The organism is Pseudomonas sp. SDT291_1_S447, assembly GCF_054070155.1.
The window spans coordinates 1-41,404 of sequence record NZ_JBSVXS010000043.1; the positions used below are offsets into that span (position 1 = coordinate 1).

Sequence of the window (41,404 nt, forward strand, 5' to 3'; positions counted from 1 at the left end):
GCATTCCCATGTAGGAGCTGCCGAAGGCTGCGATCTTTTGACGTCAGCAGAATCACTTAAACCCGTCGCGTAAATTCCCATCGCGTGCGAGAAACCGCCCTTTCCTGCGACCATTCGCCTGCCCGTCGCGATAGCTCAGAACACCGTTGATCCAAACACCGTCGATGCCCAACGCCGCACGCTGCGGGTCGTGAAAGTCGGCCACATCACGCACAGTCACCGGGTCGAACAACACCAGATCCGCCCAATATCCCTGACGAATCTCACCTCTTTTCTTCAAACCAAACCGCGCCGCCGACAACCCGGTCATTTTGTGCACGGCGGTGTGCAGCGGAAACAGCCCGACGTCACGACTGAAATGTCCGAGAACCCGTGGGAAAGCGCCCCACAGACGCGGATGCGGGAACGGATCTTCCGGCAGTCCGTCAGAGCCGACCATCGATAACGGATGCGCGAGGATTCTTCGTACATCCGCCTCGTCCATGCCGTAGTACACCGCGCCGGCCGGTTGCAGGCGTTTCGCGGCATCAAGCAGCGGCATGCTCCACTCGGCGGCAATGTCGATCAGGTCGCGACCGCTGACCTCGGGGTGCGGCGTCGACCAAGTGATGGTGATGCGATGCGCATCGGTGACTTGCTTCAAATCCAGCGTCGAAGAACTCGCCGCATACGGGTAGCAATCGCAGCCGACCGGGTGAGTTTTCGCTGCCTCTTCCAACGACGCGAGCAACTGCGGACTGCGCCCCCAGTTACCGACGCCGGCACATTTGAGGTGGGAAATGATCACTGGCGATTTCGCATGTCGACCGATTTGAAAAGCCTCATCCATCGCTTCCAGAACCGGGGCAAATTCGCTGCGTAAATGCGTGGTGTACACCGCGCCAAATGCCGTGAGTTCTTCAGTCAATTGCATGACTTCATCGGTGGAAGCATTGTAGGCGCTGGCGTACGCCAGACCTGTGGATAAACCCAACGCACCGGCCTCAAGGCTTTCGCGTAACTGCTCACGCATCGCGGCGATTTCTTCTGGCGTCGCTGTGCGGAACAGGTCATCCAGATGATTGCTGCGCAGCGCCGTATGGCCAACCAACGCGGCAACGTTCAACGCGGTATTGGCCGCTTCAACCGCAGCGCGGTAATCACTGAACCGTGGATAAACGAACGCCGCCGCTGTGCCGAGCAGGTTCATCGGATCCGGTGGATTGCCTTTCAGACTGACTGGCGAGGCGCTGATCCCGCAGTTGCCCACAATCACGGTGGTCACGCCCTGGCTGAGCTTGGGCAGCATCTCTGGCTGACGAATGACCACAGTGTCGTCGTGGGTGTGCACATCGATGAAACCCGGCGCCAGCACGCGGCCAGCGGCGTCGATTTCCTCGCTGGCGGTGGCATCGTGCAAGTCACCGATACGCTCGATGCGGCCATCGCGAATCGCCACGTCGGCCTTGTAGCCGGGCACGTTGCTGCCATCGATGATCAGGGCGTTGAGAATCAGCGTGTCGTACAGCATGTCAGTCTCCCAGCGGCAGGTGATCGTCGCCGCCACGGTATTCGTCGAGGGCCAGTTTGATCCGCCGCAGACGTTCTTGATTGTCTTCAGGATTGGCCAGCGCCAGCTCAGTAGCGAGCACATCGATGGCGAGCAGCATGCCGTAGCGCGCCGCCGTCGGTTTGTAGATGAACGAGGTTTCTGCACCTTGCAGCGGCAGGACGATGTCGGCCAGTTGCGCCAGCGGCGAATCGGCGCGGGTGATGGCGAGAATACGCGCGCCGTAGTTGCGCGCCAGCTCGACAGTCTCGAGCAATTCCGGGGTGATGCCGGTCAGCGAACAGACAATGACCACCTGCTCGGAATTCAGGCTGGCGGCGGTGACGCGCATCATCACCGCGTCATGGCACACGGCAATCGGGTAGCCGAGGCGCACCAGGCGTACCTGCAATTCGTCGCTGCACAGGGTCGAGCAACCGCCCATGCCGAAGGCGTGAATCATCCGCGCCTGACCGAGCATTTTCACCGCATCGGCAAAGCGCGACTCGTCGAATCCAGCCAGATGCTGCCGCAGCGTGGTTTCGATGTCGCCGACGATCTGCCCGTAAAACGCCGACTGCTCAGGCGTGCCCGCCGGATCGAGAAAACGGCTGCCAACGCCGCTGGCCTGAGCCAGTTGCAGACGCAGATCACGCAGGTCGCGGCAGCCGACAGTGCGGGCGAAACGCGACAGCGTGGCGGTGCTGACTTCGGCGCGTTGTGCGAGGTCTTCGAGGCTGGCGCTGGCGGCGAAACCAACGTCATCGAGCATCAACCGGGCGATGCGACCTTCGCCGGCGCTGAAGGAATCCTGACGGGCGCGGATCTGGTAGAGGATGTCCATGGGCGGCGGGCTCCGGTTACAGCAAGTAAGAAAGGCCGACGGTCAGGCCGAACGCGACTACCGAGATCAGCGTCTCGAGCACGGTCCAGGTCTTGAACGTCTGCGCAACCGTCATGTTGAAGTATTCCTTGATCAACCAGAAGCCGCCGTCGTTGACGTGGGAAAAGATAACCGAGCCCGCGCCGGTCGCCAGCACCAACAGTTCAGGGTGTGGATAACCCAGACCAATGGCCACCGGCGCAACCACGCCGGACGCGGTGGTCATCGCCACGGTCGCGGAACCGGTGGCGACGCGCATCAACGCAGCAAACAACCACCCCATGATCAGCGGCGATAGGTGAAATTCGTGGGCGAGGCCGACGATCTGATCGGTCACACCGGCATCCACCAGAATGCGGTTCAAGCCACCACCGGCACCGACCAGCAACGTGATGCTGGCAGTCGGCGCCAGGCATTCGTTGGTGAATTTGAGGATCGATTCGCGGTTGAAACCCTGGGCGATACCCAGCGTCCAGAAACTCAACAAGGTCGCCAGCAGCAGCGCAATCACCGAGTTGCCGATGAACAACAGGAACTGGTTGAAGCCGCTGCCCGGGGTGGAAATCAGGTTGGCCCAGCCACCGATCAGCATCAACACCACGGGCAACAGAATGGTCGCCATGGTGATGCCGAAACCCGGTAGTTTGTCGCGCGGTTCGCGGTCGAGGAATTGTTTTTCCAGCGGGTTATCCGCCGGCAGCTGAATGCGCGGCACGATGAATTTGGCGTACAGCGGCCCGGCAATGATCGCGGTGGGAATGCCGATGGCGATCGCATACAGCAAGGTCTGCCCGACCGACGCCTGATACGCCTGCACCGCGAGCATCGCCGCCGGGTGTGGCGGCACCAGCGCATGCACCACTGAGAGGCCGGCAACCATCGGCAAACCGACCATCAGAATCGACACGCCAACGCGCCGCGCCACAGTGAATGCAATCGGCACCAGCAACACAAAACCGACTTCGAAGAACAACGGCAAACCGACCAGAAAGGCGATGCAGACCATCGCCCAGTGCGCGTTCTTCTCGCCGAATTTATCGATCAGCGTGCGCGCCATCTGCTCGGCGCCGCCGGACTCGGCCATCATCTTGCCGAGCATCGTGCCCAGCGCGACCACCAGCGCAATATGCCCCAGCGTCTTGCCCACCCCGGCCTCATACGCCCCCACCACGCCCGACGGCGGCATCCCCGCTACCAGCGCCAGGCCGATGGAAATCAGGGTGATGACGATGAACGGATTGAGCCGGTAACGGGCGATCAACACGATCAGCGCGATGATGGCGACGGCGGCATAGACCAGCAGCCAATAGCCGAAGGAAGGCGTCATGCGGTACTCCTCGAAAGGGTCACGTTCGAATGGGTTGTGAAACTCATAAATCATTTCGAGATCGAGATTTCAAACCGCATGAAAGTAATTTTCGTGGAGAGGCAAGGTGTGTCGCTAATGGATATGTCTTGTCGTGATTAATGAAAATCACGGGGCGGGATTTACATGCTTTTACAGCCAACACAGCCCCCTGTAGGAGTGAGCCTGCTCGCGATTGCGCCGTAACAGTCAATATTTTCATTGGCTGAATGATCGCTATCGCGAGCAGGCTCACTCCTACAGTTTTGATCGCATTCCTCCAGACAGAATGCGCAAAACCTTTGGGAGCTAGTGGACGACTCACACCATTTCGTTACGAATCCATTCAACCACCGACGTGCGCTTCGGTGCCCAGCCCAGTAATTCGCGGGCGTGTTTGCCGCGCACTCGGCTGTTGGAACCGAGGCCGTAGTTGGCCATTTCGTAGCCCCATTCGGCTTCGGCGTCTTGCAGTGGCCAGTCTTGCGGTTTGCCCAGATTGAGGGCGTCGGCCATGGCGGTGGTCATGTCGATGAACGACGCTTCACCGCTTTCAACAAAGTAGAACGTGCCCGGGACGTTTTTGGTCAGCGCCAGCAGGTACAGGGCAACGACGTCTTCGATGTGCACGTTGGACCAGATGTTCTGGCCCGTACCGACGTGGCGCACGACGCCGCTTTTACGCGCCTGTTTGAGCAGACGCGGCAATTGCACGCTGTCGCGGTTGACGCCCAGGCTGTGGCCATAGATCAGCGTGTTGCAGATCACTGCAGAATTTACGCCGTCCTTCGCCGCGGCGAGGATCAGGTTGTCGATGGCCACGCGCGCGGCTTTGTCGACGGTCGGTTCCGGCAGGTTGTCTTCGAAATAGATGACGTCGCTGGACTTGCCGCCGGATGCATCGCCAACAATGCTCGAACCGCTGGTGTGCAGGAATACTTTGTTGGAGCCGCGCAACGCGTCGAGCAAGGCTTCGACTGCACCGCGATGGTCACTGCTGGCGGCGTTGATCACCGCATCAGCGGCGCGGGCCTGTTCGGCGAGCAGTGCCTTGTCGTCGAGAGTGCCGATGACCGGGGTGATCCCGATGGCTTTCAGCTCTTCAGCCTGTTCGGCGCTGCGCACCAAACCGGTGACTTTATGACCGGCCTGAACCAGACCGGTAGCGATCGAGCCGCCAATAAAACCGGCAGCGCCGGTGACGAATACGTTCATGGAGAAACTCCCTGCGTGAGTAAGTGATGGGACGAGTATCGGCCCGTGAACCGCAGGGAAAAACCCGCCCTCACCCAATTCACTGTTGCGCAGAGGTCACGAATCAGCCTTTGAAATTGGCGCTGGCGTAAGCCGCGAGTTTGCTCTGGATAAAGTCGAGGAAGCACTGAATGCGCAGCGCCAGTTGCGAGTTACGGTAGTACACGGCGTTGATCGGCTGGCGATAACCGCTGTTGAATTCGCCGAGCAGGACCTTCAGACGCCCGGCACGAATGTCATCGATGGTCATGAAATGCGACAGGCAAGCGATGCCCTGACCTTCCAGCGCCAGGTGGCGCACGGTCTCGCCGCTGGAGGCGCTGATCGCTGGGGTGATTGGCCAGCGGTCGCCGTGCACATAGCGCAGCGGCCATTGGTTGAGACCTTCGTTCTGGGTGAAGCCAAGCAAGGTGTGTTCGCTCAGGTCGGCGACTTGCTGTGGCGCGCCATGCTTTTCCAGATACGCGGGGCTGGCGACGATCAGCAGCGGGCTGCAGCCGAGCGAGCGTGCGTGCAGCGTCGAGTCGGCAAGGGTGCCGATACGGATGGCGATGTCGGTGCTTTGTTCCAGCAGGTCAATGATCAGGTCATTGCTGTTGAGTTCGAGCTGGATGTCCGGATAGAGGCGGCGGAATTCGTCGATATACGGGACCACCGCATGGAGCATGAACGGTGATGCGGCGTTGATTCGCAAGCGACCGGACGGGGTTTGCTGGCGCGAAGACAGGCGTTCTTCGAGTTGCTCCATCTGATCGAGAATCAGCTTGGCTTGCTCGAAGAAATACTTGCCCTCCTCGGTCAGGTCCATGCGCCGCGTGGTGCGGTTGATCAGCGTGGTGTCGAGCTTGGCTTCCAGCTTCGACAACGTGCGGCTGACCGCCGAAGGCGTTTGCCCGACCTGCTCGGCGGCGGCGGAGATCGAACCGCACTCGATCACGCAGACGAAAATCTGCAACTCATCGGATCTGGCTTTCACGGGTGTCCTCAAATCGATTGGCCTGCCCCGCAGGCTCAGGCCTTCGATAGTAGCCGAGCATCAGCCCTTGAGGCCAAACACCTCGGTCAAATGCTGCTCATAACGCGCCACATCAGCCTCGATGTTCGGCCGTTTCATCACGTCGACACAGAGGAACGTCGGCAACCCGGTCATACCGAGAAACTCATTGGCCTTGTGAAACGGGAAGTACACCGCATCCACACCTTTGGCCTCAAAGAAATCAGTCGGGTCATCGAAGGCCTGCTGCGGTGCGTTCCAGGTCAGCGACAGCATGTATTGCTTGCCCTGAATCAGGCCACCGCTGCCGTACTTCTGCGAAGCATCGGAACGAGTGCGGCCATCGCTGGCGTAGAGGCTGCCGTGGCCTTCGGTGAAGACTTCGTCGAGGTACTTTTTCACCGTCCACGGCGCGCCCATCCACCAGCCGGGCATCTGATAAATGATCACGTCGGCCCAGAGAAATTTGGCCACTTCTTCAGCGACGTCATAGCCCTCGTCGATGAAGGTGGTCTTGACGTCGACACCGCCGCGATCGAGCACGCTTAACGCCGCTTCGTGCAGGGTGGCGTTGTAGCGACCGTCGGAGTGAGCGAATTTTTTACCGCCATTGAGCAACAGCACTTTTTTCATGAGAAAGCCTCGGCGCAGCCATTGGGCTGGATGGAGAAGGGAAACTGGAATGGCGGCAGATTAACGATCCGCCTCGCGCGGAATAAGGCCTGATTGCGCAAAATACATTTGATCAAAAGGCACGAATCTATCGTCGATTGTTGCAATAACATCCGCGGCATTCTGAATTTGAGGAGTCGTTGTGATGAGTGAACGCTTGGGTTTTATCCTGCACGCCAAGACCCGCCCGGAAAAAGCCGAGGCCTTCGAGGCGCTGTTCCGCGCTTACGTTGAGCCGAGCCGCGCCGAGCCGGGCTGCATCGAGTACCACATGCTGCGCGACAAGGAAGATCCGACGCTGTTTATCTTCTACGAGATCTGGGCGTCGCAAGCGCACCTGGATGTGCATTCGAATCTGCCGCACATGAAGGCATTCTTTGAACAGCGCATGGACTATCTGCAGCGCGATTTCGATATCCGCCAGATCGAAATGCTCAGCGAAGCCTCGGCTAACCGCTGATCAACAAATGGGCGCCAAGCGCGCCCATACCAATAAAGAACACCCGCTTGAACAGCACGGCGCTGATGCGTTCGCGCAGCCATTGACCAAGCAACATGCCGAGAATGGCCGGGATCAGCGCCAGCAGCGAAGCGCTTAGTTCGCCGCCACCGAGGGCGCCACGCCAGAGCAATCCAGCGGCCAGCGCCAACGTCGAAACGGTGAAAGACAGGCCCAGCGCCTGCACCAGTTGATCGCGATTCAAGCCCAGCGCTTGCAGGTACGGCACCGCTGGAATCACGAAGACGCCGGTGGCCGAGGTGATGACCCCGGTGATCAAACCGCACGCCGGCCCCAGCCAGCCTTCATGACGCGAATTGACGCTCAGCGTTGGCAGAAACAAACCGCTCAACGCATAAAGCAACAGCGCCGCGCCCAACCCGCGCACCACCCAATGCCCGCCCGTCATGCCGATCGATAACGTGCCTATTCCGGTGCCGAGGAAAATCATCAGCAGCATCGGCCAGAGGCGTTTGATCAGTCCTTTCAGATGACCGCCGAAAGCCAGTTGCCAGACGTTGGTCAGGGTTGCCGGGATGATCAGCAACGCGGCTGCCTGCGACGGCGCCATAGCCAGACCGAGCAAGCCCATGGCGACGGTGGGCAGGCCGAGACCGATCACGCCTTTGATCAGACCGGCGAGAATGAAGGTCATGATGACCAGCAGGGACAGGGCCAGGCCGAGGTGCTGGTAGAAATCTGTGAGTGTGTTCATGGTGCTACTGTGCGCTGGTCGAGGTTGGATGAAAATCTGCCATATACTGAGGCTGCCTCTGCCCTGACAAGAGGCTGATATATTTTTGAGGCTTCTGGCCTCATCGCGAGCAGGCTCAGTCCTACAGGTTTTGCGTTCGCCACAGATCCCATGTAGGAGTGAGCCTGCTCGCGATGAGGCCAGCCCAGACACCAGAACTTTCAGAGGCTGCCCATGCACTTCGACCTCACCGACCTGCGCCTCTACCTGCACATCCTCGACACCGGCAACATCACGGCCGGCGCCGCCCGCAGCCATTTATCCCTGGCCGCCGCCAGCGCCAGAATCCGCGCCATGGAAGCCTCGCTTGGCGTTGATTTTCTCGAGCGCGGCCGCCGCGGCGTCACCCCGACGGCCGCCGGAAAGGCGCTGGCTCAGCACGCGCGCATCCTCCTGCAACAAGCCGAACGCCTGCAGCAGGATCTGGCCGACTACGCCCAAGGCGTCAAAGGTCAGGTGCGCTTGCTGTGCAACACCACGGCCATCACCGAATACCTGCCGGAAGTACTCGCGGACTTCCTGCGCGATCATCCCAATCTCGACATCGACTTGCAGGAGCTGCCCAGCGCGCGCATCACCCACGCCTTGCGCCAAGGCGCGGCGGACCTCGGGATCGTCTCCGATGCGGTCGACACCCACGGTCTGCAAACCCGACCCTTTCGCGACGATCCATTGGTGCTGATCCTGCCCCCCGAGCATGTTTTGGCGAGTCAGGCGTCGCTGACGTTTGGTGAAACCCTGGCGCACGACTATGTAGCGCTTGGCAGCCACAGCGCGCTGGCGATTCACCTGGAGGAACAAGCGCTCCACATCGGCCAGCGCATGTCGATCCGGATCCGTGCCGATGGCTTCGAGGGCGTCATGCGCATGGTGGCGCGAGGTGCGGGGCTGGCCATCGTGCCCAAGGTGGCCATCGAGCGCTGGGCGGCGGTGCACTCGATAACGTGCCGGCCGCTGAACGAAGTCTGGGCCCATCGCACTCTGCAATTGTGCGCGCGGGACTTCGACCACCTGCCCGGTTACGCCCGAGCCCTGTTTGATGCGCTGGTGCCTTGACTCTACCGCTAGGGGCAGACTCTATCCTGTGAGCTTCATTTCAGGAGTACACACAATGAGCAAACGAATGCTCGTGATACTGGGTCACCCCTCCACCGACAGCTTTTGCGGGGCATTGAGTGAGACTTACGTTCAGGCCGCCAAGGACGCCGGGCATGAGGTGCGGCTGTTGCGTCTGGATGCGCTGGAGTTCGACCCGGTCCTGCACGAAGGCTACAACAAGGTGCAGCCACTGGAGCCGGACCTGCTGCAAGCGCAGGCCGATATCACCTGGGCCGAGCACCTGACATTCGTCTATCCGATCTGGTGGGGCGGGATTCCGGCACTGCTGAAGGGCTTCGTCGACCGGATTTTCCTGCCGGGTTTCGCTTTCAAATACCGCGAAGGCAAAGCCTTCCCCGACAAGCTGCTCAAGGGCCGCACCGCGCATTTGCTGGTGACCATGGACACGCCGTACTGGTACTACAAATGGATCTACGGCATGCCCGGGCTGAATCAGATGCGCAAGACCACGCTGGAATTCTGCGGCATCAAGCCACTGAAGACGCTGACCTTCGGGCCGATCCTTGGCTCCAAGCCAAACCAGCGCGATGCCTGGCTGGAAAAGGCGCGCGTGACCGCCGCCGTCTAAGGCTTTCCAGCCGCCTCAACTGACGGCGCACAAGCCGCCGTCAGTGCCTCTTCGGGTTCCCTCCACGAGCCCGTCCGTCGCCTGTGCACGTCATTTACGCGCAGTTGCAATTTTCAGATGGTATTGGACATATAATCGCCGCCGATCCGGCATGACGCCTGATCGCGCTACGCTATGTTTGACCATCGAGACGGACCTTTATGTATATCGGCAAAGCCGCCCAGCTGTCGGGCACCACTGTCAAAAGCATTCGCCACTACGAAGAAATCGGCCTGTTGCCCGAACCCAAGCGTGAAGGTAAATACCGCATCTACAGCCAGCAAAGTGTCGAGGTGTTGACGTTCATAAAGTGCGCCCAGCAACTGGGCTTCAAGCTCAAAGAGCTGCAGGTGATCCTCAACAACTACCGCGGCGACGAATTCCCGTGGGACATGGCGCAACGAGCCATCGCCGAAAAAAAAGCCGAACTGGTGACCCAGATCGGCGATTTGCAGCAATTGCATGATGGCCTCGAGGCGTTTGAACACAACCTCAACGACGCCCGCCAGGAATGTCAGTTCGAACGCATCGCCCGTTATGGCGAAAAAAACCCGGGCACTACTCTGAACTGAAAACCCTGCTGCGCCGCATGACCAGGCTCGCCTGCCGCCTCAGGGCAGGCGCGCCCGGTCGTTGGCGAATCAGCCCGGCACCGGCTCCCCTTCTGTGCGCAATGCTGGAGCCGGCGCATGCACCGGCGCAATCGCCGCAAAGAACCACGGCGATACCAGCGTCACCAGGACAATGGTCATGACCCCGCTGGAAAACAGCGCCATCGCCACCAGTGCACCGAGATCGACAATCGGCTTGAAGTCGGAAAACAGCAGCGCCATGAAGCCGACGGAGAAGATCACCACGTTGATCACCGTCGAACGACCGACGCTGTGCATCGCCTGCAAAATAGCCGCGTCGATCTCAATGCCCTGCTGCACCAACAACTTGATGCGCGACAACAGGTGCACTGCGTAATCGACCACACCGACCACGAGGAACGTCACCAGCGTCGTGCCGATGTTCAGCTCGATGCCGAACAGGAACATGAAGCCGTAGACCGTCACCGAGGTGGTCAGCAAGGTCAGCATACCGAGCACCCCGAGGCGCACCGACTTGAGCCAGTACATCATCATCAACGTGACGACCAGCAAAGCCAGGGAAAAACTCAGTACCTGGCCCTGAGTGATTTCCTGCAGGACGCCCGTCCAGATCAACGGCGTGCCGGCGTGGGTCACTTCCAGGTTGGCCGGTTTGTTCACCAGCAGCCAGGCGTCGAGGCGGTCGAGCATGCCCTGATAGTCGCTGGCGACCGACGAGGTCATGGTGTACAGGGTCAAGGCCTTGGAGAAATCGGCGTTGAGCACGTTGTTCAGGTCGGAACCGCCACCGTTTTCGAACAGCATCACGTGCTGTTCGATCAGCGAATTGCCCGGCACTTCAAAACGCTCGACCTGCCCGTCGTCATTGACCGACGTGACCTTCTCCACGGCATTCGGCACCCGCAGATACTCCGGGTTCATGTCGTTGAGCACTAGGTTCATGCGCTTGACGTAAGTCGCCAGTGAGTAGCCGTAACTGACGTTCGGTTGCTGTTTGATGAAGTGGTCGAGCTTGTCGATGAACTGCACCACTTCGGTGGTCAGCACGCCGCGCGGCTCCTTGCTGTCGATGGCGATCCAGCCCGGGGCCGTGCCAGCTACTTTGGCGTGGTTGATGAACTGATCGGACACGCGAATGTGGCTTTCCGGCTTGAAGTAAGCGATGCCGGAGTCTTCGATATCGACGCGGAAGGTGAACACGGTGGCCAGCGCCAGCAGCGGCAGCATGACCATCAGGATCGGTTTGCGAAAGCGGATCATCCAGGCACAGAACGCGACCAGATAGCGCGAGATGATCGACTCCTGGTGCACCACAGCCTTGGCTTGCTGCGGCTGATCCTTGCCCCAGATGGAAATCCACGCCGGAATCAGCAACAGCGAAATGATCAGCGCCGCCGTCAGGCCGATCGACATGAACACGCCGAAATTACGGATGCTGACAATGTTGTTGGTGGTGGAAATCATGAACGTGGCGATGGTCGTCACGGTCGTCAACACCACCGGCACCACCATCAAGCGCTGGGTTTCGCGGTTGGCCTCGCGATTGCTCTTGCCAGCGTTTTTCTGCTCGTAATATTCAGCCATCACGTGGATCGCATCCGAGCAGCAAATGGTGAACAGGAACACCGGCAGCACACTGGTCAACAGGTCGAACGGCACGCGCAATAGCGCCATCAGGCCCAACGTCCAGATGGTGCAGAACAGAATATTGAACAGCGGCAGCAACACGCCCAGTGGTTTACGGAAGAAGAAAATCAGCAGCAAGGTAATCAGCAAAAACACGATCGGGAACAACACCGCCAGGTCGTGATCGATGATTTCCTGCTGCGCGGCGATGAAGATCGGCATGCCGGCGATGAAGATTTCGTCCTTGTACTCCGGGTGTTCAGCCTGATATTGCGCGACGATGCCGCGCACAATCTGATAAGCCCGCAGTTGCGCCTGAGCGTCGTCCTGCTTGGTGCCGAGTTCGGCCACCAGCATTGCGACTTTCTTGTCTTTGGACACCACCCCGTCGACCATCAATTCGTTGCCCATGATCTGCGACTCGACCACTACCGGGTCCATGTCATAGGCATTCAGGGTTTTGTGGATCAACAGTTCGCCGTCGTCGGTCAGGACGATGTTTTCCAGGTCGCCCATCGAGGCCATTTCGCGGATCGGGTTGATCCGCTCGGCGAGAAAGGACAGGAACAGCTGATCATGGGAATCCCAGTTCTGGCTCTGGGCATGATCACGCAAGGCCTTGGCGTTGGCGTAATCGTTCTGCGAAAAGCCACCCTCGAGAATGTCCCGGGTCAACAACTGCGCACGGCTGTCGTCTGCATGCCGGACGACGATCTGCGCCAACTGCTCCTTGTCGGCATCGTTGGCCAGAATCATCTTGCGCACCGACTGCGACATCGAAAACAGCGCGTTGAGCGTATTTTTGTTGAACACCGTTTGCGGGTTGTTCAGCGCCACCATGACCGAGTCGAACGTGCCGGTGAATTCACCCTGCAAATCGATGATGGTCTTGCGCGCCGGGTGGCTTTCCTTGAGCAGATAAGGGTTGGTGTCGGACACCAGCGCGCCCAGCGTATAAGTGAAATACGCCGTAATCGCCACCAGCAGGAAAACAATCGCCCGCGCATAGCGCTCGACGAAATTCAGATATCTTTCCATGATCATGCGGTTCCAGGTCGTCGGGGTCGGCGCTTAGCGGGCAGACACGGCAAAGTCCGGCAGGTCACCGGTTTTCAGCCCGCGCTTGATGGCGGTCTGGGTGAAGAGGCGGTCTTCCAGAGAAACGTTGTACTGCAACTGGTTGAAGCGCATTTCCGAACGCGTGCCGTCGATGAAGTGCTCGGTTTCGCTGAGTACGATGCTGTCGATCGAATCGATGGTCGCGACTTTCTGCGTGCGCATCTGCTTGATCAGCACACCTTTGACGTCGAAGAAATCCTGACGCATGACCAGGAAATTCTGCTTGTCGATCCACACCTTCAGCTTGTTGTAACCGGTCTTGGCCAGCACCTCGGGGGACGCCGGTTCACGCTCGATCACGTAGCAGTCGCGGCCCTTGATCTGTTCTTCGCCGACGAGTTTCTGCGAGTAGTCCTTGACGCGGATCTTGTCCAGATCGGCATACGAGTACTCACTGCCCATGAACGAGCCGCGCTTGTCGGTGGTGGAGATGCGGCGGGTCTGACGGCTGACCGGCAGGTACATCCACTGGCTGTCTTCCAGGCCGAGGGTTTCGTGCGGGTTTTCGATGTGGAAGGCCACGTCGCGGACGTCAGTCGGCGCGGAAAAGTACATGCTGAACTTGTCGCTGTCCGGGTAATCCTTTTGCAGGTAGGTGAACTCGCGAACCCGGGTATTGCCTTTCTTGTCATGCAGGATCAGCGAAACCTGGGACATGAAGCTGTTCCCGTCATTGCGATCGCGTACCTGACGGATGATCTCATCGGCATTGCCAGCCTCGGCGGCACTGGCGCAGGCGCTACCGAGGATCAGTGCGGCGGTGGTCAGACTTTTCAAAAACGGCAACATGACAACTTCCTTTTCGTTGGATGAATGCACCTGCGCGCGAGAGCGGCAGGCGTGATGGGTCAGAACAGATAACCGGCCGACAGCCGCACTTGATCGCGCTTGCTGTACTCGCCGAAAGTCTTCTCGGGCTTGCCGAAGAACACGTCCACTTCCAGGCCGAGCTTGATGTAGTCGACCGGTTTGTAGGTGAAGATGCCTTGCAGCAAGGCGTCGTCCTGAAACGGCGGTGAGCCAGCGACCACCAGACGACTCTTGAGGCGATCCTGCCAATGGGTGCCTTCGGCCGACAGGGTGAACAGCGGTTCGCGCTTGTCCTGCAACATGCCGTCCTGCCAGTCGAGCAACACCTGCTCCTGCCATTGCGCGGAGATCAGCCAGTCGCGCAACAGGTAGTCGACACCCAGCAGCGACTTGACCATGGGCGTGCTGTCGGCACCGTAGGCGCGGGTCGGATTGGTCACGCGCCAGTTGTCGAAATACGCGACCTCGCTGCGCACCACGATGCTGTGCCCGGCGTCGATCGCCAGCCCGGCACCGCCCATGGTGTAACGGGGAAACTGCCGTTCCAGTCGCGTACGACCGTCATCGGCGAGGCCTTCGACGGCGTACACCGGGTCTTGCTGACGGGCGCTCAAGGCAACGAAACTGGTGTCCACTGCACCGATCCGGCCGTTGGCGCTCAGGCCATAGGAATAGCCTTTGTCGCCGTCATAGCCGGGCTTGGAGTCGAGCAGGAAATACTGCGGATCCGGCGTGGCAAACAGTGGCGCGGCAAATTCACTGCCCTCCACCGGCGCCCGGTTTTTCACGAAGTCGGTGATCCACAGCGCCTCCAGTTCCCACTCGCCCACCGGTTGCGCAAAACGCACCATGGGCACGGCGATGCGACTGTCTTCGAGCAGCGGCGTCAGACCATCGCGATAGTCCAGCGGGTTGATCTGATCGAGCACGCGCAATTCATCCGCGCGGCCCCAGACCACTTGCTGCCAGCCCACTGTCACTTCACCGTCACCCAGCGAATGGCCGACGTAGAGGTGCCGCCAATCGGCATCGAAACGGTACTTGTCCCGCGCCCGCTCGCTGTACGGATTGTTGCCGTCATAGCGCGCGTCATAACGCACGCGGCCCTTGGCCTTGTAGTAACCGCCCTCCCAGTTGTCTTCCAGGTTGGCCTTGAAATACACGGCTTTTTGCGTGACCTGATCGTCGCCATGCAGACGCATGGCCGTGGCCACGCCGACTTCACCGTCGGCGTAATCGGGCTTGAGATCAGCGACGGTAAATTCGGCCATCGCGGTGGGCGCAGCCATGCACGCCCACACCGCACCCACGATGTGACTGTTGTGAAATCGAGGCATCGCTACATTCCCAACCCGACACCGCCATCGATCACCAGACTCTGCGCGGTCACCCCGCCAGCCTCGGGGCTGGCCAGGTAACGCACCATCGCCGCCACTTCTTCGCTCTGGATGAAACGGCGCATCGGCAGTTTCTTCTTCGCGTTGCGCACGATCTGTTCCTGGGTCAAACCGGCAATCGCCGCTTGCGTCGCCAGTTCACCCTGCAACATCGGCGTATCGATCCACGCTGGCAGAATCGCATTGACGGTGATCTGCCGCGAAGCGAGATCCAGCGCCAGCGCCTTGGTCATGCCGACGATGCCGTGCTTGGACGCGCAGTACGCGGTGTTGCGCACCTTGCCGGCACGGCCGAGGATCGACGACATGTTGATGATTCGCCCACGGTCAGGCATCAGCGCCAGACACAACGAGGTCACGTAGAACGTGCCGTTGAGGTTGACCGAAATCACCTTGTGCCAGTTGTGCAGATCCTCCGGCTCGTTCTCGTTGCAGATGCCGGCACTGTTGACCAGCACGTCGACGTACTCTACTTGCGAGCCGAGTTTCTTGAACAACGCCTCCATGGCCGGCAGGTCGGCAATGTTCGCCGCATGGGTTTCGACTCGCGCCTTGATCTGCTCCTGCTGCTCGTCGACCCAGCACTGCAGTTCGGCCAGATCGAGATCCAGCAGGATCAAGCGATTGTCGGCGTCGGCGGCGAAATTCTCGGCGACCGCACGGCCGATGCCTTTCGCCGCACCGGTGATCAGAATGGTCCGGCTCATGGCATTTTCAACCCGCCGTTGACCGACAGGACCTCCCCGGTCAGGTACAAACCGCGATCGGCGAGGTACAGCACCGCTTCGGCAATTTCCTCCGGTTCGGCGTAGCGTTTGATCAGCAGGCGCGACTGGATTTCTTCTTCCTGACTGCCGATCAGCGCGGTACTCATCTCGGTCTTGACGATGCCCGGGGCGACCGCGTTGACGCGAATGTTGCGCGGCGCCAGCTCCACCGCCAAGGCACGGGTCAACGATTCGACCCCGCCCTTGGCAGCGGCATAGTTGCTTTGGCCTTTGCCGGGCTTCTGCGCCGCCACCGAACTGATGTTGACGATGCAACCGCTGCGCTGACGCAACATGCCCGGCACCACCTGCTGACAGCAGAGCATCGTGCCGATCAGGTTGGTCTGGATCACGTCGATCAGGTCGCGCGCCGACATCGTCGCCAGCAAACCATCGCGAGTGATGCCGGCGTTGTTAACCAACAGATCGATACGCTGAAAATGCTGATCGACCCGCTCGAAAAACGCCTTGATGCTGTCGCCGCTGCTGACATCGCACTGCAACGCCAGGCAATCGATGCCCGACGCCTGAACCTCATCGCGCAAGGTCATTGCCGCGACTTCATCGCGCACGTAACTGAACGCGATCTGATAACCCGCCCCGGCCAGGGTCTGGACAATCGCCCGACCGATGCCACGACTGCCACCGGTCACCACTGCTACTTTATTCGGCATGACCGTTCCTTAGAGCGAGTTGTCGGTTTTGAACTGGGCGAGGCTGAAGCCGTGGGTCGCCGCCAGTGCTCGAATCTGCTGCACTTGCTCGCGGCTGATGTCGCCGTAGGAGTAGTGCTGTTTCATCCCGGACAGGCCCATCAGCACCGACTCAGCCATGCACGCGTACAACTGACCTTGCTTGAGATAGGCCCGAACGTTTTTCACCAAGCCATCGCCCAGCGGCGTCTGCACGATGCCGCCGTGCATGTAGAGCACGTCGGAGCGTTGGCTGGCGAGGTTCTGGTCAACGTTCAGCGGTACGGCGATGTCGCAGATCACGCTGTTTTCGGCGAAGTGCTCCGCGAAAAGAAACGGCTGCGGTGCGTTAGCCGCGCAGAGCACGATGCGCGCCTGTTTCAGCACATCAAGATCGTTGCTGACGGTGATGAAAGCGTTTGCGCCCAAGCGTTCTTCAACCAGTTTCGCCACGCGCTGACCCAGATCGGCACTGCTGCCATGGGCCTGCAAGAGTCCATCGATGCCGTCGATTTGCTGCAAGCGACGGGCGAGGCGATCGTGCTCGGCGACACCCTTGAGAATCGCGCGGGCGGCTTCGGCGTAAATCTGTTGCGCGGTTTTTTCCAGACGACGCAGGGAACCGTCGCGGCCGCTGCCGATGAGGATCAGGTGCTCGACACTGGTCGATAACAACGAGGCATAGGTCGAGGCGATGTTGCCCGCCGCACCGACCACCGCAGCGGTTTGCTCGCTCAGTTCCAGGCCTTGCTGCTTGCAGCCCTGTTCGATGGCTTCCAGACCCATGCCGATGGTCAGCGCGTTGCCGGAAGTCAGTGCCATGTCGGGAATCTGCAAGGCCTGGCAGTTGTTGGTGACGATCGAGGTGTACATGCCCAGCCCAGCGACGCTGTAACCATCGGCGCGGGCATCCTTGATACGGTTGCCGACTTCTTCGCGGATGGTTTGCAGATCGCCGCTGGCGATGTACGCCGCCATGGCATCGGAATCCATGCACAGCGGATACAGGGTGAATTCCACGGCAGTGCCGAGTTTCGAGCGAATCTGCACCGGGCCGATCGGCGCGGCTCGGCGCTCGGGCGCCATGCGCTTGATGAACTCGCGTTTCTGCTCAGCGCTCAGGGTCGACAGTGACGGATCGACGTCGCTGAGCATGTCCGAATCAATCAGATGGTTGATGAACGCCACGCGCGCCACCACGCGCACGTTCTCGTCAGACTTTGGGCGGGTTTCGCTCTCCTTGAAGCTAACCTCGCGCGCCGGCACGTCAGCGATGCTGTCGGCGCACACACCGGCGGCCAGCGGGAAGGCATCACGCCGACGCAGCATGTCGCAGACTTTCTGCAAGGAACCGATCAAGCCGTCGATTTCTTCGAAGGTGATGCACACCGGCGGTTCCAGTCGGATCACATTGGCGTTGCTGCCCGACGGCGCCACGCGCAGGGATTCGAATTGCAGCAGGTAGCCGGCGATGATGTAGCCCAGCGCATCGTTGTACTGCGCCGAAGCCTGAACCAGTGAGCTGGTGCCGGTCAGGTCGTGCAGTTCAAAGCCCAGCAGCAAGCCGCGACCACGCACGTCGGCGATCACGTCCGGGTAGGCCGCTTTGAGTTCCAGCAGCGAAGACTTGAGGTACTCGCCCTTCTTGTTTACGTCCTTGAGCATCGCACTGTCGTTCTCGAACAGACGGCGCAAGGCCGACAGGGCGATATGGCAGGACGCATCATCTTCGGCAAAGGTCGAACTGTGGATGTAGCTGAAATCGTTTTCGTAGTGGCTGGCGCGAATCACCGTCGCGGCAATCTTCATCAGGCCACCGCCGAGCGCTTTCGACAGGCAGTAGTAATCACCCTGCAAGTTGAAATGACTGGCGCCGAGCAAGGTGCCGGTGCGGCCGAAACCGGATTGCACTTCATCGATGATCAGCGGGCACTGCTGCTCGTTGCACAGACGCCGCAGACCGAGATAGAACTCATTGGCGAACTCGTTGATGCCGCCCTCGCCCTGAATCGGTTCGAGCAATACCGCCGTGATCGCGCTGAATGCTTCGCGGCGCACTTGCAGGGTTTCGCCGTTCCATTCCAGGCTCAGCCAGTGACGCACGTGACGGGCTGGCAGCTCCTGCAATTGCTGTGGCTGTTGTGGGTCGATGAACTCGACGTTGAGGCCGAAACGAGCGAACGGTTTGCGGTACTGCTTGCCGTACGTCAGTTGAACGGTGTTCACCAGTTTGCCGTGGAAGCTGCCGCGCACAGCGAGGAACACCGGCTCGACATGCAGTTGCGCCAGGTTGTGCTGACGCACCGCTTCGGCCACTTGGCGCACGGTGACGCAGGACAGATTCTGCGGCAGCAGACCGGCAGGCAAATCGAGATCGTCGATGTCCAGTTCGACGTAAGCCTTGTCGCTGGCAACCAGATTGGCGAGGGCGAAATCGCGCTCGTCGAATTGCTTCTGCAGGTTTTTCTGACGACGGTATTCGGCGTGCTTGACGGCGATCTCCACCGACTCGGCGCCACTGTTGGAGAAGGTCGAAATGTAGCGTTCGCTGTTGTTCAGTTCACGGTTGAACGCTTCACTGAGTTCACGCCCCAACTGTCCCGCCGCACCGCGCACCGACATTTGTGCGTTGAACGGTACATCGGCACGCAGCAGGTCGACGAGTTGATCGACAAATTGCGGATCGTTGTGGCCATACAACGCGGCGCCGTAACCACCGAGGAAGTCGGTGACGGTTACTTCATCGCCCTGGCGGTCGCGGTAAAACAGTTTGCTGCCCAGCGCTCTGTGGAACTGACATTCCAGGCCCAGGGCCTGCATCAATTCAACGAATTTCGGCCGTACGTAATCGCGGTAATCCATGACAGTTCTATCCCTTAAGTAAAAAATCAGCTGCGTTTCGTTGCATGCCGACGGTCAGTCGGCCGCGTGAAATTCGAGTTGGTAACCGGCGCTGAAACCGTTGTCGTCGCGGTTGATCACCAGACAATCGTGGAGCGCGGCATCGCGCGGCCCACCGATCACAAACGGCAGATGCGCATCCAGCGGCTGCTGCAGACCGCTGACCGGCGGGATGCTTTGCGCCTGCAAGGCCTGCCGGGCAAAGATCAGGTCAACCAGGCTCGGCGCACCACTGAGCATGCCGGTCAGCGGCGTGCTGCTGGTGATGTGCGCGGCGCCGGTTCGCGCCAGCGTGCGGGCCAGATCGGCATCCTTGTGCGGATCGCCAGTGGCGCTGCTGATCAGCAGATCCACCTGTTTGTCCGGCAAGCTCAGCGAGTCCAGACGCGGATGTGCGAACAGTGCTGTCAGGCAGGTTTGCGGCCCTGCCGGCAGATCATCGGCGCGGCGCAGTACCAGCGCCGCCGCACCTTCGCCGGCAATGCCGCCACTGCCTTGGCGATCAAAGGCACGCAGGCTTGGCGAACCGTCGGTGCTGATCACCCCCGCCTCGGCCAGTGCGGCAAGCGCCAGCGGATCCAGTTCACTGCCGGCGCCCACCACAATGGCCGCATCGATCCGACCGCTCTGCAACGCCGCGCAGGCTTCGCGCAGCGCCGCCAGGTTGCCGGCCACGCCTTGCATGTAGGCGTTGCATTCGCACTCAAGCTTCAAGGCCAGACTGACGACGCCGAGCAAACCGTTGCTCAGGCTTTTGAGGACCAGAAACGGATCGAGCGCGCGCTCCTGCAACACGCGTTTGGCCAGACGCTGCATGTCGGCACCGGTCTCGGTCTGACACTCATGCAACAGTTCGCCGTAAGACGCGAGCGATGGATGGGTGTAACCGCCCTGGCAGCAATAGAGACCAAAACGCACGCTGTCGCGGCCCGGTTCAAGCCCGGCCTCGGCCAGCGCCTGGCGCACGGCACTGACGCCCCAGATCACTGCCGGCGGACAATAACGCTGGAGGTTTTGTGCAACGTCCTGGCGACTGCGTTGATGATCGTCCTCAGCGACGTGACCGAACGCGACGACACGCTCACTGTGGAAAAGCGGCGACTGCAAGGCCGAGATCGCGCTGCGACCTTCGCGGGCTGCCGACCAGAAACGCTCGACACCCCAGCCGCTGGGCAACACACAGCCGCTGCCGGTGATGGCGATACGTGCAGAGGCATTGCTCATTGTCCGTGCTCCCGATATTTGCCAAGGGCCAGCGAGGTGTTGAGGCCGCCAAAACCGAAAGAATTGCTCAGTGCGTAATCCACGCGACGACTGACGGCCTGACCGGCGCAATAATCCAGATCACACTGTTCGTCGGCGTCGTGCAGGTTCACCGTGGGCGTGACCAGATCGTTCAGGCAGGCCAATGCGGTAACGATGCATTCGGGTGCGCCGGCCGCCGCGATCAGGTGACCGAACTGCGATTTGTTGGCGCTGACAGCCAAGGCTTGATAGTGCTTGTGCTCGGCAAACACACTTTTGATCGCGAGGGTTTCGGCCACGTCGTTGAGCGGCGTCGAGGTGCCGTGGGCGTTGATCAGATCGATCTGCTGCGGGCGCAGCCCGGCGTCGTCGAGTGCGGCCTGCATCGCCAGCGCCGCGCCGCGTCCTTCGGGTTGTGGTGCGGTGACTTTATAAGCGTCCAGGCTGCTGCCGAAACCCAGCACTTCGGCATAGGGTGTCGCGCCCCGCGCCAAGGCGTGTTCCAGGCTTTCGAGGACGACAAAACCGCCGCCTTCGCCGGCGATCAGCCCGCTGCGGTCACGATCGAACGGCCGACACAGGTCGGCGCCCCAGCGTTGCTCTCCCGAAGCGGCGCCGAGCAGGTACAGCGCAGCCATGGTGTCGAGATTGAGCACCGAGTCGGCCCCGCCGGCCAGCGCTACGCTGACTTCGCCACGACGGATCATCTGAAAGGCATTACCGATCGCTTGGGAGGCACCCGCACAGGCACTGCTGATATTGATCACGGGGCCTTCGCAGCCCAGATCGTCGGCGATTACTCGCGCCAGCCGGTCGTTGCTCTGACGCAGCGAGCCATCGGCATTTACTTGCCCGGCACGCGGCATCAAGTGCTGCCAGCCCGGGGCAGCGCCATCCGGCGCGGCGGTCAGGAGCATGTCGGCGAGCATGTGTTGCGGCGCGCCAGAGGCACACAGAACCGCTGCGCCGCGCAATTGCTCCGGTTGCAGGCCACTGTCGTTGACGGCTTGCGTGGCGGCCACCCAGCCAAAGCGGCTGCGTTTCTCCAGTGGCAGGGTCCACGCCGCGTGGCTGTGCAGTTTTTCCGGCAACAGGCTCATGTCGACGGGCGCTGCATAACGCACCGCGAACGAGGCCTCTTGCAGGTCGTCCGGCTGCCATGGCCGCACGCAATGTTCGGCGCCGAGCATTTTTTCCCAGAGGGTCTGCCATTCGAAACCGAAACCGGTGACGGCACCCATGCCGGTGATCACAATCCGTGTCGCACTCATGCGTGCTTCTCCATGGTTTCACTGCTCAACAGCAACGCGCCCCAGTGACCGGCGCGAGTGTGGCTGACAAGCAACGTGTAGCCCGGCGTCGCCGCTACTTCACAGCTCAGGTGCAGTGTCAGTGCGACTTCTGTCAGCAAGCCGCTGGCGCCCAGTTCACCGGTCATGGCACGGGTGCTGCGAATCTCGCGCGGGAAAGCTTCGAGCAACTTCATCACTTGCCCGTCAGCGCAATTGCCGACGATATGCTCGACGTCGCCGACCCGCAGTTTTTCGACGCTCAGAACCTGATCGATGACGCGCCGACCCACCGCCACAGAGCGTTGCGGATCGTTGCTGTAACCACGGGCAAATCCGGCAATGCGCACGGCGTGTGCCGCACCCGGCGCTGGTGTCGACGCCAGCAACAGCGCGGCGGCGCCCTCACCGAAAATCGGTTCGTTCGCCTGATCGGGCTCGCGCAGATACAGGGCCGGGGTCAGGTTCGGGCTGCTGCTGACCACCAACGCGGCGTCGGCATGCCGCTCGCCGATCTGCTGGCAGGCTTCGATCAGCGCATCCAGCCCGGCATTGTCCTGGGAACAGAACCCGCCCATCGGCCCGTGACAATTGAGCGCTTCAGCCACATAGGCCATCACGCTGCTGTTGAGCAGGGTCAACGCATGCAGGGGCGGTGTGTTGGCCAACAATTGGCTGAGTTGTTTGTGTGGCTGTTCGATGATCGCCTGCACCGCATCCCAGCAAGGGCTCGGCGCATCGACTTCGGGAATGGCCGCTGTCAGGGCAATGCGTGACGCGGGCAATTGCAGCGCCGCCAGTGCTGGCGCCAGCCGTGCGGCGCAATGCAACAGGCGCAAGCCCTGCGGTTCGACGCTGCGCTGGATCTTGCGATCAAACAGGTCACTGGCCAGTCGCGGCGTCGGCAAGGCAAACGCCTGACGCTGTGCGTCAAATGCCAGCGGTTGCGCCGCACAGGGTGTGCCGAGCAAGTCAGCGCATTCACTGCCTGCCACATTCAGCACCGCAGCGGCATTGAGATAGATGGCTCGGTTCATGTCATGCCCTCCCCAGAACCAGCGAGCTGTTAATGCCGCCAAAGCCGAACGAGTTGGACATCACCACGTTGATCGACTGGCGCACCGGCTCGCTCAAGAACTTCAGCGAAGGGTATTCGGCACGCTCGGCGTCGTAATTCAGGGTGGGCAACAGCACACCGTCACGCAGGCTCATCAGCGACAGCACTGCTTCGATCGCACCACTGCCCGCCAGCGAATGACCGATGGCAGACTTGTTGGCGGTGAAGGTCATGAAATCCTGGCAGCCGCCAAACAACCGCTGCAGCGCCAACGCTTCACAACTGTCATTGGCCTGTGTGGAGGTGCCGTGGGTGTTGACGTGTTGCACGGCGCTGCGCAGCAGCCCGGCGTCTTCGATTGCTGCTTCCATGCATTCCTCATATTTACTGCCATCGCGGCTGCTGGAGGTCATTTTCTGCGCCTCGCAGACATTCGCGTAACCCAACACCCGGCCCAATGGCGCAGCCTTGCGCCGCTGCGCGTGTTCAGCGGATTCGAGAATGACCATCGCCGAGCCTTCGCTGAGGACAAAACCGCTACGGTCAGGCATGAACGGGCGGCTTTGTTCGCTCGCCGGCAAGTCGGCCTGACAGAGCGCGCCGAGGCTGTTGAACATGTAATAAGGCAGTTCGTTGGCCATCAGTTCGACGGCGCCGCAAATAGCCAGATCGATCTCTCCGCGCTCGATGGCCCGGTAAGCACTGCCGATGGCCATGGTGCCGGCGGCACAGGCATCGGAATGGGTCGAGATGTGATCGCGAATGCCGAGCCGATCGGCCAGGTGTTGCGTCTGTTGATCGACCCGCCGGGTGAAGGTCGCGCTGGAAGGTGCCGGACTGTCCAGCAGACGGTCGAGGTCGACGCGTCCGGCCTTATCCATGCAACGGCTGAGCCGTTGCAGATCGTGGCTGTCGGCACAGTACTTGTTGGCGCCCAGAAACAGACCGCTGCGACTGTGGGCAAAGTCTGCCGGCGTCAGGCCGGCGTGCTCCAGCGCCTGCCGGCCGACGTACTCGGCCAGCACACTTTGTCGCGGGTGCAGCGCCGCATTGCCGCCGAAACCGGCACCGATCTGCTGCCACTGCGCGTCATCAATAAACCCGGCAGCGCTGTTGCTGAATCCCAGCGCCTTGAACCGAGGATGTTCGCGGACACAGGATTGCTTCCGGCAAATCCGCTCGAACAACGTGGCAGCGTCCAGCGCCATGGGCGCCACCAGACCGAACCCGCTCACATAGACTTCTCGTGCCCGCATGAGAACTCCTACACCGCTTCTTTGGCGTGAGTGGCGACAAACTGCTCAACCAATTGACGCGACACTTCATCGCCATCCGCCGGCACCAGACGCGCACTGCACGCGCCACAGACCACTTGTTGGCGCTCGTTCAGAATCGCCTGGTGAGCATTGCAATCCGGGCAGGTGGCCGGCAGGTAGTTGAAAAGATTGCGGCACTGGTTGGCCCAATTACGCACGGTGGTCGCGGCGAACACCTGAGCCGGTTGCATGCCCGCCTTCAACTGATCCGGGGTGTAGGCGCTGAGGCTTTGCTCAAGCAGGCTTTTGCCGCTTTCGGTAATGCGACCGTTGGCGAGAAATTCGCTGGCATCACCGCAAACCGCCACTGCATGGTCGAGCACGCTGGTTTTCGGCAGTGTGCAGCCATATTGGCGGCCCAGCTGGAAGCTCAGGTCGACGATGTCCAGCGAGTCGGCACCGAGGTCTTCGACAATGCTGCTGTTTTCTTCGATGTCATTCGCATCCATCACCAACAGCTGTGCGAGGATTTCGCGAGTGCTGGCAACGACATGTTCCAAGTCCAATGGATTGTTCATTTCTATCTCCCTATATGTCGTGACTACTTCATGAATTCGACTTATGAAAAGTAACTTTTCCCACAGCAACTTCTCACGCGGCGGGAATCTAAACTCTGCCCTTAAGGGGAGAGTCAACGAACTATTCAAGGTTTTTTTACAAGTCGAAAAAAGTCTGCAAAACCCCCACAGACACCGCACCTCCTTGGTGCGGTGAACGACTTATTTACTTAACAAAGACGGGGTAAGGTGGGGCGCCCGCGGTATCAGGCAGGCCGACTATCGAAAGCAACTAAGGACGCAACGGAACAGACGTACTAAAAGTAAAAACCGGACAAGTAAAATAGTTATAACTTCATAACCTTTGTTTTAGGTCAGTACTGACGTTAATTGAATTTGCTGGAAGGTTTACTCCCCCATCCGTAAAACCTGGCAGCGTTTATGGATATCTGAATGTCGAACACAGACATCTGGGCCAAGGCGCGGCGCTATAGGGTGCAGCTTCCGTTTGATCGCCTTGTCTGGAGCCGACACATGACCGCCCCTATCACCGTTCTACGCGACACCCATCCGCTGCCGGTACTCGATGCCTGCAAATGGGAAAAACTCGAAGGCGACCCGCACACCGTCAACCTCAACGCCTACACCAGCGAAGACGGCAGCAAGATCATGGGCACGTGGATCTGCACGCCGGGCAAGTGGCGCGTTGAATACGTGAAGTGGGAATACTGCCATTTCCAGGAAGGCTACTGCGTAATCACCCCGGACGGCATGGCGCCGATTCATCTGCGTGCTGGCGATATCTTCGTGATTGAGCCGGGCATGAAGGGCACGTGGGAAGTGGTCGAAACCGTGCGCAAATATTTCGTGTTCGCCTGATGCAAAAAAGCCGGGAGATCACCCGACGTGATTTCCCGGCAAACAATGTCTGATATACGCAAATCCCCTGTGGGAGCGAGCCTGCTCGCGAAAGCGAACGATCAGTCACTTCCTTGTTGAAGCGACCGCCGTCATCGCGAGCAGGCTCGCTCCCACAGTTTGTTCAGCGCTGTCCTTCTATTGCAGGCTTGCGATAGCTGTTGATGATCGCCGAGAAATCCTTCCCGCCATCCCCACGCTGACTCATCGCCTGATACAACTGCTGCGCCACCGCGCCGAGCACCACCGGTTGATGAGCCTGACGCGCCGCTTCCGTTGCCAGCCCCAGATCCTTGAGCATCAGTTCCGCGCCAAACCCGCCGGTATACCCGCGCGAAGCCGGCGCCGTTTCAACAATCCCCGGCCACGGGTTGTACATCTCCGAACTCCAGCAACGCCCGGTCGAGCTGTTGATGATCCCGGCCAGCACCGAGGTGTCGATGCCCAATGCATCGCCCAGCGCCATCGCCTCGCTGACGCCAACCATCGAGATCGCCAGCAGCAGGTTGTTGCAGATCTTGGCGATCTGCCCGGTGCCGACTTCGCCGCAATGCACGATGTTGCGGCCCATCTGCGCCAGCACCGGTTGCAGCGTGGCGAACAGTTCCGGGGTGGCGCCGACCATAAAGGTCAGCGTGCCGGCAGTGGCACCACCGGTGCCACCGGACACTGGCGCATCGGCCATGGCCACGCCTTGTTTCGCCGCAGCCGCTGCCACATCGCGGGCCGTCTGCGGATCGATGGTGCTGCAATCCACCGCTGGCACACCTTGGCGAATGCCAGCCAGCACTCCGTCCTCACCGAGCCAGACGCTGCGCACATGCACAGCCGCCGGCAGCATGGTGATTACCAGTTCGGCGTCTTCGGCGGCTTCACGGGCCGAAGCGCGAATGCTGCCGCCCAGTTGCTCCAGTTCCGCCAGCACGGTTTTATTCAGATCGACCAGATTCAGCGAGTGGCCAGCCTTGATCAGGTTGCGCGCCATCGGCGCGCCCATGTTGCCCAGACCGATAAATGCGATTTTCATGATCGATTCCTCAGCGCAGGTTGATGGTGGTGTTCACGCCGTCGTTGACGCTGTCGTCATCGAACCAGCGCGCCGTGACCGTTTTGGTCTGCGTGTAGAACTGCACCACTTGCTTGCCGTACGGGCCGAGGTCGCCGAGTTTCGAACCGCGCGAACCGGTGAAGCTGAAGAATGGCACCGGCACTGGAATCGGGATGTTGATGCCGACCTGGCCGACGTCGATTTCAGTCTGGAACTTGCGCGCCGCCGCACCGCTCTGTGTGAACAGGCCGGTGCCATTGCCGAACGGGTTGGCGTTGACCAGCGCAATCGCCTGATCAAGGGTGTCGACTTCCAGCACCACCAACACCGGGCCGAAGATTTCCTGGGTGTAGATCTGCATGTCGGTGGTCACGCCCGAGAACAAGGTCGGGCCGACAAAGTTGCCCTGCTCGTAACCCGGCACCTTGATGTCGCGACCGTCCAGTTCGAGCTTGGCGCCTTCCTTGATGCCGCTTTCGATCAGATCGAGAATTCGCGCCTTGGCTTTCTTCGAGATCACCGGGCCGACATCGGTGCCCGGCTCGTTGCCGGCGTTGACGGTGAGTTTCTGCGCCAGCGCTTTCAGATCCGGCAGCCATTGTTTCGCCGCGCCGACCAACACCACCACCGAAGTGGCCATGCAACGTTGCCCGGCCGCACCGAAACCGGCACCGACCAGCGCATTCAGCGCTTGTTCGCGATTGGCATCGGCCAGCACCACAGCGTGGTTCTTCGCGCCCATCATTGATTGCACGCGCTTGCCGTGTTTGCCGGCCAAGTCGTAAACGTGGGTGCCGACAGCGGTCGAACCGACGAAGGACACCGCTTTGATGTCCTTGTGCGTGCACAGGCCATCGACCACGTCTTTACCGCCGTGAACCACGTTCAACACACCGGCCGGAACGCCAGCCTCGATTGCCAGCTCGACCAGCAACATGGTCGACAGCGGATCCTGTTCCGAAGGTTTCAAGACGAAGGTGTTGCCGCAGGCGATGGCCATCGGGAACATCCACAGCGGAATCATCGCCGGGAAGTTGAACGGGGTGATGCCGGCGCATACACCGATCGGCTGACGCAGGGTGTAGGTATCAACGCCGCCGGCGACGTTCTCGGCGAACTCACCCATTTGCAGCGTGCCAATCGAGCAAGCGTGTTCAACCACTTCCAGGCCACGGAAAATATCGCCTTCGGCGTCGGCAATGGTTTTGCCTTGCTCGGCGCTCAGCACTACCGCAATGCGTTTGGAATGCTCGCGGATCAGCGCTTGCAGCTTGAGCATGATGCGCATGCGTGCGCCGATCGGGGTCAGTTTCCAGGTCTGGAAGGCGCGCTGGGCGGCGCTGACGGCGGCGTCGACTTCAGCGGCGGTGGCAAACGGCACTTTGGCCAGCACTTGCTGGGTCGCCGGGTTGACGATGTCGTGCCATTCGGTGGTCTGCGACTCGACCCATTCGCCATTGATCAGCAGCTTGACCTTCTGGACCGTGGTTTCGTTGGGCGTAAGCGATGCGTTCATGCTGGTCTCCGAAACTTGTTTTTATCGTAGGAGCCAAGGCGAAAGGTTCGCCTTGAGATGAGGCGTGTGTCACGAATTGGTTGTCGGACTGTTTTTGGAGTATAGATGTGCAAACTTCTAATAAGAACGCACATATAAGCCCGTCCATCATGCAAAAAAACATCACCTCTCTAGGCTCGCTGAACTGGGACGACCTCAAGTTTTTCCTCGAAGTCGCCCGCACCCGCAAGGCCAGTACCGCCGCCAAACGGCTGGCTGTCGACTACACCACGGTGTCGCGGCGGATCAGTTCGCTGGAAGCGGCATTGGGCACTTTGCTGTTCGAGAAGTCGCGGACCAGCGGCTTCGTCCTGACCACCGAAGGCCAGCGTTTGCTCGGTTATGCCGAGTCGATCGAAAGCACCTTGCACATGGCCTGCGAGCAAGTCTCCGGCTCCGGTGTGGCACTCTCTGGACATGTGCGCATGGGCTGCACCGAAGGTTTCGGCAGTTTTTTCATCACCCCGCAGCTGAGCCATTTCGTCGACGCTTACCCGGCGATCTCGGTGGACATACTGCCGCTGCCGCACTTCATCAGCCTGTCCAAGCGCGAGGCCGACATCGTCATTGCACTGGAGCGCCCGGAGCACGGGCCGTACGTGTGCTGCAAACTCTGCGACTACCGTTTGCAGCTCTATGCGACTCAGGAATATCTCGACAAACACCCGCCGATCCGCCGCCCGGCAGACTTGGGCAAGCATCAATTCATCAGTTATGTGGATGATCTGGCGTTCAGCTCGGAGTTGCTGTACCTGGCGAACGTATTGCCGGGCGCCAGCGCCAACTTGCGCAGCACCAGCGTGATCGCGCAATTCGTCGCGGCGCAGCAAGGGCGCTCACTGGCGATTCTGCCGTGCTTCCTCGCCGCGCAGGATCCGCGCCTGCTGCCCGTGTTGCCGGAGGAAATCGATATTACCCGGCAGTTCTGGATGTACTGCCGGGAGGATCTGAGGAAGTTGAAGCGGATCACTTTGTTGTGGGATTACATTCGTGAGGTGACCGAGCGTAATCAGGATCTGTTGATGGGCAAGACGCGCGAAATGCAGTTCGCCGACTAGTCGGCGCTGACCACAATCGACACCCGGCGGTTTTCGGTGCGACCGGCCGCCGTATCGTTGGACGCCACCGGTTCTTTGCTACCCAGGCCTTGCAACTGGATGTTCTCTTGTTTCATACCAACCGTGCCCAGCACGTTGGCGACACTTTTCGCACGGCGCAGGGACAGTTGCTGGTTGTACGTCTCTTTGCCCGATGCGTCGGTGTGGCCATCGACGCGCACGCGCTCGATGCCGACACCCAGCAGGGCCTTGCCGATGCGTTCGACGATCTCGGTGCTTGGCTGGTTCAGGCTTTCGACGTCGCTGCCAAACAGCACTTTGCCGGACAGGCCAAACTCCCAGCCCTCGTCAGTCAGTTCAAAGCCCTGTTGTTTGAGGACCGCGACTTGCGCCGGGGTCAGGCCTTTTTGCGGCGCAGTCTGGCAACCGGTCAGGGCCAGTACGGCCATCAACAGCACCGCGTAAAAAGATCGAATGGACAGTGTGAACACGAGAGTCAGCTCCTGGTTTGAACGGAATCGACCAGGTGCTCCGCCCCGGCCGTGAATTGGGCGCCGCGCGACAGACGCTTGGCTTGATACATCGCCGCATCGGCGGCATCAAGCAAGGCCCCCGGCGTGACACCATGATCGGGAAAAACCGCAATGCCGATACTGAGCGAGGTCACGACACTGGTGTCGCCCGGCAGCGCGATGGGCATGTCCATGCTGGCGAGGATCTTGTCAGCAATGCGCTCGGCGTCTTCGACCTTGTGCAGCGGCGTGAGCAGAACGGCGAACTCGTCACCGCCCAGCCGCGCCACCAGATCCTCTTCGCGCAATTGCGCACGAACGCGGTTGGCCACCGCCACCAGCACCGCATCACCCGCAGCGTGGCCGAAGTTGTCGTTGATGCCTTTGAAACGGTCACTGTCGAGAAACAACACCGCCACGCGCTCATCGTGTTTGCTGGCATTGCGCAACGCGCGGATCAAGCGCCCTTCGAAAAACGCTCGGTTCGGCAGACCGGTCAGGCTGTCGTGACTGGCCTGGTGAGCGAGGGTTTCGTTTTCGTTCTGCAGATGGGTTTGCCACGACTCCAGTTCGTCGAGCAAGGCGTTGAAGTCATTGCCGAGGTTGTCGAGTTCGGCGATCTGCGCTGGCGGCACGCGGCGATCCAGCGCTCGTTCGCTGCGTGCGGCGTGGGCCACATTGGCCAGACTGCGCAGAGGACCGGTGATCGCGCGTAACTGCCGGCGCGCCAGGTAGAGCGCGACCCAGGCGCTGATCGCGGTACAGAGAATGATCCCCGCCAGACCGCTGAGCAGAAAGCGCATCAGGCTGCCACCATGACCGGTGAGCAGCACACGACCGATTTCACGGTCCTGATGCTCGATCGGCAGGCTGACAGGCCTTTCCAGGATGGCGCGGGTGATCTGCATTTCCAGCTCAGAGAACAAACCGTTTTCCGGGCGTTGCCAATGCGCGAGCAGTTGCCCCTGGCTGTCCAGCACCTGGGCGTCAGCAACCTCTTCGGAGGAAGCAATCAGCGCCAGCGATTCGTTGGCGGCGGTCTTGTCGTTGAACACCACTGCTGCTTCCACGGTGTAGCTGATCGATCGGGCGATCAAGTGCAGGTTGTGATCGGCGTAAACCCGTAATGCCAGTACGCCGAGCAACGTCAGCGAAACACTGGCCATCGCCACGCCCACCAGCGCGACCGTCAAATGCCCTCGGCCAATGACCGAACCCAGCGTTGGGCGGCTATTCGATCTGAACAGGTTCATGGCGCCGCCGGTTTGCGACGCGACAATTGCAGCACGCTCGGGTGAATGCGCACGCCGCTGCGGGCAACGGAGTCGAGATTGACCTCGAAGGACACTTGCTCATCGCCAACGCGCAGACAGAACAGGCTACCGACCGTGCATTGATCGCCACCTTCGCTGATGCTCAGTACCGGATGACCGATCAGCGAAGCGAACAAGCGAGTGCGTTCATCGGCGGTGAGTTTGCCGATGTACACCGCATCACATTCGCTGACGATCGCCGGATTGTCGGCCAACAAGCGACGTACGGTAACCGGTCGGCCAGTGGCTTGCGTGGTGCCTTTGACCAGATCATCGGTGTACTCGGTCGGGCCGACGATGCACAGGCGCAACTGCGCAGGCTCCACCGGCCAGCGCGCGTAGCTGAGAATGCCAAGAACAACCTGAGTGACAGATTTGGCCCGTTGTTCGGCCATACCTGTCGGCGCTTGCGGCTGCGCGACAGCCGCGCCCGTCAACAACCAGAGCAGACCGACAAGCAACGCGTGCTTGCAGACAACTACGCGCCCTGTCGTCCAGACAGACACCTTCATGCAGGGATTCTCTTGGATCGTAGCGAAATGATGCCGCAACGATAGCACAGCAGTGAAACACCAGCGAGACAGCGACCTCTGACCGGTTGGTCAGTAAACGCCGCCAATCGTCTGGATTTTCACCCCCGAGGCGCGGCGCCCTCCTCCAGTTCCAGCATCAGCCCGCTCAGGCGTTTGACCCTGCGCTGCACCGCTTCTTCAAACACGCCGGAGCGGGACTCGATCAAGGTGAACCAATGTTTAGCCCGGGTAATGCCGGTGTAGATCAGTTCTTTGGTCAGTACCGGGTTCAAGGCATCCGGCAGAATCAGCGCCGTGTGGGCAAACTCCGAGCCTTGGGACTTGTGCACCGTCATCGCATAGACGGTTTCGACGTCATTGAGGCGGCTGGGCAATACGAAGCGAACGCCGCCCTGGCCGTCGTTGCGCGGGAAAGCCACGCGTAACACCGGTTTGCCGGCGTCGGGTCCTTCGCGCTCGGGCAGTTTGAGGGCGATGCCGATGTCGCCGTTCATCAAACCCAGACCGTAGTCGTTGCGAGTCATCAATACCGGGCGGCCTTCGTACCATTGCTGATCGTTTTCGATCAGACGTGCTTTGAGCAGCGCGGCGGTGATGCGTTGATTCAGACCTTCGACACCCCACGGCCCTTTGCGCACGGCGCACAGCAACTGGAAGGTGTCGAACGCCTGCAAGACTTCACGGGCCCAAATGACCCAGTCCGGATGTTCGAGTGGCCGGCCCGAGGGTGGACGCTGATCACGCAGCACGCTCAGATAATGGCGATAGCCTTGTGGGCCGTCGCCATGCCCCTCCAGCAACAGTCGCTCCAGCGTGTGATCGTGCTCGCCCTTGAGCGGCAGCGAATACACATCGTCATAGTGCCCGGCCGTGAGCAACTGGCGCGCTTCACCCGGCAACTGTTGGTTAACCCGACGCGCGAGCTGACCAATCCCACTGCCCTCGCCGAAGCGCCGGGAGTAGCGCAGCATCACCACTTGCTGGGCCAGCGGGTGGGTGCCATCGACGTCTTCATGCAAGCCACTGTCCTGCAGCGACTCACCGCTGACCGACTCCAGCCACCGTCGGGTCTGCGGGTTGTACCAGCCACTCTCGGCGTCTCGACACAAATCCCCCAGCACCGCGCCGGCCTCCACGGAGGCCAGTTGATCCTTGTCGCCCAGCAAGACCAGTCGTGCATGGGGTGGCAAGGCATCCAGCAGGTTAGCCATCATTTCCAGGTCGATCATCGAGGCTTCGTCGACCACCAGCACATCCAGCGGCAAGCGATTGCCGGCGTGGTGACGGAAGTGTCGGGTGCCGGGACGGCTGCCCAGCAGGCGATGCACGGTGGTGACGTCGCAAGGGATTTTCGCCCGCACCGCTTCGCTGACTTCCAACGACTGCACTTGCTGGCTGATGGACTCGGTCAGCCGCGCCGCGGCCTTGCCCGTCGGTGCCGCCAGACGAATTCGCAGCGGATGACCGGTGGCAACCGCGGGCGCTTGAAGCAGGGCCAGCAAACGCACCACGGTGGTGGTTTTGCCGGTGCCCGGACCGCCGGTGACGATGCTGAAAGCGCCACGAGTTGCGAGGGCGCAGGCGAGTTTCTGCCAGTCGATCACCTCACCCGTTTTCGCTGATCCGAACAGCTCGTTCAAGCGCTGCGGCAGATCGTCCGGCGTCGGCTCGACTTGCTGCAGACGCTGACGCAATGCCGTATCGATGCGCCGCTCGTAGGCCCAGTAGCGTCGCAGATACAGGCGTTTGCCCGCCAACACCAACGGGCGTTGTTGTGCTGAATCGCTGCTATCCGCCGCCAGCGCGATCAGAGAGCTGCCCGCTAGAACCTTGCACCAGTGAGCACCATCGAGCGCCTCGAGCAATTGCGAAGGTAGCAACAAGACACCACCTTGCACGTCCCCTTCGGGGGGCAGCGAAAGAGCGAAGTCGGGCGCTTTCAGGGTTTCATACAGATCGAGACAGACATGACCGTGGCCAAGTTGATGACTGGTCAGGGCAGCAGCAAGCAACACCAGCGGATCCGTGTTGCGTTCAAGTTCGTGCAGGAACCCGACAAACGCTTTGTCCAGCGCACGCAACCAGCCACGCTCGACCCACCGGGTCAGCAATATCAACAGGTCGTCGGCGCTGGTCAGGGGCGATAACCTCGACAGACTGTCAGCAGCCAGCGGCGTAGGGAGCAGATCGGCAAAGGTGCGGCTCATAGCAGGACTCCCTGTTCCCAGGCGGGCTCGGTCTTGGGTTCGGGTTTGCCTTGGAACATCCGGTCGAGACGCTCGATCAGCTCACGGGGCGGACGTACAAAATAGACACCGCGACTATCTGCGCGAGTACCGCGCAGAAACAGATACAACGCCCCGCCGACATGCCGGTCGTAGTCATAATCAGGCAGCCGGGCCTTGAGCTGGCGATGCAACGCCAGCAGGTACAACACGTATTGCAGGTCATAACGGTTGTCGAGGATTGACTGCTCCATGGCCTGCTCGGTATAGGCCAGATCATCCACGCCGAGCCAGTTGGACTTGTAATCGGCCACGTAGTAACGGCCATTGTGTTCAAAGGTCAGGTCGATGAAGCCTTTGAACATGCCGTTGAGTTGCACCGGTTCTGCCGCCACACGGGCCACGCCCCTGTGAGTGTGCTGACGCACCAGTTCGTCGAGTTTGAGGACATCGACTTTATGGCTGGCGAACCAGAACTCCATCTCGACCCGGTATTGCTTCAGTTGCTCAAGAACAACCGGTAGTTGCCCGCCAGCAATCGGCAGTGGCGATTTGAGCAGGTGCTGCATCCAGTCGCTCAGGGTGGTGATCCAGCCTTCCCAGCCACGCAGGTTACAGCGTCGGGCAATCGCATCCTCCAACGCCTCGCGGGAAACGGCAAAGCCGTCATCTCCGGCCCATTCCAGCAAACCGTGAAGAAACGTTCCTGGATTGGGGCCACGAGGAAAGCGATGGATATCGGCGCCACCGGCAATAATTTCTCGCGGGGCGTCGGGATCGAGGCGCTCATCATCGAATAGTTTTTGCGCTTGCGGGCTGTCCGGCGCTTCATCGCTGCCGACACTCAATACGTCGCTGATGCGCAATGCGCTGTAGGAGGCGATCCACCAGTTTTCACTGGCCTTGCGCTTGGGCAACAGCGTGGCGCTCAGCACGGCGTCATTGCGTGGCGGCTGGTAATGCTCGTCGGTGGGTTGTGGCATTTCATCGATGTGGATGGCCGGGCAGTCTTGTTGCAGGTCTTGCAGCCAGCGTTTCAGTTCGCTGGACTCACCCAGAGATACACCACCGCCGAGTAGATAACCCAGTGCCGAAAGGTGCAGCACCGAACTGTTGTTATTGCCGCGTTTGAGGTCCGTTACGCCCAACCAGCAGGCGTGCTGCGCGCGAGTCAGAGCAACGTAGAGCAGGCGCAGGTCTTCAGCCAGACGCTCATCGTCGGCTTGCGCGATCAGCTCGGCAGTCGGCTTGAGGCTAATCTGAGCCTTGCCCTCGGCGTCGTGATAATGCAGTGGCAATCGACTGCCATCCACGGGTTTCGCCGAACAAATGAATGGCAAGAACACCAATGGATATTCCAGACCTTTAGACTTGTGGATGGTCACGACTTTGACCAGTTGCTCGTCGCTTTCCAGACGTAGAATCTGCTCTTCGCCAGCCTGACCGGACACTGCCAGCAGTTCGGCCAAATGACGAATCAGCGCTTGTTCCCCGTCCAGCTCCGCAGCCGCTTGCTGCATCAATTCCGACAGGTGCAAAAGGTTGGTCAGTACACGCTCACCATCTGTGCGTCTCATCAAGGTTTGCGGCAGGTGGAAGTCATGCAGCAGGCGGCGCAACATCGGCAGTACACCTTGTTTGCGCCATAGCTCGCGATAGCCACGGAACTGCATGACCCGGGTTTCCCACACCAGTTCGTCCTGGTTCAGACGTTCCAGCTCTGCCAATGGCAGGTTCAGGGTGATGCAGGCCAGCGCGGCTTTCAGGGAACGTTCGACATCCGGCTCGGCACAGGCCTTGAGCCAGGACAGCAGGTCATGAGCCTCTTGCGCCGCGAAAACCGAATCCTTGTCCGACAGATAAACACTGCGCACGCCGCGGGCGGCGAGTTCACTGCGTACGGCCTGGGCTTCTTTGCCGTCGCGCACGAGAATCGCAATGTCGGACGGCCTCAGACCTCTGAAGTCTTTGCCATCCTGCACGAACCCCGCGTCAGCGCTTTGCCCGCCATTGAGCAGCGCGGTGATTTCGCTGGCGCACGCGGCTGCCAATTGCTGGCGATAGACCACGCCGGACAGTGGCTGGTCGGCAGGCAAATGCCAGATATTCAGCGCCGCGATAGCTTGCCCGGCAACTTGCAGTTGTTCCTTGCGACCTTGAGATTCGACAGGAAGAAACGGTACCGGGTTGTCGCCGTTTTTCTCGCGGAACAAAAACGCGCCGCGTCCCTGCTCTCGGGACTCGGCACGTGCGAATACATGATTGACCGCGTTGACCATGCCATGGCTGGAACGGAAGTTGGTGCCCAGTGTATGCAGTCGGCCAGTGGTAGCCTGACGTGCGCGCAGGTAGGTGTAGATGTCTGCACCGCGGAAGGCGTAGATCGCCTGCTTAGGATCACCGATCAGAAACAGGCCGGTCTCGGGGCTATTGTCTTCGATGCGATAGATGCTCTCGAAGATTCGGTACTGCACCGGGTCGGTGTCCTGGAACTCATCGATCAGCGCGACCGGGAACTGCTCGCGAATCAACGTCGCAAGACGTTCTCCACCGTCGGATTGCAAAGCTGCATCAAGGCGCAACAACATGTCGTCGAAGCCCATCTCGGCGCGACGCCGCTTCTCTTCTTCAAAGCGTGCGCCTACCCATTTGGCGGCATGTTGCAGCACAGCGGCATCAGGAGTGGGCAGTGCATCGAGGCTCGACTTGAGTTTCGGCATGGCATCCAGACCCGGGTGGCTCGGGGCCTGACCTTTCCACGCTTCGGCCATGCCGTCGGGGGTCAGTCGGGTGAAACCGGTGCCGATATCCAGTTGCTCCAGAGACTCGTCTTCAGCCCATGCCTTGAGCTTTTCGAACCACGGTTCGAAGTAACGTGCCTGCATTTTGCGCCCGTCGACGGTTTTGCTAGTGACGCCTTGATGACAGATGGCGAGCAACTCGTCTGCCCATTGGCGCCAGGGCATTTTCAGTTCGATCAATGCCGCACGGCGCTCTTGCAGGCACTCCTCGATCAACTCTGCCGGAGCCTTGCCCTCGTCACTGTCGCGCTCACTGGCGAACAGACCGCGCACGCGAGGCAACAACGCTGCTGGCCCACCCCAGTTGCTGCGAACCCAACTCAAGGCATCGCCCTGCATCGGGTAACAGAACAGCCGCCAGTAATCGCGCAACACTTCTCCGAGCAAGTCGCTGTGATCGGTTTCCAGTGTTTGGGTGAACAAGCTGCCGCTGTCGAACGCATGTTCACGGAGCATGCGCTGACACCAACTGTGGATGGTCGAAACAGCGGCCTCGTCCATCCATTGCGCAGCGACATCGAGGCGGTTGGCACAACCGGGCCACTGCTGTGGTTCGAATTGATCGCGCAGCTCAGCAATCAGTCCGTCAGGGGCAGGTGTTTCGTCACGAAAGAATCGAGCTGCCTCAGCCAGACGCGTGCGTATGCGCTCACGCAGTTCCTTGGTCGCGGCATCGGTGAAGGTCACGACGAGAATCTGTGGTGGCAGCAATTCACGACCAAAGCCGCTCGACTCGCTACCGTGCCCAAGAATAAGTCGCAGATACAAAGCTGAGATGGTGAATGTTTTGCCGGTACCGGCACTGGCTTCGATCAACTGACTGCCCTGTAGCGGAAAGGCCAGTGCGAGGGATGTTTTTGTGCTCATGCGCGAGCCCCTTCAGTGGACAGTGAACGCCATGGTGCTTCAAGCAGAGGGCGATACAACGCGTCGCACCAACCGGAGAATGTTTCATCTGCAAGCAATGCATCGAAGTCGGCGTATTGCCGGGACAGCGCGGGGCTCTCACGGCGCTCCCCTTCGCTGGTCTGGCCGTCACCTTCATAGGCTTTACGCGCTGCCGCTTCGGCCTTCAGCGGATCGGTTTGGGAAAGCCACGCAAAAGCGGTTTTTACCGCGATCGGCAGTGGCTGTCGCATGCCTGCCTGCCAAGCGAGGAGCAAGTCACCAAGGAAACGTATCGCTCGTGCTGGCTCCATGGGTTCAAGCAGCAATGTATCGTCGCTGGCGACTAATGCTGTCGTCAGCGAAAGTCCGCTGGCGCAGGCCACCAAATGATTAACCCAAGGTTTGGTCAGCCGATGCCATTTGCGGCTTTTGATTGAGCCGATGCTGTTGGGAATGGTCGTGATCGACAACAGGCCTGCGTCAGCGCGCTGGTGCAAACCCGCGAGCCAGCCTTCAAGACGCAAGCCCTGCAATTCAAGGTTGACCGGCATCGCACTGCTCAAAGGGGTAGGCCAGAGTGCCAGCAGTTGTTGATAACGCTGTAGCAAGTCCGGCAAAGGTTCGATCAGCTCACGTTGCAGGCACTCGCCAAACCCGGCCATTGGCAACAGACCACTGTTTTGCAGACGCCGGGCCTGGGCTGTCAGTGCTTGATCGACATTGTCCGGTTGCCTGAGAGCGGCTTCGAGCAAGCTGTCGCTGAGCGTGTAACGCTGTAATGCATCCAGCACGAAGGGTTCTTCGTCGGCTAGCGGCGCTTCGGCAGCCTCGAAATAAACCTTGAGGCGCTGGGTGAAAAAGTGCCGGACCGGGTTGCGTAAAAAGTCCTGCAACAAAGCCAGGCTCAGCGGCTCCTCTTGTACATAAGGGGTAAGCAACTGTGCTTCGCTTTGAGACTCATGCGATTGATGCAGAACCTGCCATTCACTGGCATAGCTGAACAGGTGATCTCCTTCATGAAAATAGCGCGCACTGAACGGCTGCAGTGGATGCTCTTGCGTAATGGCACTCAGCAGATCGCGATTTTCGTCGAGCAATCGCCAGCCACTGGCGAGGTGGTCCCGCAATTGGCCGATCAACACTGAAGCCGGCCGCTCACTGTTATCGCGGATGCTGCGACCAACCCAACTGATGTACAGCTGGTTGCGCGCAGACAAAAGCGCTTCAAGCAAAAGATAGCGGTCGTCTTCGCGCCGGGAACGATCTCCCGGGCGGTAGTCGCTACCCATGAGGTCGAAATCCAGCGGCGGCTGCGCGCGGGGATAATCGCCGTCGTTCATTCCCAGCAGGCAGACCAGTTTGAATGGAATGGCGCGCATGGGCATCAGCGTACAAAAATTCACGGCGCCGGCCAAAAAGCGCTGAGACAAGCGCCCCTGATCCAGACCCGCGAGCCAGGCTTCACGAACCACAGTCAGTGGTAGCTCATCCGCCAGGCCTACTGCCTCGCACGTTTCCAGCCAGGTCTCACGTAGCTCTTCGAGTTGGGTCAACAAGTAGTCGTCATGCTCGTTGCTGGCTTTGAAGAACAGTTGCATCAGCGCTTGCAATCGATACCCCCACTCCTTGGGTTGAGCAGGCTGAGTGAGTTGTTGATGGGCGAGTTCCAAAGCATCGAGCAGAGCCACCAACGGCCCGATCAGTGCGGCGTCGAGACCGCCGATTTCATCATAAGGTTCGATCCCTTCACACGCTCCGGCGCTGCCAACGGCATAGCCCAGGAGCATGCGGCGCAGACCGAAATGCCAGCTGTTCTGCTCAAGCTCGTCAGGTAAACCCAGACCTGCGCGCTGCTCGGCGTTCATCCCCCAGCGCACGCCGGCACCCTCGATCCAGTGGTGCAGTGTTGGCAGGTCGCGTTCTTCCACACCGAAACGAGCGCGAAGTGCAGGAACGTCAAGCAAGTCGAGGATTTCACTGACCGGAAAACGGCTGTCGGGAAGCTTAAGCAGGTGTTCGACTGCGATCAGCAGTGGATCACGACCACGTTGCCCTTGATCCGCCAATGTGAAGGGGATGAACCGCTCGTCCTGCCGGTCAAGCTGACCAAACACCGCGCGGATATGCGGGGCGTAGCTATCGATGTCAGGCACCATTACGATCACATCGCGAGGACGCAAATCCGGGTTGGCACTGAACCGCGCCAGAAGCTGGTCATGCAGTATTTCGACTTCACGCTGAGCGCTGTGGGCAATGTGGAAACGGATCGACTCGTCTTGTACCAGATCGACTACAGGCCAGTGTTCGCGAGTCTCATTGAGTGGGCGCAACTCGAGAATGTCGTCCTGGAGTTGATTGAGCAGATTGTGTGGTTGAGTTTCGCTGAACAGGTCTATGCGGCCGTCGCGGAAAGCCGCCCGATAGCTATTGGGATCGTCATAACTGTCGAGCAGGTTGATGTAGTCGCGGCCTTGTTTGCCCCATGCAGCCAACAGTGGATGAGCGTGTTGATGCAGTGCATCAGGGTCCAGCACTGTGGGCATTCCTGTCTTGCGCGATTGTCGTTTGTATTGGTGCCGCAGCAAATCCTTGTCGGCGACAATATCGGCCCAGTGGTGGCGGCACGGGTTGTGAACACACAGCAGGACCTGACTGAAACGCGCAAGCCCGGCCAGTGCTTCAAGCACCTGGGCTGGCAGCGAAGAAATACCGAAAACGATCACTCGTGAAGGCAATCCCGCAGGAGCTTCGGCAAGATTGTTGATGCGTTCGATGAACCGTTGGTGAACGCCGGCACGACTCTGTGCCATCCCCTGTTCGCCAACGTCATCCAGCAGCGCACGCCACAGTTCCGCCTGCCAGCAACTGGTCGGGGGCAATGGTTTTACTTCACCTCTGACATTGCGCAACTGATGCCGACCTTCGGCCCAGTCTTCAAGCCAGTCAGCCCGGTACACCTGATACTGGTCGAACAGATCCGCCAAGCGCTCTGACAATTGGTAGCGCTTGCGCAGGTCGGCGTCATTGATGAGAAAGCGTTGCAGCGGTTCGAAATGAGGACGATCAATAACCTGAGGAAGCAGACGCATAAGGCGCCAGGTCAGCGGGGCTTTATCGAGCAGGGATTTGGGAGGGATTTCATCTCGCCCCAGTACCATGCGGTACAACTGCCACATGAAACTGCCCGGCAGTTGCACATCAATCGCTGCGGCAATACCGCAACCGCCAAGGTCGTCTTCCTCAGGATCTTCGGCCAAGGCCAATTTGAGCCATTGGGCAATGCCGTTGCTCTGCACCAGAGCTATTTCGTTTTCCAGGGGAGCCAGCGGATAACGCCGCATGATGCTGATCACAAGGCTGCGCAGTTCGTCCAGGCTGTTGCTCTGGACCACCATGAATGCAGCGTTGAGGGACTGAGCGTCCGGCATAAAGGATTCCTTGGAAAGTACGAAAGCCAGGGCAGAACCTTAGCATTGTCGGCAGGTTGTGACAGCCGGACGGCGCCTGCGAATGCTGTAAGAACTTTCCTGCGGACAAAACAAAACCCCAACTGCTTTCGCAATTGGGGTTTCGGAATTTAATCTTGACG

The 41,404-nt window shown here is 60.1% G+C and carries 32 protein-coding genes; 6 read left to right on the forward strand and 26 right to left on the reverse strand.

Annotation, left to right across the window (positions count from 1 at the left end; all coding sequences use genetic code 11):
• Nucleotides 1-52 precede the first annotated feature (52 nt).
• The 6 genes from ACW9IR_RS15490 to ACW9IR_RS15515 form a co-directional block, all read right to left on the reverse strand.
• Nucleotides 53-1,510 carry a D-aminoacylase gene (locus ACW9IR_RS15490; protein ID WP_457464023.1) on the reverse strand — a complete coding sequence of 486 codons (1,458 nt, stop codon included), beginning with the start codon at nt 1,508-1,510 and terminating at the stop codon, nt 53-55.
• Nucleotide 1,511: 1 nt separating this feature from the next.
• On the reverse strand, nt 1,512-2,372 hold the full coding sequence (locus tag ACW9IR_RS15495; protein WP_457464025.1) for a MurR/RpiR family transcriptional regulator: 861 nt from the start codon (nt 2,370-2,372) through the stop codon (nt 1,512-1,514).
• Between the two features lie 16 nt (nt 2,373-2,388).
• Nucleotides 2,389-3,738 (reverse strand): GntP family permease, encoded by a 1,350-nt coding sequence (locus tag ACW9IR_RS15500; RefSeq protein ID WP_038358517.1) that lies wholly within the window; start codon nt 3,736-3,738, stop codon nt 2,389-2,391.
• Between the two features lie 339 nt (nt 3,739-4,077).
• The gene (locus tag ACW9IR_RS15505; RefSeq protein ID WP_457464027.1) at nt 4,078-4,971 is read right to left on the reverse strand and encodes an NAD-dependent epimerase/dehydratase family protein; all 894 of its coding nucleotides are present in this window, start codon (nt 4,969-4,971) and stop codon (nt 4,078-4,080) included.
• 103 nt (nt 4,972-5,074) lie between these two features.
• Complete coding sequence (locus ACW9IR_RS15510) at nt 5,075-5,986, reverse strand: LysR substrate-binding domain-containing protein (RefSeq protein ID WP_457464029.1); 912 nt, start codon at nt 5,984-5,986, stop codon at nt 5,075-5,077.
• A 60-nt stretch (nt 5,987-6,046) separates the two neighbouring features.
• Entirely contained in the window at nt 6,047-6,637 is a 591-nt protein-coding gene (locus ACW9IR_RS15515; protein WP_038357444.1) for an NAD(P)H-dependent oxidoreductase, read from the reverse strand.
• A gap of 184 nt (nt 6,638-6,821) precedes the next feature.
• Here ACW9IR_RS15515 and ACW9IR_RS15520 point away from each other — a divergent pair, with 184 nt between their 5' ends.
• Entirely contained in the window at nt 6,822-7,136 is a 315-nt protein-coding gene (locus ACW9IR_RS15520) for a putative quinol monooxygenase (protein WP_099757934.1), read from the forward strand.
• On the opposite strand, the gene ACW9IR_RS15525 is transcribed toward ACW9IR_RS15520, so the two are convergent.
• A complete protein-coding gene (locus ACW9IR_RS15525; protein ID WP_457464032.1) occupies nt 7,126-7,890 on the reverse strand; it encodes a sulfite exporter TauE/SafE family protein in 765 nt (254 codons plus the stop codon). The two genes, ACW9IR_RS15520 and ACW9IR_RS15525, sit on opposite strands and share 11 nt — an antisense overlap.
• A 213-nt stretch (nt 7,891-8,103) precedes the next feature.
• Here ACW9IR_RS15525 and ACW9IR_RS15530 point away from each other — a divergent pair, with 213 nt between their 5' ends.
• The 3 genes from ACW9IR_RS15530 (at nt 8,104) to ACW9IR_RS15540 (ending at nt 10,227) form a co-directional block, all read left to right on the forward strand.
• A complete protein-coding gene (locus tag ACW9IR_RS15530) occupies nt 8,104-8,985 on the forward strand; it encodes a LysR substrate-binding domain-containing protein (protein WP_457464034.1) in 882 nt (293 codons plus the stop codon).
• A gap of 55 nt (nt 8,986-9,040) precedes the next feature.
• On the forward strand, nt 9,041-9,616 hold the full coding sequence (locus tag ACW9IR_RS15535; RefSeq protein ID WP_034154374.1) for an NAD(P)H-dependent oxidoreductase: 576 nt from the start codon (nt 9,041-9,043) through the stop codon (nt 9,614-9,616).
• A gap of 200 nt (nt 9,617-9,816) precedes the next feature.
• Nucleotides 9,817-10,227: a MerR family transcriptional regulator gene (locus ACW9IR_RS15540; RefSeq protein WP_095119576.1), complete on the forward strand. Its 411-nt coding sequence runs from the start codon at nt 9,817-9,819 to the stop codon at nt 10,225-10,227.
• Between the two features lie 69 nt (nt 10,228-10,296).
• Here the strand turns inward: ACW9IR_RS15540 and ACW9IR_RS15545 are convergent, their stop codons facing one another.
• The 11 genes from ACW9IR_RS15545 to ACW9IR_RS15595 are packed head-to-tail and all read right to left on the reverse strand — an operon-like array spanning nt 10,297 to nt 24,985.
• Complete coding sequence (locus tag ACW9IR_RS15545; RefSeq protein ID WP_457464037.1) at nt 10,297-12,912, reverse strand: efflux RND transporter permease subunit; 2,616 nt, start codon at nt 12,910-12,912, stop codon at nt 10,297-10,299.
• A 33-nt stretch (nt 12,913-12,945) separates the two neighbouring features.
• Nucleotides 12,946-13,782, reverse strand: a complete 837-nt coding sequence (locus ACW9IR_RS15550) for an outer membrane lipoprotein-sorting protein (protein WP_093442334.1) — start codon at nt 13,780-13,782, stop codon at nt 12,946-12,948.
• A 59-nt stretch (nt 13,783-13,841) separates the two neighbouring features.
• Nucleotides 13,842-15,140, reverse strand: a complete 1,299-nt coding sequence (locus tag ACW9IR_RS15555; protein ID WP_457464039.1) for a DUF1302 family protein — start codon at nt 15,138-15,140, stop codon at nt 13,842-13,844.
• 2 nt (nt 15,141-15,142) lie between these two features.
• Nucleotides 15,143-15,907, reverse strand: coding sequence for an SDR family oxidoreductase (locus tag ACW9IR_RS15560; protein ID WP_457464041.1), 765 nt, complete (start codon nt 15,905-15,907; stop codon nt 15,143-15,145).
• A complete protein-coding gene (locus tag ACW9IR_RS15565) occupies nt 15,904-16,641 on the reverse strand; it encodes a 3-oxoacyl-ACP reductase family protein (protein ID WP_110718958.1) in 738 nt (245 codons plus the stop codon). Before ACW9IR_RS15565 ends, ACW9IR_RS15560 begins: the two co-directional genes overlap by 4 nt.
• Nucleotides 16,642-16,650: 9 nt before the next feature.
• A complete protein-coding gene (locus ACW9IR_RS15570; RefSeq protein ID WP_457464043.1) occupies nt 16,651-19,521 on the reverse strand; it encodes an aminotransferase class III-fold pyridoxal phosphate-dependent enzyme in 2,871 nt (956 codons plus the stop codon).
• Between the two features lie 54 nt (nt 19,522-19,575).
• The gene (locus tag ACW9IR_RS15575; RefSeq protein ID WP_457464045.1) at nt 19,576-20,784 is read right to left on the reverse strand and encodes a beta-ketoacyl synthase N-terminal-like domain-containing protein; all 1,209 of its coding nucleotides are present in this window, start codon (nt 20,782-20,784) and stop codon (nt 19,576-19,578) included.
• The gene (locus ACW9IR_RS15580) at nt 20,781-22,076 is read right to left on the reverse strand and encodes a beta-ketoacyl-[acyl-carrier-protein] synthase family protein (protein WP_150749634.1); all 1,296 of its coding nucleotides are present in this window, start codon (nt 22,074-22,076) and stop codon (nt 20,781-20,783) included. The genes ACW9IR_RS15575 and ACW9IR_RS15580 overlap by 4 nt, the downstream gene beginning before the upstream one ends.
• Complete coding sequence (locus ACW9IR_RS15585; protein WP_457464048.1) at nt 22,073-23,131, reverse strand: beta-ketoacyl synthase; 1,059 nt, start codon at nt 23,129-23,131, stop codon at nt 22,073-22,075. Before ACW9IR_RS15585 ends, ACW9IR_RS15580 begins: the two co-directional genes overlap by 4 nt.
• A gap of 1 nt (nt 23,132) precedes the next feature.
• Nucleotides 23,133-24,407: a beta-ketoacyl-[acyl-carrier-protein] synthase family protein gene (locus ACW9IR_RS15590; RefSeq protein WP_457464050.1), complete on the reverse strand. Its 1,275-nt coding sequence runs from the start codon at nt 24,405-24,407 to the stop codon at nt 23,133-23,135.
• A gap of 8 nt (nt 24,408-24,415) precedes the next feature.
• Entirely contained in the window at nt 24,416-24,985 is a 570-nt protein-coding gene (locus ACW9IR_RS15595; protein ID WP_095119586.1) for an acyl carrier protein, read from the reverse strand.
• A gap of 513 nt (nt 24,986-25,498) precedes the next feature.
• Between ACW9IR_RS15595 and ACW9IR_RS15600 the strand changes: the two genes are divergently transcribed.
• A complete protein-coding gene (locus tag ACW9IR_RS15600) occupies nt 25,499-25,843 on the forward strand; it encodes a cupin domain-containing protein (protein WP_016987264.1) in 345 nt (114 codons plus the stop codon).
• A gap of 163 nt (nt 25,844-26,006) precedes the next feature.
• On the opposite strand, the gene mmsB is transcribed toward ACW9IR_RS15600, so the two are convergent.
• Both mmsB and ACW9IR_RS15610 read right to left on the reverse strand, forming a co-directional pair.
• Complete coding sequence (gene mmsB / locus ACW9IR_RS15605; RefSeq protein WP_110718951.1) at nt 26,007-26,909, reverse strand: 3-hydroxyisobutyrate dehydrogenase; 903 nt, start codon at nt 26,907-26,909, stop codon at nt 26,007-26,009.
• A gap of 10 nt (nt 26,910-26,919) precedes the next feature.
• On the reverse strand, nt 26,920-28,446 hold the full coding sequence (locus ACW9IR_RS15610) for a CoA-acylating methylmalonate-semialdehyde dehydrogenase (protein ID WP_457464053.1): 1,527 nt from the start codon (nt 28,444-28,446) through the stop codon (nt 26,920-26,922).
• Nucleotides 28,447-28,595: 149 nt separating this feature from the next.
• On the opposite strand from ACW9IR_RS15610, the gene ACW9IR_RS15615 reads away from it, so the two are divergent.
• A complete protein-coding gene (locus ACW9IR_RS15615; RefSeq protein WP_457464061.1) occupies nt 28,596-29,543 on the forward strand; it encodes a LysR family transcriptional regulator in 948 nt (315 codons plus the stop codon).
• Here the strand turns inward: ACW9IR_RS15615 and ACW9IR_RS15620 are convergent.
• The 6 genes from ACW9IR_RS15620 to recC all read right to left on the reverse strand — a co-directional run bounded on the left by ACW9IR_RS15620 (nt 29,540) and on the right by recC (nt 41,243).
• A complete protein-coding gene (locus ACW9IR_RS15620) occupies nt 29,540-29,992 on the reverse strand; it encodes an OmpA family protein (RefSeq protein WP_189684027.1) in 453 nt (150 codons plus the stop codon). The genes ACW9IR_RS15615 and ACW9IR_RS15620 overlap by 4 nt on opposite strands.
• A gap of 47 nt (nt 29,993-30,039) precedes the next feature.
• The gene (locus tag ACW9IR_RS15625; protein WP_110718949.1) at nt 30,040-31,308 is read right to left on the reverse strand and encodes a diguanylate cyclase domain-containing protein; all 1,269 of its coding nucleotides are present in this window, start codon (nt 31,306-31,308) and stop codon (nt 30,040-30,042) included.
• Entirely contained in the window at nt 31,305-31,880 is a 576-nt protein-coding gene (locus ACW9IR_RS15630; protein ID WP_457464056.1) for a YfiR family protein, read from the reverse strand. The genes ACW9IR_RS15625 and ACW9IR_RS15630 overlap by 4 nt, the downstream gene beginning before the upstream one ends.
• A gap of 119 nt (nt 31,881-31,999) precedes the next feature.
• Nucleotides 32,000-34,108 (reverse strand): exodeoxyribonuclease V subunit alpha, encoded by a 2,109-nt coding sequence (gene recD / locus ACW9IR_RS15635; RefSeq protein WP_102901498.1) that lies wholly within the window; start codon nt 34,106-34,108, stop codon nt 32,000-32,002.
• The gene (gene recB, locus ACW9IR_RS15640; RefSeq protein WP_457464058.1) at nt 34,105-37,794 is read right to left on the reverse strand and encodes an exodeoxyribonuclease V subunit beta; all 3,690 of its coding nucleotides are present in this window, start codon (nt 37,792-37,794) and stop codon (nt 34,105-34,107) included. The genes recD and recB overlap by 4 nt, the downstream gene beginning before the upstream one ends.
• The gene (gene recC / locus ACW9IR_RS15645) at nt 37,791-41,243 is read right to left on the reverse strand and encodes an exodeoxyribonuclease V subunit gamma (RefSeq protein ID WP_102901496.1); all 3,453 of its coding nucleotides are present in this window, start codon (nt 41,241-41,243) and stop codon (nt 37,791-37,793) included. Before recC ends, recB begins: the two co-directional genes overlap by 4 nt.
• Nucleotides 41,244-41,404 lie beyond the last annotated feature (161 nt).

Excerpts from the sequence above, each read along its gene's own strand:
- ACW9IR_RS15490 (WP_457464023.1), bottom strand. The coding sequence starts at position 1,510 with ATGCTGTACGACACGCTGATTCTCAACGCCCTGATCATCGATGGCAGC.
- ACW9IR_RS15495 (WP_457464025.1), bottom strand. The coding sequence starts at position 2,372 with ATGGACATCCTCTACCAGATCCGCGCCCGTCAGGATTCCTTCAGCGCC.
- ACW9IR_RS15500 (WP_038358517.1), bottom strand. The coding sequence starts at position 3,738 with ATGACGCCTTCCTTCGGCTATTGGCTGCTGGTCTATGCCGCCGTCGCC.
- ACW9IR_RS15505 (WP_457464027.1), bottom strand. The coding sequence starts at position 4,971 with ATGAACGTATTCGTCACCGGCGCTGCCGGTTTTATTGGCGGCTCGATC.
- ACW9IR_RS15515 (WP_038357444.1), bottom strand. The coding sequence starts at position 6,637 with ATGAAAAAAGTGCTGTTGCTCAATGGCGGTAAAAAATTCGCTCACTCC.
- ACW9IR_RS15520 (WP_099757934.1), top strand. The coding sequence starts at position 6,822 with ATGAGTGAACGCTTGGGTTTTATCCTGCACGCCAAGACCCGCCCGGAA.
- ACW9IR_RS15525 (WP_457464032.1), bottom strand. The coding sequence starts at position 7,890 with ATGAACACACTCACAGATTTCTACCAGCACCTCGGCCTGGCCCTGTCC.
- ACW9IR_RS15530 (WP_457464034.1), top strand. The coding sequence starts at position 8,104 with ATGCACTTCGACCTCACCGACCTGCGCCTCTACCTGCACATCCTCGAC.
- ACW9IR_RS15535 (WP_034154374.1), top strand. The coding sequence starts at position 9,041 with ATGAGCAAACGAATGCTCGTGATACTGGGTCACCCCTCCACCGACAGC.
- ACW9IR_RS15540 (WP_095119576.1), top strand. The coding sequence starts at position 9,817 with ATGTATATCGGCAAAGCCGCCCAGCTGTCGGGCACCACTGTCAAAAGC.
- ACW9IR_RS15545 (WP_457464037.1), bottom strand. The coding sequence starts at position 12,912 with ATGGAAAGATATCTGAATTTCGTCGAGCGCTATGCGCGGGCGATTGTT.
- ACW9IR_RS15550 (WP_093442334.1), bottom strand. The coding sequence starts at position 13,782 with ATGTTGCCGTTTTTGAAAAGTCTGACCACCGCCGCACTGATCCTCGGT.
- ACW9IR_RS15555 (WP_457464039.1), bottom strand. The coding sequence starts at position 15,140 with ATGCCTCGATTTCACAACAGTCACATCGTGGGTGCGGTGTGGGCGTGC.
- ACW9IR_RS15560 (WP_457464041.1), bottom strand. The coding sequence starts at position 15,907 with ATGAGCCGGACCATTCTGATCACCGGTGCGGCGAAAGGCATCGGCCGT.
- ACW9IR_RS15565 (WP_110718958.1), bottom strand. The coding sequence starts at position 16,641 with ATGCCGAATAAAGTAGCAGTGGTGACCGGTGGCAGTCGTGGCATCGGT.
- ACW9IR_RS15570 (WP_457464043.1), bottom strand. The coding sequence starts at position 19,521 with ATGGATTACCGCGATTACGTACGGCCGAAATTCGTTGAATTGATGCAG.
- ACW9IR_RS15575 (WP_457464045.1), bottom strand. The coding sequence starts at position 20,784 with ATGAGCAATGCCTCTGCACGTATCGCCATCACCGGCAGCGGCTGTGTG.
- ACW9IR_RS15580 (WP_150749634.1), bottom strand. The coding sequence starts at position 22,076 with ATGAGTGCGACACGGATTGTGATCACCGGCATGGGTGCCGTCACCGGT.
- ACW9IR_RS15585 (WP_457464048.1), bottom strand. The coding sequence starts at position 23,131 with ATGAACCGAGCCATCTATCTCAATGCCGCTGCGGTGCTGAATGTGGCA.
- ACW9IR_RS15590 (WP_457464050.1), bottom strand. The coding sequence starts at position 24,407 with ATGCGGGCACGAGAAGTCTATGTGAGCGGGTTCGGTCTGGTGGCGCCC.
- ACW9IR_RS15595 (WP_095119586.1), bottom strand. The coding sequence starts at position 24,985 with ATGAACAATCCATTGGACTTGGAACATGTCGTTGCCAGCACTCGCGAA.
- ACW9IR_RS15600 (WP_016987264.1), top strand. The coding sequence starts at position 25,499 with ATGACCGCCCCTATCACCGTTCTACGCGACACCCATCCGCTGCCGGTA.
- mmsB (WP_110718951.1), bottom strand. The coding sequence starts at position 26,909 with ATGAAAATCGCATTTATCGGTCTGGGCAACATGGGCGCGCCGATGGCG.
- ACW9IR_RS15610 (WP_457464053.1), bottom strand. The coding sequence starts at position 28,446 with ATGAACGCATCGCTTACGCCCAACGAAACCACGGTCCAGAAGGTCAAG.
- ACW9IR_RS15615 (WP_457464061.1), top strand. The coding sequence starts at position 28,596 with ATGCAAAAAAACATCACCTCTCTAGGCTCGCTGAACTGGGACGACCTC.
- ACW9IR_RS15620 (WP_189684027.1), bottom strand. The coding sequence starts at position 29,992 with ATGGCCGTACTGGCCCTGACCGGTTGCCAGACTGCGCCGCAAAAAGGC.
- ACW9IR_RS15625 (WP_110718949.1), bottom strand. The coding sequence starts at position 31,308 with ATGAACCTGTTCAGATCGAATAGCCGCCCAACGCTGGGTTCGGTCATT.
- ACW9IR_RS15630 (WP_457464056.1), bottom strand. The coding sequence starts at position 31,880 with ATGAAGGTGTCTGTCTGGACGACAGGGCGCGTAGTTGTCTGCAAGCAC.
- recD (WP_102901498.1), bottom strand. The coding sequence starts at position 34,108 with ATGAGCCGCACCTTTGCCGATCTGCTCCCTACGCCGCTGGCTGCTGAC.
- recB (WP_457464058.1), bottom strand. The coding sequence starts at position 37,794 with ATGAGCACAAAAACATCCCTCGCACTGGCCTTTCCGCTACAGGGCAGT.
- recC (WP_102901496.1), bottom strand. The coding sequence starts at position 41,243 with ATGCCGGACGCTCAGTCCCTCAACGCTGCATTCATGGTGGTCCAGAGC.